Below are 57671 nucleotides of genomic sequence, written 5' to 3'. Positions count from 1 at the left end.
ACAAAATCCTCAAATTAAAAAAGTTGGGTTTCCTAGCTCAACCCAACCTACTTTTAACGACCAATCACTGCTAATCCTCAAATATCCTCATCGTCTGGAGCTTGCACACCCTGGAGAATCCGCGATAGCTCACTCTTCTCATTAATCGTAATCCGAGTCGGAGAACCGCTGATAATCCGTTCGTAACCACGGAACGAATCTTTAATTTGTGGGCCTCTTTCAGTAATTGTGTATTCCCGGATTCCTTTGTCGTGCCACGAACCGCGCATCTTAAACACATTAATTGCCCGCGACATTTCTCCTCGAATCTCTACATACTGCAGCATAATAATTGTGTCAGTAATCGTAGAAATATGGGAGTCGGTAATCGAATTAGAACCCATAAACTGGTCGCTTGTATTCGTAAAAAAGCCAGTGATTTCTTCCTGCTTCGCAAAACCTGTCACTCCGATCACAAATTGCCTGAAAGCATTATTGCTGACACCCCTAGCTAAAGCCGACAGCGAGTCTATAGCAATTCTAGAAGGTTTGAACTCCGCAATTTCTGATTTAATAGTCTGCAAGTGGTCTTCCAAACCAGCAGATTCCGGGTAAGTACACAGCAGCTTCAGCATTCCTTTCTGTTCCATTTCCTCAAAATCAATGCCCCAAGAATAAGCATTGCGGAACAACTGAGCTCGCGACTCTTCATAGGCAAACAGCAGCGCCCGATTGCCGTTCATACAAGCATTCTGCAAGAACTTGCTCACCAACAGCGTTTTGCCGGTTCCCGTTGCACCCGTAGCCAAAATAATCGAGTCTTTGAAGAAGCCGCCACCGCACATCTCGTCGAGAGTTTTATCGCCCGAAGAAACCCGCACGTTGGAAGACTTTTGAGTTAATCGCATCGCCCCTAATGGGAAAATATTAATTCCGTCATTAGTCATAGTAAAAGGATATTCGCCCTTCATATGAGTTGTACCGCGCAACTTCAAAATTTCGATGGTGCGGCGGCGGCGTTCTCCTTCCAATACGTTGCGAACAATCACCACATTATCCGACACAAACTCTTCCACTCCAAACCGAGCCACCGGGCCGTATTCTTCCACCCGTTCCGTCGTCATAACTGTAGTTGCTCCGACTTGTTTGAGGCGCGCAACTAAGCGAAAAATTTCTCGGCGCACCACCGATGCAGCATCGTACTGCTGAAATACGGCGGTAACAGAATCTATTGAAACCCGCTTGGCTTTGTACTTGCGAATGGCGTACTGAATTCGCTCGATTAAGGCTGATAAATCAAAATTTCCTACGATATCTTGACCTTCTGGATCGGGGGAAGCGTCCAAAATAAATAGCTTGCCTTCCTCGATTAACTGTGCTAGATCCCAACCGAAACTGCAAGCATTTTTAATAATATCTGTCGGAGATTCTTCAAAAGTTACGAACACTCCAGCTTCGTCAAAATGGGTAATTCCATTATAGAGAAATTGTACGGCAAATAAAGTTTTTCCCGTTCCTGATGTGCCACTGACTAGGGTGGTTCGGCCGATGGGCATTCCGCCGTGACTGATGTCATCGAAACCCTCAATCATCGTGCGAATTTTTTCAACTCCTGCCGTTACCAATCCTTCTCGTTTAACCGTTTGACTAATTTCATTCATGTCGATTTTTGTCAACTCTCAGTATTCTTTAGTTGTCACTCATTAACCGCGGATCGTGAGTCTTTGTACCCAGCTTTTAGTTTTGGCTCTTGCTCAATAACTAATGACTGCTGAATGCTGACTAATGACCCCGCCCAAAAACCGATACCGTGCCACGTACTCCTGTCGTGGAAAGATAGAAATTTTAGACTTTTGTTCAACCTCCCAGATTCATCTGTGGAGTAAATCTAAAATCTAAAATCGTTCGACGATCGCGCGACTCGACGCTTCGACGCTCGCGCTCGCCGAACGTTTGACGCCAAACCGAAGTCTCAAATCTAAAATCGACTGACTCTTACCTGATTATCTTATGAATTCAGGTCTTCTTCGCGAAGTTCTTCATAGAGCAAATCTAATCCTATCAGAACTTTCTCACGATCGGACAAATCGCCAATAATTTTTCGCACCGGCGGCGGCAGGATTTTGGCCAGCGTCGGGGTTGCCAATATTTTGTCCTCTTCTGCTAGCTGAGGGTTTTTGAGAACATCTATGACTTTCAGCGCGTAGACACCTTGAAATTCTTGTTCTAGGATGTCCTTTAGGGTTTTCAAAGCTCGCACTGAGTTGGGAGTATTCCCCGCAACGTATAGCTTCAGAACGTAGGTTTTCTTCAGAGGACTCATGAACTTTTTTAAATGTTGAGTATTAGTTGTCAGATGTTAGTTGTAGTTGTTATTTGTCTTAAATCCGCTGTTCTTTGTTATTTTATAATAATTTCAGCCTCACGCTCGATCGGCAGTTGGTCGGCTCCTTTATTTTTTGTTAGATTCTACCTTCTACCTTTTGTTTCTTCAATTATGCCAAATCCCTGCTACATTCTACCTTGAGATGTCTCTTTCGGAATCGATCGCCGATACATCTCGCACATATGAGCGATCGCGTCAATCAGGGTCAAACGGTAATCTAGCAATATTTCCTCGCTGCGCCCTTCTAATTTTAGCTGTTTAGCAAACTCGTCCATCAATTCCATGTGAATTTCTACAATTTGAGTCACGGGAACGTCAGCAAAAAAAGCCAAATTCACAAATTCATCTATTTGATTGTTGACGGCAGCATCTTGAGAAAAGTAATTCAAAACGATGTCGCGATAACTTGACTTGAGTTGCTCCAAAAACTTTTGCTTTTCGGGGGCCGACAGATTTTTCAAAAAAATCTGAGAATTTCTTTTATAATACACACCTAAGTATCCTAATCGCTCCCGTAATTTTTCCGCCAGTCGCCGCTGCTGTCGGCTGAGCAAACTTTGAGCAGTCAATTGGGCTGTCGCATCGACGGTTACGGATTGGTAATTGACAGGAACCGGAGTTGAAAGTTTCAGAAATTGTGCGATCGCCCGATCGATAGCGGCAGCTATGGATCTCGATCGAGCGATTGCCAGTTGCACCTCAGCAGGGTGATAAAAAAAAGCACAGCTTTCGTCTTGACTCTGGTTGGCGGTACTGGCTGCGGCCTCAAAACCATCTGAATATGGTGCTTCGGGCTTGCCATCTACCTGCGCGTGAGGCGAAAAAATCACAGCAGGCAAAAAGAGCGATCGTTCTTGCAGCTTCCCCAGAAGCGATCGCAGATCCCCATCCACCTCCAAAACCAAACAATCAAGGTGATAATTGTGTTTAAGGAACCCCAAAAGCTCCACTGCCGACTTAATGTGCGTTAAAGTATAGCGTTCGCCTCTCAAAAGCTCGATCGCAGAGGCTGCAATTTCCTCAGAGCGGACAAAAATACCGATAGACAGTTGAGGAAGCAAAGCTGTAGGTGCACCACCTAAGTTGCCTGAAAGTGCTGGATCGCTCAGAGTTGATATCTCCTTTACAAAAAACTTAACATTTTAACAATCATCTCAACATTTATTTTAACCAATCTTAACCGCAAAATAAGTGATGCGCTTCTACCAGAGGAAGAATCAAAGTGTACTCCGTGGTTTTTGTGTCAAGCACCCTGAGCGTGATTTCTGCAATTAAGCTTAAGCCTTAAAATAATTGCTAGTCGCCTCAAATCAGGCGTAGGCATCGAACTCCCCGGTCTCGGTGCGGATAACGAGCCTGATAGCGAACTGATATAAAACAAATAAGATACAGAAATTCGCAGCTACATTGAGCATCAAAAATATTACTGCTCTCGCGAGCAGACTTTCAGGTTTGTTATGCCACTCACCACCCCCAGTCTCAAAAATTTTATCGAGCCAGTGCCGCTGTGCCTCCAAACGAGTGCGCTAGAATCGCTGCAGTCAATTTTCAGCTCCTGCAACTGCGATCGAGTCGCAGTAGTCAACGAACAGTTACAGCCGCTGGGATTAGTGTACCTCCGCAGCCTTTGGGCTTGGGGAGCCGATCGCACAAACGACGGGCCGCAACCTTTGTCAGAAAGCTCGATCGCGATCGAACCAGTCAGAGCATTACCCGCCACTATGAGCGTCAGGGAATTCTGGGAGTACCTGCAAACAGAAGAACAGAACACCCCAGCCCAGCCAAACCGCCAAACCGCCGGCATTTCATCAAACAACCCGATCGCCGTCACAGATGCCAGCGGTCAATTTTTAGGAATGCTAGACAGCCTGAGCCTGCTGCAATTCGCCGCACTCAACAGCAGCTCGCTCTGCAGCCTCACAGAGCAGGAAACAGCCGTCAAAGAAATCGAATTAAAACCGGTTTCCGAAGCCATCGCCACGGCCCTAGGCGCTCAAGTACGCTTTTTAGAAGCAGGATTGAAACCTTCGGAAAACCTCAACTCCCTAGTTGAACTGTTGGAAAAACTGCCCCTGCCCCTGAGATTGCAAACCCCAACCGCACAAATAGTCAGTCAAAACGCAGCGTGGCGGATTTTGCTGGGAGCAGGCCCAGAACCAGTTCCCGAACCAGCAGCAAATTTGGGTAAACACTCGCCCCGCAAACCAAGCAATTTAACAAGCGAATACAAGAGCGTGCAGTTTGAGGCCATCACCAAAGACTGCAGGAGCCTAGTAGGAGCAAGTAGATCGGGCGATTCCCTGCGGGATAGCTTCGCCGCGCGTGATTCAACAGCAGCCACCAGTTGCCCACTACCCTTGTACGCCGCCGCCTCCCCCTCAACCTTAACCGCTCCAGCTTGGTGTCCCATGGCCGGCAAACCAGACACCTACATTTGCGAGTGTCCCGTACAAAAAGGTCAAGAACGGATCTGGCAATTTGTCAAACAGCCGCTCTCAGACAAGCTAATTTTAGTAATGGGACAAGATGTCACCGAAGAACATTTAGTCGCCAAAGAACTAGCAGCGAAAAACGCAGATTTAATCCACCTCAACCGACTAAAAGACGAATTTTTATCCTGCATCAGCCACGAACTAAAAACCCCCCTCACCGCCGTCCTCGGTTTGTCCAGCCTCCTCAAAGATAAATTGATCGGAGAACTAAACGACCGCCAAACACGCTACGCCAAACTAATCCATAAAAGCGGGCGGCATTTGATGACAATTGTTAACGATATATTAGACTTGACCCGGATGGAAACCGGGCAGCTAGAACTAATTCCCGAACCAGTAGAAATAGCATCAACCTGCCAAAGAGCCTTTGAACAAGCAAAACAACTGCAACAGCAAGAAGAAAAAAATCCTCCCGCCCCCAGCAAAACGGACGGTACAGAAAACGCAGAACCCTCGACCCAAATAGAATTTACACTCGAAATAGAACCGGGACTGAGCCAATTAATGGCCGACGAACTGCGACTGCGGCAAATGCTAGTTAACCTCCTTTCCAACGCCCTAAAATTCACAGAAATCGGTGGCAAAATCGGATTGAAAGTAAATGTTTGGGAAGGCTGGATCGCATTCACAGTTTGGGACACTGGCATCGGCATCCCCGCCGACAAACAGCACCTAATCTTTCAGAAATTTCAACAGCTAGAAAGCCCCCTCACCCGCCGCTTTCAAGGAACCGGACTGGGACTGGTACTGACTCAACGCCTAGCTCGGCTCCACGGCGGAGACGTTTCGTTTATTTCCTCAGAAAACCAAGGCTCTCAATTTACCCTGCTGCTGCCACCAACTCCTCCGGGAAACAGCAGCGAAGAAGTCCCGGCACCGGGAGCCGCTGAGGAAGAATTATTAAAACCCCAATATCAGATTCCGATCGCCAATTCTCGCTCTCGTTTAGTATTAATAGTCGAAGCAGTTCCCAAATATATCGAAGATTTAACCAACGTCATCTCAGGTTTGGGCTACCAAGTAATAGTGGCCCGTTCCGGCACCGAAGCGCTGGAAAAAGCCCGCAGGTTTAGTCCCGAAGCGATTTTCCTCAACCCGCTGCTGCCCCTGCTGTCGGGTTGGGACGTGCTGACGCTGCTCAAGAGTGACCCGGATACCCGATCGATTCCGGCGATCGTCACGGCCACCAGAGGCGAAAAAGAACGGGCCAGTGTCAACAGGGCCGAAGGCTTTTTGAGCTTGCCGGTGGAAGAACCCGCTTTGCGGCGGCTGCTGGCAGACTTGATCGGCCACAGTAATGCTAGTAGCGCCAAAGTAAGGAGTTCTTTAACCGTGTTGTGGCTCAGCCCGCAAAACAGTTCGTCTCAAGGTTCCGCTTTACTGCTCAACCCCAACTACTGCCGGGTTTTAGAAGCAGACGACCTCGGCCAAGCAGAACTCGTGGCCCGAATTTGGCGGCCCGATGCGATCGTCTTAGACGGTACAAGTCAACTGCAAAACCCCTTAGCTTTTATCGAACAGTTAAGTCGGTCTCGAAATTTGGGTTCTCTCCCCTTGGTGACTTTAGACTCCCGAACTACACAACTGGCAAATCAAGTCAAAGGATTGTCGGTATTTCCCTGTTTAGCCACTAGCAGTCCCGACGACGGTGAAACTTCACCAACCGGGTTAATGCCAAGTGCTTTGTGGCAAGTAATTCAAGTTGCTGCGGGCATGAGTTGGAAGCCCAGCATTTTATTTGCCGACATTTCGACTTTACCGGATTTGCACTCCTCTTCTGGGGGGAAGCCGACGGGAGAATTGGAACATGGCGATCGATCGACCGCGGCCGAGATTCCCCTCCCCAATTCCCAGTTTTCTACTCCCAACTTTCAAGCTTTGATTCAGTACGTCCAAACCGCAGGATTTCGAGGGTCGATCGCTCAGAGCTGGACAGAAGTTTTGCAGCAGTTGCAATATCAAAGCGTTGACTTAGTTTTGCTGTGCTTGCGAGATGCCCCCTCAGAATCCCCCGCTATGTTGCAGGCGCTATCGAACCTGCGGCAAATGGCAGTAAAACTGCCAATTTTAGTCTGGGATTATCGATCGGCTGTAAATTCGGAATCCGAGGCGATCGACTTTCTACTGGAAGAAGTATCTGCCAAAATTTTGCCTTCTTCCCTATCGGCAGCACAATTGTTAGACAAAATTCAACAAGCTTTATTAACTCACTAAAATTTTTGAAAATGAAGGATTTACCAGGTTTAGATTGAATAATTTACTCCTTTATAACCAGTAAAAACAAAAGAGTATTTAGGACAAAAAAAAGGATTTTTTAAGTTTTAAAATATAAACCGCGAAGCGTTATTTATTGACTCATTTAAGTTGCTAATAACTCATAATTGTGCCTATTTGTAGTGAGGTAATCAGTCGTGTCTAAAACAGTGAATAAAAACGACAATCCAGAATGTAAACATAATTTGAGAAGTATTTAAATGAAAACCAAAAAGTGTTGCGAGTCAAGAAGCAATATCAAAACTCAAAAATATGAGTTATTATAGGCGATCGAGAAACCCTTATATTTTTTTCTGGGGCTGTACAGTGCCTAATCGCATTCCTTTAATATCTCTGCTACTCGCACTCGGTTTGGGGGCAATGCCCGAGCCTGCTGTTGCACAGGCACTCCTGCCTTACACCCTGCAAATCGACTCGGCCCAACTCGAACAAACGGCATTGAGCCTTGCAGAAGAAGCCGTCCAGCTAGCCAGACTCCAGCAGTACCAACTAGCGGTACCCAGAGCCGAACTCGCCACACAGTTAGCCCCCAAAAATGCTCAAACTTGGACTTTGTTAGGTAGCTTGTACCTTCAAGTCGAGCAGTTTGACAAAGGCATTGAAGCTTTGGGACAAGCTCAATCTCTGTCGCCCGAAAATCCATCAATTAAATTTGTCTTGGGAGAAGCTCACTTTCGGAAAGCGAACTACGAGAAAGCAGCCGAATATTTGCAAGCAGGGTTAAAACTCAAACCAGACACTCCAGGTGCATTATTTGATTTAGGCAATGCTTTTTATAAGCTGAAGCGGTTCGATCAGGCGATCGCCCAATACGAAAAAGCCTTTGCTTTAGAAAAAAATCTTTGGCCTGCTGTCAACAATATCGGATTAGTCAAATACGAAATGGGGGATGTTGATAGCGCCATCAAACGCTGGCAAGAAGCGATCGCGATCGACGACAAAGCAGCCGAAGCAATGCTAGCTCTAGCAGTAGCATTCTACACCAAAGGTGACAAAGAAAAAGGCTTAGCGATGGGAGAAGCAGCTCTGAAACTAGACCAACGCTATGCTACCGTAGAATATCTCAAAGAAAACCTCTGGGGCGATCGTTTAATCGCAGATACCCAAAAGTTGCTAGCCACTCCTGAAATCAAAGCAGCACTGACTAAAATTCAAGACGCCCCACCCCCTCCCCAACTGTCGCCTTAATTGTAGTTAAGTTTGTAGTGAGGACTTGAGTCCTCAAAGCCTTTTTTAACTGATAACCAACTATCTTATTCAGCACTAAGACCAAAAAATAGTTGAATGCGCTATCGGTAGGGGTAAGGTGCGCGCACAGCGCACCCTACAGATAGAGTTGGTGCGTAAGTTCTATTATTGCCAGGAAGCAATTGCTGTCTTCAATTCTCCAATCTAAAATCTAAAATCTAAAATCTAAAATCGCATGACCCCCCTAAGCTGGACAGAATTAGAAGCCCTCACAGACTTTGAAGTCGATCGCACAAACGGCCCCACCAACGCTCAATCCCGCTTGCGCCTCTTCGGTAAAACCGAATCCGATGTGCGAGTCACCCTGTACCGCGATAACCATGCTTGGTGTCCCTACTGCCAAAAAATCTGGTTGTGGCTGGAAGAAAAAGAAATCCCCTACCGTATTGACAAAGTTACAATGTTCTGCTATGGGGAAAAGGAAAGCTGGTACAAGCGGAAAGTGCCATCGGGAATGCTACCGGCGATCGAACTAGACGGCCGCATCATCACCGAAAGCGATGATATCTTAATCGCGCTGGAACGAGTCTATGGCCCCTTGGGTTTGGGCATGGAAAACCCGGCAGTAATACCCATGCGGCGGTTAGAGCGGCTGCTATTTAGAGCCTGGTGCTCTTGGCTGTGCTACCCAGCAAGTTCAGCCAAAGTCGAACAACACAACCGCAACCAATTTATCAGCGTCGTCGCCCAGGTAGAAGCAGCCCTGGCTAGCACTCCGGGGCCTTATTTCCTCGATGAATTTGGCACTGCGGATGTCATCTTTACGCCCTACGTCGAACGGATGAATGCCAGTCTTTACTACTACAAAGGCTACTCGATGCGGGAAGAAAACCCGCGCTTTGCTGACTGGTTTGCGGCGATGGAAACCCGCCCTACCTATCGCGGCACTCAGAGCGATTTTCACACCCACGTCCACGATTTACCGCCTCAGATGGGCGGGTGTTATGAAAACGGCGAACCGCAAATGTTAATCAACAAAGCCCGCGTGGATAATGGGCCTTGGGCTGGACTCCCGGATGTGATGTATCCAGAACCGGAAACCTCCCGCGCTGAAGCACTTCATCGCGTCATTAAGCACCAGCGCAACATCGTTCGAGTCAATCCTGCTGATGACAAGTTATTCGATGAGGCTTTGCGTTGTGCTTTAACTTTGATGATGACTGGCGAAGTTTGTACGCCGCCGAGTGGTTCTGATGCGGCTTTGCGGTATTTGCGCGATCGGGTGAATGTGCCCCGCGATATGTCCATCTACGCGGCCAAGCGATTGAGGGAAGCGCTGGAGGAAACGGCGGCTTTGGTGGGTGATGGCCAAGGTTCTCCGATTCTGCTGAAGCATCGGCGAGACCAAGATCCGGCTAATTTTGTGTATAGCGATCCTAAATGAATTGTTTAATTGTTGTAGGGGCAAACCCCCCGTGGTTGCCCCGATCCGTGGGGGTAGGCACGGGGAGTAGGGGTAGCACTACCCCTACATATTTGTACTGATTTAGGATTGCTATAGGGGGCGTCTGGTGGATTTGCCCAAAGGTTTCTACAAACACGACATTACCAATTTGTAAGGTACGATCGGATTATTTCCTAAGCGGTTTCAGAGGCTATGGGTATGGTTTCAGTATCCAACAACCAACCAATCATTATTCGTACAGAGCGCGGACTGACAATTTCAGGTACGCGCATCACTCTCTATGATGTCATGGACTACTTGACGGCTCAATATCCCCCGAAGTTTATCCGTTCCTTGTTTGATTTAACAGACGCTCAGATGGACGTTGCTTTATCCTATATTGAGGCAAATCGTGCAGAAGTCGAAGCAGAATATCAAGTTGTTTTAAGGCAAGCTAAGGAAATTCAGCATTACTGGGAAGAACGCAATCGCGAACATTCAGCCCGCGTTGCAGCGATGCCACCCAAACCCGGCCGAGAAGCTCTTTGGGCAAAACTCCGAGAACAGAAAGCCAAACACGAACTAGAAGCATGAATTTTCTGATCGATCACAATCTCGGAGGTCATGCAGAGATTTTATTAGGAAATATTGCGAGTCAAGGCTGGTTAAATCTACTTCCAATTCGTTTTGTCACTTTCAAGCAGATGAATTTGTCGATCGACAGTAACGATCGAGTTGTTTGGCGACTTGCTCAGGCCAATCAGATGATTTTGCTTACTGCAAACCGCAGCATGAAGGGTGAAGACTCCCTGGAACAGGTGATCCGAGAAGAAAATACTGTGGATTCCCTACCTGTCATTACGATTGGAGATGCCGATCGATTTTTAGGCGATCGAGTCTATCGAAATCGTTGTGTCGATCGTATTCTGGAAATCTTGCTGGATATAGAAACCTGGATGGGCGTTGGTCGTCTTTTTGTTCCGTAAGGTGAGCCAATAAGTAAGGCAGTGCTGCTAGCCGAACAAGCCAAAAAAACTGCGTTTCCAACACTATCGAGTATTTTTTATGAAAGTATCTATCTCTTTGCCTGATGAGCTAGTGCGTTACATTGATGATCGTGTAGAAAATCGCAGTCGGCTAATTGAGCTTTTATTGCAAGCATGGCGCAAACAACAAGAACAGGAGGCAATGGTAGAAGCCTGTTTATTGCTGGATGAACTGAGTGATGAATTAGCCGATGAGGACGAAGCATGGCAGCAAGCAGCGATTACCGACTGGGAAGCATCTGGCTCGTGAATTTCGATCCTTGAGTCGGTACAGAAATCCGCAAGAGTCGATCGGCAGTAATTATTTCAGGAACTGCTTTTAATCAACGCAGCAAGGTAACTGTTCTACCCATTACTTCTGCTGTTCCCAACGATGGTTTACGAGCTGTTGTTTTGCCTGTACTGCCTTCGGCTCTCAATGGTCTGAGTACCGAGAGTTTTATCGTGTGCATCGATCCGATGACGTTTGATAAACGCAGACTCGTGCGCTGTCTTGGGCAATTAGAGTTGCAACAACTCCAAGAAATTCAACAGATTTTGGCTCGATATTTAGAACTTTAAGTTCCATTGCCTTTTCATAGTAAGCCATTTGGCCTTGTGCTTCAAACAATAAACAATTGTGCGGCTTTCTGTAAATCCTCAATAGCCCCTTGTTTATCTCCTAATTCATCACGGACTTTACCCCGGTTGCTGTAGGCTTGAGCATAGTCAGGCTGAAGTTCAATCGCTTTATTAAAATCGGCGATCGCCCCTTTTTTATCTCCTAATTCGCTGCTGAAGTTCCATTGCCTTTTCATAGTAAGCCATTTGGCCTTGTGCTTTAAACAATTGTGCGGCTTTCTGTAAATCCTCAAGAGCCCCTTTTTTATCTCCTAATTCGCTACGGACTTTACCCCGGTTGAAGTAGGCTAAAGCATAGTCAGGCTTAAGTTCAATCGCTTTATTATAATCGGAGATCGCCCCTTTTTTATCTCCTAAATCATAACGGACTAGACCCCGGTTGTTGTAGGCAAAAGCATAGTCAGGCTGAAGTTCAATCGCTTTATTATAATCGGCTATCGCCCCTTGTTTATCTCCTAATTCGCTACGGACTACACCCCGGTTGTAGTAGGCATCAGCATCGTCAGGCTGAAGTTCAATCGCTTTATTCAAATCGGAGAGCGCCCCTTTTTTATCTCCTAAATTATAACGGACTTTACCCCGGTTGCTGTAGGCTAAAGCTAAGTCAGGCTGAAGTTCAATCGCTTTATTATAATCGGCGATCGCCCCTTTTTTATCTCCTAATTCGCTACGGACTTTACCCCGGTTGTTGTAGGCTTGAGCATAGTCAGGCTTAAGTTCAATCGCTTTATTATAATCGGCGATCGCCCCTTTTTTATCTCCTAATTCGCTACGGACGTGACCCCGGTTGTAGTAGGCTAAAGCATAGTCAGGGTTAAGTTCAATCGCTTTATTATAATCGGCGATCTCCCCTTTTTTATCTCCTAATTCGCTACGGACTTTACCCCGGTTGTAGTAGGCAAAAGCATCGTCAGGCTTAAGTTCAATCACTTTATTATAATCGGCGATCGCCCCTTTTTTATCTCCTAAATCATTACGGACTATACCCCGGTTGCCGTAGGCTTGAGCATAGTCAGGCTTAAGTTCAATCGCTTTATTGAAATCGGCGATCGCCCCTTTTTTATCTCCTAAATTATAACTGACGTTACCCCGGTTGTAGTAGGCTAAAGCATAGTCAGGGTTAAGTTCAATCGCTTTATTGAAATCGGCGATCGCCCCTTGTTTATCTCCTAAATCATCACGGACGTTACCCCGGTTGTAGTAGGCTAAAGCATAGTCAGGGTTAAGTTCAATCGCTTTATTATAATCGGCGATCGCCCCTTTTTTATCTCCTAAATCATTACGGACTATACCCCGGTTGCTGTAGGCTAAAGCATAGTCAGGCTTAAGTTCAATCGCTTTATTATAATCGGCGATCGCCCCTTGTTTATCTCCTAAATCATCACGGACTACACCCCGGTTGTAGTAGGCCAAAGCATAGTCAGGCTTAAGTTCAATCGCTTTATTATAATCGGTGATCGCCCCTTTGTTATCTCCTAATTTGCTACGGACGTTACCCCGGTTGATGTAGGCTAAAGCATCGTCAGGCTTAAGTTCAATCGCTTTATTATAATCGGCGATCGCCCCTTGTTTATCTCCTAATTCGCTAAGGAGTAGCCCCCGGATGCTGTAGGCATCAGCTAAGTCAGGCTTAAGTCCAATCGCTTTATTATAATCGGCGATAGCCCCTTTTTTATCTCCTAAATCATCTTGAGAAGTGGGCTTCCTATAATTAGGAGTTTGCTTGCGGCGTTTTGCTTTTCCCATGTCAATATCCTCTTCCCATAGTTCTTTCTATATCTTGTACAACTTGTTCAACAGCACCAACAAAACTTAAATCTTTGCGCCAGTAATGACACGCAAGAGAAGCACCTAAAACTGTCTCAACAAAATCATCAGAAGTAGGCATCAAGTTTCTTGTCAGCACTGTGACAATTGTGGATCGGAACTCTTTAATCTGTGCCTGGGTATATTCAGCATACTCAGGATTACCGGAACGACCAACATCAACAACTTTAATCCTTACCATGTTGTGACTATCACCTTTTACCTGCGTTTTGATATCTGAAGATAGCGATTCTGGCTTGACTACTTTTATTTTCCCTACTGGAGAATTTGCTATAACTTTTCCGTTAGAATTTACAATTCTAACTGTATTAAGAGGACGACCTAGCGTCCTGAGATAAGGTTCATTTTCCTCGCCAGCTATAGCTAAAGAATATATTTGGTCATAATGGTATGACAAATCAGGATCGGAATGGTATTGACGGCCATTCCACATTTTTGGGTATAAGTAAGTGCAAATTTTTATGCACGCAAAAGCCATTCTGTATTCTCGAAATAGGCATAATAGCTTGGCCAGACCGTACCAAAGCATAAACCATGTTTGATTATGACTAAATACTTGATCGTAGTATTTGAAGGCTTGATTGAGAGCGCCCGATCTCTTTGACATAATCGACTTATCCACTAGGCCTAATAAATCGCTCTGAATTTCAGTGAGATCAGACAATGACTTCACTTTATTTAGAATGTAGGTAGCAGTTTGCTCTTCCCGATCAATGGCATTTTGAATAAACTGAAAAAGTTGACTTTCTGTAACGGATCTATATCTATGGTATCTAGGAAGACTTTCTTCAAAAGCCCCACCCTGATTTAGATAAAAATCTGAATCTCTGAAATACTCTGCACGTTCTCCATAACACTCATAGTTTTCTTCTATGCCTATTGGATCATTTTGAAAAGTGGGCTTCCCATAATTAGGATTAAGTTTCTTACGTCGTTTTGCCTCTCCCATAAATTTAACCCTGATCTAATTAAAGTTTGAACTTGTCTGACTACTTTAGCAGACCACATATTTTATTTCCTGTCAACTAATCAAAAAACACCACTGCCCCAAATCCACAGAAGGCACACCCCGCAACCTCACGGAACTCAAAATCTACTCGCAACTCCTAGACTGGGAGAAACACCCCATCCTCATTTTCTACGTATCGGTAAAAAGTTAAGCTTAAAAACTTAACTTTTTACTTGCTAATATCTAAGCAACCTCTACGAACACACCGCTGCGAGCAAACTCCTCTTCTTCAGGACTAAAGACAGGAGCTCGATCGACAAGATCAGGGTCAAAGTAATATGTCTCTTGTAGGAATTGTCCGGTGACGATCGCCTCCTCCAACTCCTTGATATAATCTTGGGCAACTAAGCAAGCCTCCTTGATACCTTCCTCATCCCTCTTATCCAACAGCTTTTGCAAAGTTGCTCTCACCCCTGTCAGTCGTGCCGCAGGCTTGAGCATACCGTAGAGGCGGTACATCCGATCGGTGGCAATGCTAATGTGTTTGAGAGCTTTGGCTCGTGCTAGCTCAGAGTCAATGCTAGGCCAATAACGAGTGGTGTAGAATGCTTTCTCATCCTTGTGATACCACTCCTCCGATCGCGCAATTGATGAGGAGACAGTATTGTGCAGCTTCCAGAAGAATAAGCGCAGGGAAGCGCCATCTACTACGGTGGACAACTTCGCCTCCATTGATACCTCAAAGTCATTCAGACGCGGGTCGCGCCCAAGCACAAGGTACTCTACAGGGTACATTTCCACCTCTTTATTCTGCACGACGTAGGCGTTGAGGTGGTGGCGGCAGTAGGGGCAGGGATACATAGTGGCAAACAGCTTGAAGAAGTCCTTGAAGATTGCCACCAGAGTTTTTTGCTGTTGGGGGGTTTTGGTAGAGACGATTTCAGCCGTAGTGTGGAAGAAACGCCACACCGCAGGGCCAATATAATACGGGAAGCTGACGCGCATTTGTGAATTCTTTATTTCACTGCGATCGATATAAACGTCAATAAACGATACATATTGCGAGAGTTCGCCAGACTCGCGCCCAAACTCCAAGCGTTCGCGCCGTTTCTGTACCCCGTTCAGGTAGTTGTGCGTCAAGCGCCATGCCTGTTTGAGCATTAGCTTCTGTTTTGGAGCGCATTTGGGAAAGCTTTCTACAACATCCGCCCCATAGCGCCCAAATTCCCCTGACGTTTTAGTCGCTTCGTACCACTGGTTTAAAGCCACTTCGTCAGGAACCGTATTGAAGGGGATGTCTGCTGCTGTGCTGACGCTGAAAGCAGCCAACAGCTTCGGCATAAAGTCTTCATACCAATAGGCGACTGGCATCATCGCACCATCAATTTCCTCTGAGGCATCCGAGAGGATGACTCGGTTCCACTTCTTCAGGTACTCTTTTGGATCTCCTTCAGATTTGGCTGGTGGCGGTGCCATTTCCTCACTCAGTTCCATTTTTCTCAATCGGTTGAGTTCGTTGATGGCAAGCACACCCTCGGCGATGTCACGCAAGTTGAGACTTTTCTTCTTGATGGTGATGGCAAACTCGACTCCCGCGGCAAACTTTTCCTTGGCTGTTGCAGACTTACCCCGCGCCTCCAACATGGCTTTTTGTTCTGCCAACATTTCTGGAGTTTTTTCTATAGTCTTCCAGTTTTTGATGCGATCTTGCAGTCGGGCATATTCATCTTCGAGCGATTTAACTACTGCATCCAGTACAGGGTTGCACGCCGACTCTACTACACCCAATCCTTTATAAAGCCCGATCGCACATCTGACAAATTGCACAAAATCAGCGATTCTGTATGGCAAGTTTCTCACGCGCAGGTGAGTCTCGTGGTTGGCGGAAAAACTCTCGCGGAAGCAGCGGTAGGCTGCTCCCTGGATCAGACGAAACAAACCAATCTGCATCTGCAAGCGGGAGGTACCGCGCTTGCTCTCAGCTTGTGGGTGTTGCGCGAGTAGTTCTTTTAGGCGCGCTATTTCTGGATTGCTATCGGTGGGTGCTTCTTCTAGATTAGGTTCAATAGTGGCAGAAGCTGCCTCATTGATAGCAGTTGCTGTACTTGCGATCGCAGCCGCTGTACTGTCTGAAATCTCCGTTGTCTGTGTACTGACAACCGGAACCGGCGAGTCTTGATATCCTGTTGTGATCTCTGACTCATCCGGTACCAGTTTGCAGAATTCCTTAAAGTCTATTGAGGCATCGCCGTCATGATCTACCTCTTTGATGATCTCATCGAGCTCTTGCTCTGTCAGCCCAAACTGGCTCATCACACCCTGCAGCTCGTTTTTAGTGATTTGACCGCTACCGTTTTCATCAAATACACTAAATGCCATTTTGAGACGACTCTGGCGATCGCCCTGCTGGGACACCATCAGCATTTTGAATTCATCAAAATCGATACTGCCAGACAAGTCTACGTCCACTTCTTTGATCATGTCGCGCAGCTCGGTTTCGTTAGGACTCTGGCCTAGCGATCGCATCACTTGACCCAGTTCTTCTGATGAAATAGCACCGCTCCCGTCCGCGTCAAATACTTTAAAAGCTTCCCATAACTTTGCCACATCTTCTTCAGTCATGGCTTTTTTTTCAAGCTGCACAGATGTCATAACTAAATTCTCCCTGATTTTTTTATTGGCTGTCTATTGATTATGACCAATATACTTTAATTCCTGATGACTTACGAAACGGTATTGTGAAATCCAAGGGGGTTGCCGATTTCTCCCACTTTGGCTTGTGACAGTTGATCTATCAGTTTGATATTACTCCCAGTAATTTTCCCAATCATCCTTAAAAGCTTCCCGTAATCTCTGCATATACGCATCAGTCTTAATCTTCACCATCCACAGATTATTAGCATTGCGGCCTCCCTTGCACACAACACCTTCATCCACACCGTATTTCCCCTGGCGAAGATCATCCATAAACTTGCCAGTTAATTTGCCGCGATAAATCACTCGCGCAATATTTAATATACCAAAGTCCTTAATAAACCGATCGGGAATAACCATACCGCCCTCGGTTTTCACATCAAAAAGCACCAATTGTTTGCGATCGTCCTTTTGGTGCATTCCCGCAAACGAGTTAGCACCCAAAAACTCTGTAAACACCGTAATTTCAGCACAGTGATACTGTTCGTTCTCTCGAAATATAGACTCTAACGGACTAGCAAAGTCTCTTTCAAATATTTCCGGTGCTGCTTCTAAACCTGGATGTGCAGCGTTAAATTCTGCAATTCCCATCTCATCCAAATCAAATCTACTGCGGCGCGTACCAAAAGCATACCAACCGAGTTCAACTTCCCAAACCCAATGCAAATTAGTACCATCGTACTTCTCGAAAGCTATACATTGTTCATGAGGGCAATTTTTACTATCTGGAATTTTGGGATAGGCAAGTTGAACTCGTGTCATATCAATCACCCATAATAAAACTTGTTTGTAGTGAGGATTTTAGTTGCTATTAAGCTGTGCATTTAAATTGCATGGTAAAAGAGTTTTTCACTCTTGTGAGGTGGGCAGGAGATCCCGCCCTCAACCTACAGTTTAAATGCACAACAGATTACCTAAAAACATTAAGATTTGACTAAAATCCTCACTACAAACTTTATGTGGTTTTTAACAGTTTTCCCCCTTCCCCTTCACTTCTAAAAATCTTGCAATTGAGCAGTTTGAACGGCTACTTCTTTAATCTGGGCACCGCGGCGCACTTTCAGTTTGAGAATTTGACCGATTTGGCTGTTTTCCACCAAATTTTGCAACTGTTCCGCCTCAGTCACTCCTTCACCGTCAATTTGAACTATCACATCCCCTTTGCGAATCCCTGCTTTCTCCGCAGGGGTGTTGGGCACAACTCGCATCACTAAAACTCCGTTAACTTCCGGGACAATCAAAGGAGCATTGGGGTCAGAATTATTCTCTCTGGCCATTTCAGGAGTCAAAGCAATCATCTGAATCCCCAAAAACGGATGGCTGACTTCTTCTCCGTTGGCTAGCTGCGCGTAGATGGCTTTGGCTTTGGCGATCGGAATTGCGAACCCAATACCCATTGCATCAGCTCGAATCGCCGTGTTGATGCCAATCACTTCCCCTCTGCTGTTTAACAGCGGGCCGCCGGAATTGCCGGGATTGATGGCCGCGTCGGTTTGAATGAAATCGAGCCGCTTGTCGGGAATGCCGACGGCTGCTGAAGAGCGTTTCAGGGTACTGATAATGCCCAAGGTGACGGTGTTGTCAAATCCCAGGGGGTTGCCCACGGCGATCGCCCAATCTCCTACTTTCACCGCGTCGGAATCTCCCAAGGTGGCCGTCGGCAGGTTTAATTGCTTGGTATTAATTTTGACAACTGCCAAATCTGTTATTTCGTCAGTACCTTGGACTTCTCCTGGAAATGTTCTGCCGTCGTTTAAGGTGACAGTGACTCGATCGGCTTTGTCAACTACGTGAGCGTTGGTTAAAACAATCCCGCTTTTGTCAATAATGAAGCCGGAACCTTGACCGCGTAAGCGTTCTTGTCTGGGGGTCAAGCTGCGTAAATCTTCTCCCAAAAATCTGCGGAAGAAGGGGTCTTCCATTAAGGGATCGATGTTGCGACTGACAGTGCGCTCGGTATCAATACGAACAACTGCTGGCCCGACTCGATCGACTGCAGCAGTCACAAAACTGCCGGTATCCCCTGGGAGTTCAGGACTCCGCAGCGCTAACAGTTGCGGATTCGCGGCGGTGGCTGGGAAACTCTGGAAGTGTAAGTTGGGCGGATTTGTGAACGTCGCGGCGGTAGCGGGTGCAGGATTGATTGCTAACGCACTCAGGGCGATCGTCATTGCTAAAATTAGGGCCAACCAACGATCGCCGGTTCGAGGTGCGGGCCGAAAAAACTTAAATAGTCGCATAGCGTCAATCTTTGTTAGTCTGGGTTAGTCTGGTAAGGGTGTGCGATCGTGCGGACTCAATAATCTGTCACTATGAAGATCCTAAATATATTTTGACAGTTACAATACATGAGTCACGAGCCCGCACCAACTCACCCTATTCTGAATTCTAACTTTAAAAAATTCCCTAGTAATACCAGTTTCAAAAAAAGAATGCAACTCTAGGCCCGTGGGCCCAACCATTACCAAATCACTCATTCCCAATCTAAAATCTAAAATCTAAAATCTAAAATGGTATAACCCCAATGATTCTATCTGATACTTCTACTGACAAATCCTTGCCCTCAAATTCCCACCACCACCATCACGACGATAAATCAGTCCACCCTCACCATCACGATGAAGAATCGAGGCGGCGGCTGGTAAATCGCTTGTCTCGGATTGAGGGACACGTCCGCGGCATTAAAACAATGGTGCAAGAAAACCGTCCCTGTCCCGAAGTTCTGGTGCAAGTTGCTGCGGTTCGAGGCGCGCTCGATCGCGTAGCGAGAATCATTCTTGACGAACACTTAACTGAGTGCATCGCCAGAGCCGCGAAAGAAGGCAATATCGATACGGAAATCGAAGAGTTGAAAGCCGCTTTGGATCGGTTTTTGCCTTAGCCGCTGCCAATTTTTACATCCATATAACAAAACCTGCAAGTTAGACAAAACTTGCAAGTTATTCTTTCTGGCTAATTTTTTAAGCATCTTTCACAAACGCGGGAAAAGCATCAAATTTTCTCCCCTTCACCCCCATTGCCACAACATATAATTTATATGCTTCGCAGTTTAGGAGAGCGAGTTTTGTTAAAAAAGAATTAGTCCGGTTTGTCGTGATGACGCAACTCCTCAAGATATTCAAAAGCTGACGGTTAACCATTAGATAATCGGTGCTTAATCCGACGTGGTATGAACTGTCTAGACTTTCGTCAGCTTGGCTTTTAGGTGATATCTGACTGTTGCATAAACTGCTTTATAGGAAGCCTCAATGCTGTATTCCTGCTGCAACCACTCTTGAATTTCTCCATAGCTTTTAAAGCCTTTCTGGGGGTCGCTGAGGCGCATTGCCAAACTAGCGCGGGCAAGAGGTGGAATGGCCGGCTTACGGCCACCGCTGTGCTTTGTTTCGAGGAGTCCTTCGAGTCCGTCAGATCGGTACTTTCTCAGCCACCGCTGCACTGTAATTCGATTTACCCCGATCGTCATTGCCAATTCTTTAACTGTCTTAACATGACAAATTTTGAACAGGTAAAGTGCTTGAATTTTTTGAAAGCCACTTGCTGTTTTTTGTTCAGTTAACAGGTTTTTTAGCTCTTCACTTGTCTCTGTGATGCTAAGTTTACATACTCCAGCCATATCAATTACCTCACGATTCGCGTTCTACAATACCTTTGTTTGACAAGGGAGCAAAAGCTGCTCCTATCCTAAATGCTGACCTTTTGTTTGCCCTGAAGCAATACAAAAGCGATCGTACTCATTCAACTTTTTCCTTCCTGGATGCACTCAGACGCTCAGAAACCTGATTATTTTAACCTGGAGCAAGGTTGCAACGATTTTTTTGGTAAAACACCCTGTTTCTGGGTCAGTTTTGTATTTGATGGACAAGCGTCATTGCTAATACTGATAGCCGTTAACCGATCGACTGTAACATTAGCGGCAATAGGTGACTCTTAAGGAATACCATTTATTCTTTTATTGTTAAACATCAATCATGGTTTTCCTGGTATTTATTGGTATTTTTTGCGAACGTATGGGCGATTTTCAGTCATTAGGTGCTAGCAAACAAGCGAATGTCTGTACACCAGCGATCGCATTTTTATACAGACATTCCCCTCGTCCCCGAAGTGCATTTTTGGCTTTCGCAGTGCGAAAAATCCTTAGATATCAGCACTCTCATCGGTCAGAGCGGGTAGGGCCGAGTGACGTTGCAACCTACTTTCACAGCAAGCGGGCTACTATCCGTGAAACTACTGGCTTTATCGCCAATTGAGTAAAACACGACGAGGGTGGCATTGTCAATTTCTCAGCATTACAGTATAAGTATCGGCTATTTTTGCCCGTCTGCTGTGATCGAAAGCGGAACCTCTATGTGATACTACTAACATTGTTTTGTGATTTAGGTCACACAAGCACTCAGTAAGCTCAACTAGCCACAAAAAGTTATGAGTTCGATCGGACTTTCCACCTAAAACCTTATAGATTCAGGGAAGTTTCACCCTAGGTGTGAATATTTCAGAATCTAAAATTGCAGAACATCCGGTGTAACCAGCTTGCTGACAGTATTCTTCATTTAAAAGGTGTAGAGAAGCCACAATGAACGTTGACGAACTGCTCAAGCTATATGCAATAGGAGAAAGAAATTTTAGTGGGGTCTACCTGCACGAGGTCTACCTCTACGAAGCAGAATTGATTGGAGCCAATCTGTATGAAGCCGACCTGATTGGAGCCAATCTCAGCAAAGCCAAACTCAACAGAGTCAACTTTGGCAAAGCCAATTTGTGCAAGATTAATTTGAGCAAAGCAGACTTAGGTGGAGCAGACCTCACAGAAGCACTTTTACTTGAAGCTAACCTGAATCGAGCTGAGTTGATGGGAGCAAATCTCAGTAAAGCAGACTTGAGCGGAGCTTCTCTGATCCAAGCAACTTTAATTGGAGCGAATATATCTCGGGCAACACTCAGCCGTGCAGACTTGCACGGAGTAAATTTTTACGGAGTAAACTTGCGTAGGGCGGTGCTCACAGAATGCGATTTAATTGGCGCAAACTTGAGTAAAGTAGACCTTAGCGGAGCCGACTTAATGGGGGCGAGTCTAATTAGGGCCGACTTGACTGAAGCGATTTTAAGTGCGTCCGACTTAAGCGGAGCAAACCTGTTGGGAGCAAACCTTACAAAAGTCAACCTGAGCGGAGTATATCTTAAGGGTACAACGATGCCCGACGGCACGATTCACGACTAATTTATTGGTTAATTTTTATGGTTGCCGAGAACAGCGGCTAAAGGGTAATGAGTAATTCATTACCCTAATTTATTGGCAGCGAAATCTTTATTTGACCGAAAGCATCCATGATACCCGCCACGTGATTCATCCGTCCAGAAATAAAAAACCTGTATCCGAGAAACTTGCCGAACGTATTTCTCTCGCGCAAGTCAATGCTTCAATTCTAAAATCTAAAATCTAAAATCTAAAATCTAAAATCGATTGACACTCAGGTAAGGCCGAGAACTTCAATCTAGGCTGCTGATGGCGCTCAGAACTCCTACATACGGCAAGTCAAAAGATTTGTTGGGTGAACTTGTGTTATGGTGATTTTCAATTGCTTCGATAAAAGCTATTTTAGATTTAATATTTTGGATTTGGGACGGTTAAAATGAAACTCAGAATCCTCGCTGCTGCAACGCTGCTGAGCGCGATCGCCCCGATCGCTCCTGCACCCGCCGAGAACATCCAACACACGCAACAATTACTAGCCACCCGACAGTGCCCCAACTGCGACCTCAGCAGTGCTGGCTTGGTTTTAGCCAATTTAACAGGAGCCAATCTCAAAGGTGCTGACTTGAGGTTGGCTAACCTCAGTCGAGCCAACCTCGCGGGGGCTGACCTCAGCGGTGCCAACCTCAGCGGCACTAGCCTGTTTGGCGTCAACCTGACAGGGGCAAACCTCAGCGGTGCGAACCTCAGCGGTGCTGACTTGAGAAGTGCCTATCTCAGCGACGCCAATTTGCTCAACGCCAATTTAACTAACGCGCAACTGCTCGGAGTTAGAGGAATGCCAACCAATATCGGCACCGCTGAAGACTTCTATCGGTTGGGAGTGCTGGAAGCTCAAGCAGGAAACTACAGAAACGCCATTGATTATTACAATCAAGCCCTGAATCTGAAATCGGATTTAGCAGCCGTTTATTTTGCGCGCAGTATGTCTCGCGCTGACTTGGGAGAGTTCGCCGGTGCGGCTCAAGACGCTGCAATAGCAAACAAACTCTTTGCAGATCAAGGAAATCCCCAAGGTGAGGAGTTGTCAAAGCAGTTAGGCGAAGCCATTGTGGCACGCCAAAAGCCAACGGAACCCCGCACTTCCAGCCGCGGCGACTTTATGAGTCTTCTGGGGTCGATCGGTTCTGTTCTGGTGAAGCTAATCTTGCCTTAAAGACTTGTGAACGGCCTGCTCCAACGACTTTTCATGCTGCGCCAACCCAAGCGATGTAGAGCGTTTCTTACACCCATCTGGCTTTACTAAACCCCTAATGTCTGTAAGGCAGGTATACTTAGCCTAGTCTCAATATATGTGTCTAGGCTAGTTTCACTATTTAAGGACAGAATATGAATAGATTTGAAAATATATCCGTAAGGGGTTTTCGGCGTCTTCAAAATATTGAGCTTGAGATGAGAAATCTCATCGTCATGATTGGTGCAAACGGAGCAGGAAAAACTTCTTTTTTAGATGTCCTTTCAATACTAGCCGCTTCAGCAATTGGAAATTTACAGAATTTATTACAACTTAAAGGCGGCTTGAATGAAATTTTGACAAGAGGTAAAGTACAAGAACTTGAAATTGAAATTTCACTGCAAGTGCCAAAGGAACAACCTTTGAAGTACAGCTTAACATTGTCACCTAAAGGTTTATCTTATGAAGTTAGAGACGAATCTTTAACACAGCAGAGAAATCCCAACAGAGCTGAACCATTCAAGTATATTGAATCACAAGGTTTGGATATTAAATATTCTCAAGAAGAAAGCAGAGGATTTGTTAGACCGAGTTGGGAGCATAATCCTCTTGAAACATCCCTTTCTCAAGTTCCTAAAATGTATCGCGAACCAGAGAACCTGAGAAAGAGCCTTGCTTCTTGCACATATTATGGATCACTCGATGTTTCCGAGAAAAGTCCAATCCGTCTACCTCAAGCAATGCGCCCTGCAAAGTTGCCTGGAGCAAGCGGTGAAAACCTCGTTTCCTGTCTTTATGACCTTCGGGAAACCGATCGTGACCGTTTTGAAATGGTTGAAAATATCATTTCTGCTGCCTTTCCAGATTTCGAGCGATTAAACTTTCCTCCGGTTGCCGCAGGAACTATGTCTATGACTTGGACAGATAGAAATTTTTCTGAGCCTTTCTATGTCCATGAGCTATCAGAAGGAACGCTGCGTTTCCTCTGGTTGGTTGCGCTGCTGCAAAGTCAAACTTTAACAACTATTACGTTGTTAGATGAACCCGAAGTTAGCCTACACCCGGAACTCTTAAGACACTTAGTTTATCTAATGAGAGAAGCTTCAAAACACACTCAACTGATAGTTGCCACACACTCAGATAGACTCATCAGATTTCTCGATCCAAGCGAGGTTTTGGTCTGCGATTTGGAAGAAGGGGAGGCAAAAATGAGGTGGGGTGACACTTTTAACCTGAATAAATGGTTAGAAGATTATACTCTTGACCAGCTTTGGGAAATGAATGTGATGGGTGGCCGTCCATGAGAATTGCTATTTTGGTTGAAGGTGCTACTGAAGTGGCATTTAAAGAGAAGCTTCGTAAGTTTCTCCAAAGTCGTTTAGAGCAAGCAAAAAATGCCCAGACTCGACTTTAAACCCCAACATGGTGGAATTCCCAAGGAAAAGAAACTCAAGGTTATTGTTGAAAATTTCCTCGATAATGATGGCTATGATGCTGTAATTGCACTTACAGACGTTTATACGGGAAAGCCGGACTTTAAAGATGCCAATGATGCTAAAGAGAAAATGATGACATGGGTAGATAAAAACCCAAACTTCTATCCTCACACAGCATTACATGATTTTGAAGCATGGCTTCTTCCCTACTGGACAACTATCCAGAAGCGAGCGAAACACAACCGTTCTGCTCCTAGCGGTTTGCCTGAAACCGTGAATCACCAAAAGCCACCTTCCTATTGGATTAAGGAAATTTTTAGCTTGGGACAATGCAAAAGAGACTATAACAAAGTGATTGATGGAAAGGCTATTTTGGAAAAAAACGATTTGATGATTGCGATTCAAGCTTGTCCAGAGCTAAAAGCTTTTGTGAATCGAATTATCTCTCTCTGCGATGAAGAGAAAATAATTTCTTGACGTAAAACGCGATCGCTGTTAATTACCCGAATTCTCAAAGAAGCCGGGTATCTGGGTGTTCAGTTTTTTTAGGTTGTTCTACTTAATTCAGCGGAATCTCGATCCAGAATTCTGTACCATGACCGGGTACAGAAACACATTTAAGTACGCCTTGGTGTTTCTCAACAACAATTTGGTAACTGATAGACAGTCCTAAACCCGTGCCGCGACCGACCGGTTTAGTAGTAAAAAAGGGATTAAATATGTGAGAGATTAACTCTTTGGGGATGCCGTGACCATTGTCGGCAATGCAAATTCCTACCATTTTTTCATTGATTAATTCAGTGCGAATCCGAATGCAAGGAGATGGAAAATTAGGAATCAAACACTCGGTGGTGGCCTTTATATCTCCTGACTCGATAGGCAGTATTTGGGAGCTTAAATGCGTCGCGGCTGCATTTGCTGCTTTAAAGGGAAGATTCATAACTCCCTCTTTTTTTCTCAGTTCTAGGGCGTCGAGGGAATTACCGATCAGATTCATAAATACCTGATTGAGCGAGCTGGCATAGCATTCAACTAAGGGCAACTTGCCATATTCTTTAATGATTTCTACGGTGTTGTGCTCAGAATTGGCTTTGATCCGGTGCTGCAAAATCAACAGGGTACTGTCGATGCCCTCGTGAATGTCAACGGCTTTTTTCTCGGCTTGATCGATCCTGGAAAAATTACGCAAAGATACCACTAACTGGCGAATGCGCTCAACTCCGACTGTCATGGAACCCAAAATTTTTGGCAAATCTTCGGCAAGAAATTCGATGTCTATTGCTTCGGAGCACTCGCTAATTTCTGGGTTGGGATTGGGGTAGTGCTGGCGGTAGAGTTCCACCAAGCAGAGTAAATCTTTGGTGTATTCGCTGGCGTGGGACAGATTACCGTAGATAAAGTTAACGGGGTTATTGATTTCGTGGGCGACTCCGGCCAGGAGTTGTCCGAGACTGGACATTTTTTCGGTTTGAATCAGTTGGGCTTGGGTATTGTGCAATTCTGTGAGGGTTTTAGCTAGCTGTTCGGCTTTTAATCGATCGGCAGTTGCTGCATTGAGACTTTCTTGATAAAGTTCTGCTTGGTGAATGGCGATCGCAGCTTGAGCCGCTAAATGTTGCACCAATTCCTGTTCTGCTGTTTGCCAAACTCTCGGCCCCGAACACTCATGGGCAATCAGCAACCCCCACAATTGGGAATCTTTGCCCATCATGGGTACAATTAAACTTGCTCTCACCTGCAACTCTTCCAAAAATTCGCGGTGACAGGGTGTTAAATCCTCAGTATAAATATCATTAATTGCTCGCACCCGTCCGGCTCGATAAAAGCAGTCTGAGCCTTCGGGAAAGCATCCTTGTGGAGATGTGATACCTAAAATTGACCGCCACTCGCCGCAAACAGCTTCGACAACTACCTCGCCCTGTTTGTCGGCCGCAAATTGGTAGATTACCGTGCGATCGGTATCCAACAAAACTCTGACTTCTCGCACAATAGTTTGCAGTATGATTTTTAAATCTAAGGTGCTGCGAATCTGGTCTCTAACTCGCGTCAATACTTTGGCAAAGTCCAAGGATTTTTGCAATTGGGCGGTGCGTTCTTGAACTTGGCGCTCCAAGTTGGCATTCAGAGTTTGCACTTCTTTATAAAGAACGTACTGCCCAATTGCCGAACAAAATTGGCTGCCTATAGCTAAAGCTTGCTCAATTTCTTCGTACTTCCACTCTGGCGACTGACCTTTTTTTATTTCTCGCCAAAGTTCAAATGATTGTCGGGGAAGGGTTTGTGCAGCGCTGGTGTCAAAGCGCCCCGCCCACATTTTTTCGGTATCTATTGCATTGCGAAAAATGGTCAAACAGCCAACTACTTGTTGTTTGTAGTGGAGGGGAATTACCAACAAACCCCGAATTTTAGTAGATTGGAAAGCGGGAACTAAAACTCTAAATAGAGGTTCTTTGTATAAGTCGGTAATTATCAAAACTGGGAATTGAGAATTAGTAAAAATTGGAAATTTGGGAAATTCTTCGGTATTTTTGAATCCTTTGGTTAGCCATTCCTGCCAGAGGGCATGAGCTTCGATCGCCTTAACTTTTTCCCAGTTGGGAAGTGTCGGTTGTTCTCCTGTGGTGAACAGTTCAAAGGTAGCATCACTGTGGGCCGGGGCAATTGGCAATCCTCCTTCTATCTTGGGAGGGGATAATTTTTCACCGTTGATTTTCGGCTGGTTGAGATAGAGTCTGCCACCGCTGCCACCCAAAGCGGTGACGGTGGCTTCTAAACCCTGTTGCAGTTGAATGTTGACGTGACCGTACAACAGGGCTGCTATGCGGCTCACGGTAGCTTCGCGGGCCGCTTGAGAGCGGGTTTGCTGGAGGAGGAGGGCGTGGGCGATAGCGCTAGACAATTGATCCGATACGAGCTGAACTACTTCTAAATCTGCTGGTGAAATATTGAGGGGCGCACAGTGGTGAGACACTAAAAGTCCCCACAGTTCGATGTGAATTTTTTGATTATTTCCTGGCTCGTATCGAGTCAGACACGTCGCGGCTTGGCAGATATCTGTTTTGCTGTTTTCCGAGACGATCCGGCGGTGCACTATCGGCACGACTAAGGATGATTGCACTCCCATTGCGATCAGGTAAGCGGTGTGGCAAGGATCGAGCGATCGGTAGTGCATCTCCTCTTTTATTAAGGGTTGACCGGTGTCTGCTGCATCGAGGGGACTCAGGACGATCGTCCCTGAGTTAACATCTATTATTGTCCGCTGGCGCAAAGTGAGATACATCTCCCTGGCGCTGGCGGGAATGTCGTCTGCTGGAAAGTGCAGTCCTTTCAAGGAAGGGAGATGGTTGTTATTAAGTGACTCAGCAACAACTTCTCCACTGCCGTCGGCACTAAACCTGTAAATCATAATGCGATCTGTTTTCAAAAAAGACCGCACTTCTGCTACCGTACTGGTTAAAATATCTTCTAATTCTAGAGATTGGCGAATGCGTTCTGTTATCCGCCGTATCAAAACTTCTCTGTCTAGTTTATAATGTAATTCTTGCGTATTTTCTCTGAGTTGCATAAATCTCCTTTTGTACTTATACAATGATAATAAGAAGTTTTGATGTGCTCTTGGAGCGTTGAAACTCAAATGCCTCACCCTGAGTTTTTGACTCAACCGATCTGTACAATTAATCCGTCGCGCACTTGTCAGAGACGACGGTGTATCGCCTCTGGTGGGCTGGGGCAAGTCAAATCTGCGATCGCGCCAGTTTAATCCTTGCCTTCAACAGGCAGAGCGACTTAAGCAAATAATAATTATTATTTTAATGCTCTTATAAATTTCTCGCAATCTTACACTCTCACTAGGAGAATTCTTCATTGTTAGGATAACTTGACATTTGTTGTAGAACTTCATATAATGATAATTAACGAAAGAATTTGAGTTTCTATCAGCGCCCTTGGTGCTGACTAATTTCTTGGCGCACGCTCATCAGAATTTTACCCAAATGATTTTGACCGGTTCGGTCGCAGCCACACCCCCAGTAGTAATCCGTTGGCGAATCCTCTACAATTACTCGATCCCCTGTGGCAAGAAGAATCGCTTGAATGTCTGTATGAGTGAGAAACTTAGTTAAAACTGCTTCGCGCATAATGGGAATTTTCACGGCTTCCCAATCAGCGCGAATCCGGTGGTTGGGATCGCGACCTAATTTAGCGGCTTCTTGAGGAGTTGCTACGGCTTGAATCGCCGCCACTAATCTTTGATCGGTGCTGACAAATTTTTGGGCTTGATAGTAATGTTCCACCGTCAACCAATATTGACCGTGCAGAGAAATGTCGTGTAGTGAAAAATTAGAAAAGCAGCCATAAGGCTCCTCTACTTTATAAAAATAAATTATCATTTGATTTTAGATTTTAGATTTTAGATTTTAGATTTTAAATTTTACAGGATTTACGCAAAATCCAATTATCTAGGGTGCTTAGGGGCGCACCTTACCGCTATTGGGAATGAGGAATTGAGAATAAGGAATTGGGATTTAAGAAGATTCTCTCTTTTTTCTTCCCTCAAAATCCATGCGTTAAATCCGTTGCTGAACTTCCTTCGTTCTAAAGCGGCATCAGCTTTTTAAGAGCGCAGTTAGCGATATCGGCATAACGCGGTTCGCCACACAAAATTTTGCTCATCAACTGAGTAGTCATCGGCAATTTGACGCCCGCTCTGTAAGCAGCTCCTGTAAACTGATAGAATGCTCTAGCCAAGCGACTGACCCAAATCAGATGAGTGTTCCATTCTTGGGCGATCGATTGAGTGTAAGGCTCCTTAGCGTCGTCGGCACATCCAAGAGCTCGATCGAGCGCCTCAGCAGCCTTAAATCCACTAAAAATGGCAGGACGAATTCCTTCACCGGACAACTGGTAATGGGTGATTGGTCAATGGGGCAGGAGGAATGGGTAAGTTAATGAGTGTGAAATCTTGAGTTTTTAACTCACAACTCACAAATGATTAAGCGTCTGCTCGTTGTTCGCGGCCGGCTCTGAACAATCTCAAAACTCTTCCTATTCCCCATGCCCAATTTCCCATTCCCTAAACAGTCGTGATATCTTTCTCTTTGGCTGCCAGAACTTCTTCTATTTTGGCAACGTACTTGTCCGTCAGCTTTTGAATTTTATCTTGCAAGTCGCGGGATTCATCTTTAGAGATATCGCTGCTTTTTTCCTGCTTGCGAATCGAGTCAACGGCATCGCGGCGGATATTGCGAATTGCAACTTTACCTTCTTCAGCAAACTTACTGGCCATTTTGACAAATTCTTGGCGTCTGTCGCTTGTCAGCGGCGGAATGTTCAAGCGAATAACTGAACCGTCGTTGTTGGGAACGAGTCCTACATCGGACAGGGAAATTGCTTTTTCGATCGAGGTCAGCGCTGTACGATCGAACGGTTGAATGGTGATCGTAGTCGCATCCGGGGTGCCGATATTGGCAAGGGATTTGATCGGAGTTGGAGAGCCGTAGTAGTCTACCATGACTCGATCGAGGAGGGAGGCGTTGGCCCGTCCCGTCCGAATAGTATTAAAAGACCGTTGAGTAGCCTCAACTGCCTTTTGCATATGATCTTCTGCTTCAGCTAACTTCACAAAAACCTCCGACAAGAGTTCCAATAGATTCTCCCATTACAGCTCGGTAGATGTTGCCCGACACCGAGAGGTCAAATACCATAATAGGAATATTATTTTCTTTGCAAAGGGCGATCGCCGTACTGTCCATCACCCGCAAATCTTGATTCAAGACGTGGGCATAGGTGAGGGTTTGATACCTGCGCGCGTTGGGGTTGACGTGGGGGTCAGAATCGTACACCCCATCTACCTTAGTAGCTTTAAAAATCACCTCTGCATCAATTTCAGCCGCCCGCAAAGCGGCTGTAGTATCAGTAGTAAAAAAAGGGTTGCCAGAACCGGCACCAAAAATCACTACTCGTTTTTTTTCTAGGTGGCGAATTGCCCGCCGCCGGATGTAGGGTTCAGCTACTTCTTGCATGGCGATCGCCGATTGCACCCGCGTTGGCACTCCTGCTTGTTCCAGGGCATCCTGCAAAGTGATAGCATTCATCACCGTAGCAATCATACCCACATAATCAGCCGTTGCCCGATCCATCCCTGCCGAAGCAGCTTTCACCCCGCGAAAAATGTTGCCGCCACCGACAACAATCGCGATTTGAATGCCTTGGGACACGACTTTGGCCACTTCCTGGGCGATCGACTGAACCACTATCGGATCGATCCCGTAGCCCAAGCTGCCCATCAGCGCTTCACCGCTGAGCTTCAGCAAAACTCGCTGATATACCATCCCCATGCCGCCACTATTTTTTTACTCTTTTTGCCTCCACCATAAGATAGCAGTATGGGTGCATTTTGAACATCAATTGCCCGGAACAGGCATCCTGCTTGTGCTGCCAGAGAATTTGTTTGTGGCTTCGGCTGCGCCGGTGAACAGGCAAGATGCCTGTTCCACAATCGGATTGATTTTTTCTCAGTGAATGCGCCGGTGAACAGGCAAGATGCCTGTTCCACAACCGGATTGATTTTTTCTCAGTGAATGCGCCGGTGAACAGGCAAGATGCCTGTTCCACAACCGGATTGATTTTTTGTGGGGAGTAGGGGTTGGGCTTCTAGCTAGCCCCTAAAAGAATCAATCCTTGGGAACGAAATTAAGAGCAGCAGAATTCATGCAGTAACGCTGACCGGTAGGTTTGGGCCCGTCGTTAAATACGTGACCGAGATGAGCGTCGCAAACAGCGCACAGTACCTCTGTTCGGCGCATGAACAAGGTGTTATCGGACTCACACTTGACATTTTCTTCGCTAACTGGAGCGTAGAAACTCGGCCAACCGGTACCGGAATCGTACTTGGTTTCTGATTTAAATAGCTCAGTGCCGCAACAAATACACTTATAAATTCCGGGTTTTTTGTTGTCGTGATATTCGCCGCTAAAAGCTCTTTCCGTTCCTTTTTTGCGGGTGACTTTAAACTGTTCTGGCGTTAGTTGTTGTTGCCATTCCGCGTCGGTTTTTTTAACTTGTTCAGTCATGATTTGATGTTGGGTTAAGATGTATTTAGCTGTTGAGTGTTGACGGTTAACGGTATATTGCTAGTTAACTCAGGCTTCCATTAATATTAACCTAATTGGCTCGATATGAACATACCAGGGAAAAGGATTGTCCTTAATAGCTCTCCACTTTTCCTTGAAAACTTCGGCTTGTAAGTGATAATCTTGGGAATCATTGGGAGGCGAGTGCAATTTGAGATATAATGTCACCCGGTGCGGAGTTTCCACAGTCGAGGCGATCCAACAAGCAAAAGTATTTTCACGATCGCACCCGCTGACAAAACTCAGTTGATGAGCCCGAATTCCCACAGAAACTAGAGATTTGGGAATTGGTTCGACTACACTCAGAGTACAGCCCCAGTCGATCGCCTCGACGAGAGTTACGGAGATCGGTTTAGCGGCAGAGAAGTTCTTGCAGCCCGTCAACTGGGCGACGGTGAAGTTGCGGGGGCGATCGAAAATGTTCTGTTTTGTATCAAAGGCGATCGGCTTTCCCTCGGCCAATACCAACAGATTTTTGCACACCCGGTAAATTTCCTCTAAATTGTGGCTGACAAACAAAGTAATGCCCCGATAATTAGCCAGAGTCTGCATTAACTCCCGTTCCAGTTGACTCCGCAAATGAGTGTCCAAAGCAGAAAACGGTTCGTCTAACAGCAGCAATTCTGGAGAAGGGGCGATCGCCCTAGCCAAAGCCACCCGCTGCTGTTGGCCCCCCGAAAGTTCGTGCGGGTAGCGATTTTCCATTCCCGACATTTGCACCGAAATTAGTTGTTCTTTTACCCGAAGTTCTTGCTCGCTTTCAGATAAATGCTGCAAACCAAACGCAATATTTTGAGCAACAGTCAGGTGAGGAAATAAAGCATAGTTTTGAAACAAAAAACCGATGCGGCGGTCTTTAGAAGCTACATTAATGCCCTGTGCGGAGTCAAATAAAACCCTGCCATTGACTGCAATTTTACCGCTCATTGGAGTTTCCAAACCAGCGATGCAGCGCAGAGTCATGCTTTTTCCCGAACCCGACGCGCCCAAAATTCCCAGCACTTCCGGGCCGATATCGAAGCCGACATCCAAGGCAAAGCTGGAGAGAGGTTTAAAAATGTTTAAAAAAAGTCCGTTTTTAGGTTGTTGTTGGGATTTTGTGGTAAAAACAGACGCGAATTTAGGAATATTTGATTGCAATCTATAACTCGAATTCGGTTTGGGCGATATCTTTTGTAAATCAGTCCAAAAGTTAACAGCAGTTAGCACGCTCAAAGAAATACTCAGAATAATCAAAACCCAAATAGCAGCTTGCCTCATATCCCCAGCTTCCACAGCAAAATAAATTGCCATCGGGATAGTTTGAGTTTGTCCGGGAATATTCCCCGCTAACATCAACGTCGCGCCGAATTCACCCAAAGCGCGGGCAAATGCGAGAATAGTTCCTGCTAAAATTCCCGGCCATGCTAGCGGCAACATAATCCGCCAAAAAACTTGCCACTCCGATGCTCCCAAAGTGCGGGCTGCATTGAGAAGATTGGCATCAATTTGCTCAAAAGCTCCCAAAGCAGTTTTGTACATGAGGGGAAATGATACAACTGTGGCAGTAATGGCGGCCGCTTGCCAAGTGAAAATTATAGTTAAGTCGAATTGTAGCAAAAATTGCCCGATCGCCCCATTTCTCCCAAACAGCAGCAGCAGCAAAAATCCCACTACTGTCGGCGGCAAAACTAAGGGAGAAATGAAAATCCCTTCAATTAAAGCTTTACCTCTGATGCGAGTTGAAAGCATCCACCGGGCGGCGGCTATTCCCAGGAAAAAGGTAATAAATGTCGCAATAGCGGAGGATTTTAGAGATATCCAGAAGGGAGAAATATCAAATTCCATAAATCCTAGGGACGGGTTTCACCAACAATAATTGCCTCAAACACATAATTTACTAAACCCGCTTCCACCCAAAGATAAATCAAAATGTATAATTTGGGGATTCGCTCCTAGGGGCGGGTTTTACCAACAATCTTCGGCTAATACAAATAATCCCGTAAACCCGCCCCCACTTGGGCGGCAAATCGAAATGTACCTCTTTGAATACACAAGGTTATCTGTTGTGTGAGGGCGGGTTTATATAGATTGTTGGCGGGAATTAGATATTGTTGGTGAACCCGCCCCTACAAAATTTGGTTGTATCTCACATCTTGCACCATTCTCAAGAACAGGCTTTCCGGCCTGTTCCACAAAGAGTGAATTTTCTTGTGGAACAGGCCGGAAAGCCTGTTGCTAAACAAGTAATTGAGAATAGTGCAACATCTCAGTTGTATGAGACTAATTGGCGAGCCATCCCAAATCCGTATTTCTGAAATACTATTTTAGCCCGATCGCCCCCCAAAAAGTCAACAAACCTTTTCGCAGCAGCCGGATTGCGGCTGTTTCTGATAACTGCCAGCGGATAAACAATGGGCGAATGCAAATTTTCGGCAGCCGTTAGCAGCACAGTTACTTTGTCGGAGGCTGTGGCGTCAGTCGCATAAACTATACCAGCATCAACGTTACCGCTTTCGACGAATGTCAGCACTTGGCGGACGTTATTTCCTAGCACTAATTTTGGCTGTATTTGCCCCCACAATCCAAGTTTATTTAACATTTCCTGAGCGTATTGTCCGACAGGTACGCTCTTGGCTTCGCCGATCGCAATTTTCTTGATTCTGGCATCTGTCAACTGTTTGAAATCGCTCAAAGCAACACCGTTTTTGGGAGTAATCAAAACCAGGCGATTTGTCAGCAAATTGCGGCGCGTGTCGTTAATTAGCAGGTTAGATTGCTGCAAAGCATCCATTGGGTTGGTGGCGGCGCTGAAAAATACATCTATCGGTGCTCCCTGCTGAATTTGCTGTTCTAGAGCACCGGAAGCACCAAAATTATAAGTAATAGTAAAATTCGGATTACTGCTTTGATAAACAGTTTTGATTTCCCCTAAAGCTTTCGAGAGACTGATAGCAGCGGATACGTTTAAGGAGGTGCGCTGCAACGTATCGACTGAGGAAAAGTTCTTAAATAAGTTCCAACTAATCAGCAGTGCTAGCAGGAAGGCGACTGCGAAAATTAAGTTGGGAATACGTCTACTTTTTAAGTTCACAGACAATTGTTTTGAATCTTTTTACTCCTTACCAGGCTCTGCCTAGTAAAGCAGATTCGGAGGCTGTATCTCCAATTTTCATCCAGTCTTTGACGAGGCAGAGCCTCTGGAGATAGGTTCCCAGGCACAGCCAGGGAACCAGTTAATAATTAGTGCGGGAACGTTAATTTTAAATCTGCCTACGATCGCCATTTGACGGAACAGCCTATTGCCTCTGTAGTTGAAGGCTCAACGGGTTGACTGTTGAGCAATTGGTCGATCGCACTCCGCAGATAAGAAACCTGCACCGCCGCCGGATCGTCAGCGTTGTCGTCAATTAAACCTTTATAGCGCAGTTTGCCGTCTTGGTCTAACAAAAAAACCTCCGGGGTTTTAGAAGCCCCAAAACTTTCAGCCACATCTTGAGCAACATCTCGGATATACGGGAAGTTGAGTTGATTGTTGGTGGCAAAAATTTTCATATTCTCAAAACTGTCGTCGGGATACTGGTTTGCATCATTAGCATTAATCCCGATTAAAGTAACATCTCGATCTTGAAAATCTGCTTGAAGTTCTTTCATGCGATTGAGATACAACTGCACGTAAGGGCAATGATTGCACATAAATATCACCGCGATCGCCCGAAATTTTTCTAAATATCGAGCTAAATGGTGAACTTCGTCGTCAACTCCCGGCAGTTCAAAATCGGGAGCGTAGCCGTTAATGGGAGTACCCGTTGTATCCATTAGTAAACTCATGTTTTCAGGAGGTGAAGAGGAGTATTTGCCAGCATGAAAGATGAAACTGTCAGCACGAATAAAATTGGCTGTTGTTTGGCTTTAGCTTAATTCTAGCCTTGCCAACAGCCTATTGTGATTCGTGCTTCGCGATTTATTCCTCGTCTGGCTTTAGCCAACCTTGAGCCAGAGCTTGGTATCCAATAAGTTTGTATGCTAATTTGGCGGCGGTAAATTCTGAGACGACAGAATCTACAATAGGTGCTAATTCCATAATGTCACACCCGATTACTTCGTAGGACTCGAAGACGCGGCGCAAAAATGCGGTGAGGGAATACCAATTTAACCCGCCCGGTTCGGGTGTTCCCACCCCTGGAATTAAAGTCGGATCGATGCCGTCTAAGTCGATCGTCAAAAATACTCGCTTAGTTGTTATGCTGGCAATTGCGCGATCGGCCCAATCCGGTTGAGTAGCAATTTCTCTGGCTCGAATCACGTTTAGCTGTTTGGCTTTAATCAAGTCGGCTTCTTCCTTGCAGATAGCGCGAATCCCGATTTGCAGTGTCGGTAAGCCCATATCGACAACACGTCGCATCACGCAGGCGTGGTTGTGAATCGAGCCTTCGTATTCGTGTCGCAAGTCGCCGTGGGCGTCAATTTGCACGACTGTGAAAGGTTCATCCGGGTATGCTTGGCGATAACCTTCGACAACGCCGGCAGTGATGCTGTGTTCGCCTCCGAGGGAGATGACAAATTTATTTTCGGTAACTAGCTGGTAGACTGCTGCTTGGGTTACTTGCAGCATTTCTGAGGATGAAACTGGTTGTCTGTTGCGGGTATCGGCGATCGGCTCTTTTGTATAAATTCCGACATCGTAGCAAACTTCGGCATCCAATTCTTCGTCGTAGCACTCGAGTTGATGAGAAGCTTCTAGAAGTTTGGCGGGCCCGTTTTCGCACCCCCGGCGGTAAGTGGTGGTAGCTTCGTAGGGAATTGGTAAGATTACTACTTTGGCGGTGTCGTAGTCGGGTACAATTTCAGACCCCAGAAATGGTACGACTGCTGTGGAAACGATCGTTGGCATAAGGGAAATTTTAATACAGCAAAGAAGTCAGCAGGTTTAATCGTGACATACTATCGGCTCTAACTGCAAAGTAGTCATTAGTCATTAGTCATTAGTCATTAGTCATTAGTCAGCAGTCAGCAGCTAACAATGCCCCATGCCCTATGCCCCATGCCCAATCTAAAATCTAAAATCTAAAATCTAAAATCGCATGACATCTTCTACTCCCGCTTCGTCAACACTTATTTCGCCTCAAACTTGGCTGTGGAAAGGCTTTCCGATTTGCTACCAGGCTGCGGGTTCCCAGGGGCCTGCGGTGGTGTTTGTCCACGGTTTTGGTGCGTCTTGGGGCCACTGGCGCAAGAATTTGCCGGCGCTGGCTGCTGATTGCCGCTGTTATGCGATCGACCTCATCGGTTTTGGCGGTTCTGCTAAACCCGCGCCCAAGCTTGAGATTGACTATACTTTTGAAACTTGGGGTCAGCTAATTGCTGATTTTTGTCGGGAAGTTGCGGGCGGGCCGGCTTTTTTGGTGGGAAATTCGATCGGCTGTGTGGCAATTATGCAAGCGGCTGTTGATTTTCCCGATATTGCTTCTGGCGTAATTTTACTCAATTGTTCCCTACGCTTGCTGCACGATCGCAAACGCGCCGAAATGCCTTGGTATCGCAGTTTTGGAGCGCCAATTGCACAAAAAGTTTTAAATGTCAAGTGGATAAGTCAATTATTTTTTAAACAATTAGCAACGCCAAAAACAGTAAAAAAAGTGCTTTTGCAAGCTTATCACCGTCCTGAAGCTGTCAGCGACGAACTGGTAAATATGCTGCTGGAACCTGCTAAAGACAGCGGCGCAGTTGAAGTATTTGTGGCCTTTATCAGTTATTCTCAAGGCCCGCTACCGGAGGATTTGTTGCCGCGTTTGAGCTGTCCGGCTTTGATTTTGTGGGGTACGGATGACCCTTGGGAGCCGATCGCCTTGGGGCGAGAATTGGCAAAGTTTCCGGCTGTTGAAAAGTTTATTCCTTTGGAGGGAGTGGGCCATTGTCCCCAGGATGAAGCGCCGGAATTGGTCAATCCTATTTTACTCGATTGGATTAAAGAGCGATCGAGATTTGCCGACAATCCTCCCCTTTAATCAACAAAGGAAGAGGCACTTTAGCTAAGCGATCGGGTTAACTTAGAATTGAGAGTTTTTAGGAGTTGAAGTGGGAGCTATATTTGCGCGATCGCGCCATAGCACCAACGGAATGCTTAACGTTCCTAAAATCATTACAACTCCAGTTAGAATCCAAACTAGCACACGATTTGGGCGATAATCACCTCGCTCAATTTGCCAGAATACTCGATTATAACGCCATGCTGCTAAGGCAATGACCGCAATCCCAAAAACGACCAGACTCAGCCCTAAAGTTTCGGAGTTGAAGAAGGGAGGGGAGGAAACTTCTTGCTGAGTCACTGTAGCTTGAAATTGACGGAGAAATAAACTGAACCGACTGATTGCAAACCCAAAACCAACTAAAGCCAGTGAAGTTCGTAACCATGCCAGAAAGGTGCGTTCATTTGCCTGATGTTCTCGCTGTCGGTCTATTTTATCACCCTTGTTCATCAACCCTACCTTGATAAAATATCTTAAGCTTTCCCTCGTTGATTATTGTTTCACTTGTGACTGCGGAGGGAAGTATCGGTATTGCGATCGTGATTCATCATCACCCAAAAATATACTATCAGTAAATAGACAAAAAAGCGATCGCCTCCATCTCTACCAACAGAAAATAAGAGGACACAGCAATGCTGTGTCCCTACAAATACCCCAGTTAAAATCCAGTTTAAAAAGACTTAGGCACACTGCCGGACTGAGCCTTTTTCTCCAACCAATCCTGACCCAATCTGATTGTGACATCCGAATTCAAAGAACCGGTACTCTCAACCAACACATCTCCAAAACCCAAAAACTGGCGAATCGCTTGAGCACCTTTAATATCGCCCTGTTGAGCTACTAGAGTAGTTACCTCCAGCGGTTCGGGCCAAGCTTTATAAACCTGAACATTCCGATAACCGGCTTGAGTCAAATTATTGACAAAATCTTCAACAGCCGATGGATCTCCGGTACTATCTTGAATCGCCACCTTCAGAAAAGTCGAATCAGCATTCTCAATTGTCCAAGTATTTTGGCCGAAGTCAAAATGTTCCGCCACCATAGTTTCGATGGCATATTGGTCGGGCAACCAAAAACTTGCTTTGTAGTCCTTAGAATCGCTAAATTTGCCGGGAACCATCAACATCTGCACGCCAGCGCGATCGGTTTGAGTAGCAAAACCAGCCAAAGCTACCAATTCTTCTATACTCAAATTCGTGTCAAGGTGAGACTGAATCACCGATAAAATCTTCGGTAGTCGAGACAGCAAACCTACATTTACTTCCTGTTCCACAAAAGCCCGCATCAACAATTGTTGGCGCTGCACCCGCCCGATGTCGCCCAAATCGTCGTGCCGATAAAGCAAATATTGCACGATTTGTTCGCCGTTGAGTTTCTGCTTGCCAGCCTTTAAATCTATATATAAATGCTGACTGTGATCGGTATATTTCATGTCTTTAGGGACATTAATAGTAATGCCACCCAGGGCATCGACCAAACTTTTTATGCCATGAATATTAACTGTGACGTAGCGGTCAATTCCCACACCGCCCAGGAGTCCGCTGACTGCCTTCGCTGACGAAGCCGGGCCACCGTGGTAATTAGCTTCGTTGATTTTCACCTCGCCCCTGCCTTCAACATAGGTGCGGGTGTCTCGCGGAATGGAAAGCACGCTTAACTTTTTATTTTGAGGGTCAAACCTCACCAACAGCATGGTATCGGTTAAGCCCTTAAATGAGTTTTCCCAAACCTCGTGTCCGACATCTTTGTTGACACTTCCTTCGATGTCAGAGGTCAGAACTTTAAGCCCTAAAACTAAAATATTAACTGGCCGAGTCAGCTCCGGCATCTTCATGTTGAGCTTTGCCATGTCGCCTTGAGAAAATACGGCTGCTTCTTCAGGGCTCAACTTTTGTTGCTGAAGCGGCGTTGTAGAAAGGGAGACGGCTAGCAATGCTCCGGCTGTGGCTGAGAGCATGGCTACTCCAGCCAAACCAAAACCAAAACCCAGCCAGCGGCCTCGATGGGGCTGGGAAGCTTTTTTGGTTGCAGGTTGAGCAGTTGATTGTTGGATAGGGTCTTGATTAGGAATTTTTTGAGCTGGCACTGGCTTCCTCACACACAACAAAAATAAAAAAGATAATGGCAATATGTAGTATCAAGCTGAAGACGCACTCAATCAATAGGGTAGGGGCTTAAAAAAACCCTAAATTATGATAAATGTTTGCCTACTACTTGCTCGGCTAAGCGACTAATTCCAGGCAACCATAGCGGTTGACGCTTCCAGAGGCGAACCATCAGTCCCAGAGCAACGATGAAATAGCTGGTTGTTAGCAGGCTACTCATTAATAACATGGGAAGTGTCGGAGATTCCGCAGAAATCGCTCCAGCTTCTAAAAGAATATGTCCTAAGAGCCAACTAAAAGCAAGGGCAATTGCCAAGCGGCTGACGGCTTTGCGTTCGGGACTACCCTGACGGCGGTAAAGAGTCCACAGGGCGGGGAAAAAGCCGATGACTGGGATCATTAATACAAACAGACTGGCACGATCGAGTTCAGGATTTTCTAAGGGATCTGTATTTTTCATAAAAAAACTCGGTAAGTGGGAAACTCAGCGACTTCAGTCCTGAGAGGAAAACGACTCGGCGATTTCAATCGCCTTGAATCTTTCCCCTGTCGGGTTGGAGGGGTATGGTTGCCCCTCCGATGAGGTATGGTTGCCTCAGTCTCCCTTGCGGGGTAATGTTCGTGCAGACCTGGTTATAAAGGCTTGTTAGACCTGCGACACTGTTTCAGTGACTTTAAAACTGTTTAATCGCAGGTGACAGAGCGGAAAACTGGCGTCGCATTCGCCGGTGTCGTGACCTAAATAACGTCTCCTCTTGCGAGGGGTCTGGTCAGCATAGCTTGCTCGATTTCTCCTACAAGCTCAGTGGCTTTAGCCCTGAGTTACTGACAATTCGGTACTCAAAATTTGCAGAAGGTGAGATTTTGCACACAAGTTATTTGTTAGAGGGAAAATTTATATCCTAAACCAAAATTCCGAGAGCAGGGCTGGGGATATCGCCAAAATTGTCTGTCACAGGCCAAATTTTTCTGCCCTCCCAATCTCGCGACCGATCGTTGGCAACTTTTCGACCCGGAGACCCGTATTTTGATAAACTGGATACAGCACAGCAGTCAGGAGAACAGACTTAGCCATGACCCAATCCCAAAAACCCATCGTTATTGCTCCATCCATATTATCAGCCGATTTTAGCCGTCTTGGAGAAGAGATTCAGGCTGTCGATCGAGCTGGGGCTGACTGGATTCACGTAGATGTGATGGACGGTCGCTTTGTTCCTAATATTACTATCGGGCCGCTGATTGTTGAGGCAATTCGCCCTGTTACTACCAAGGTAATCGATGTCCACTTGATGATTGTGGAGCCGGAGAAGTACGTCGAGGACTTCGCTAAGGCTGGTGCTGACATTATTTCGGTTCACGCGGAACACAATGCTTCGCCTCACTTGCACCGCACCCTCGGCCAAATTCGGGAATTGGGGAAAATGGCTGGTGTGGTTCTGAATCCTTCGACGCCTTTGGAGTTGATCGAGTACGTGCTGGAACTTTGCGATTTGGTGCTGATTATGAGCGTCAATCCGGGCTTCGGCGGTCAAAGTTTTATCCCGGCTGTTTTGCCGAAAATTCGCCAGTTGCGTAAAATGTGCGACGACAAGGGCCTCGATCCTTGGATTGAGGTAGATGGCGGTTTGAAGGGGAACAATACTTGGCAGGTTCTGGAAGCGGGCGCAAATGCGATCGTTGCTGGTTCTGCTGTGTTTAAGGCGAATGATTACGCAGCGGCGATCGAGGGTATCCGCCACAGCAAGCGCCCGACTCCTGAGTTGGCTGCGGTTTAATCAAAGATTTTTCGAGTTTTTCGGGTTTTTCTCGTTCCCAGCCTGCTTTGGCTGGGAACGCATTTTTATACTCGGTTTCCAAGAGTCAGGAATTACTTATTTCGAGACAGAGGCGAGAATGCTTTCCATCTCAGAAAGCTCGACCGCCCCGGAGAAAGTTTCGCCGTTCATAATAAAAAACGGAGTGCCTTCAATGCCTAGTTGTTGAGCAAGTTGCACGTCTTTGGCAATGGCGGCTTCTGCAGCGGGGCTGTTGCGATCGGTGTTGAATTTATCTAATTTTAGATTGAGCTTTTGGGCGATCGATGGGTACAATGGATCGCCTAAATCTTTCTGCCCTTCAAACAAAGCGCTGTAATATTCCCAGAATTTGCCCTGCTGCCCCGCCGCCCAAGCTGCTTTAGCTGCCGGTAGCGCTTGAGGGTGAATAGAAGTTAAGGGAAAATGCTTGTAAGCTAAAGTAACTTTGTCCTGGTGTTTTGCCATAAACTGCTTGACAGTATCGTGAGCGCGCGCGCAAAACGGACATTGAAAGTCAGAGAATTCTAAAAGTACAATTTGCTGGGAAGGTGAGCCCGTAGTGGGAGAATCCCCGATCGCCGATTTGGGATTAGTTTTCATCTCCTGCAAAAATGATTCCTGCGCTGCTTTGAGAGACTGCTGCTGCTGTTGCTGGTACGCTTGTACAGACTCTAAAATTACTTGCGGGTTTTCGCGGATCACCTGCAAGACTTGCTCTTTGAACTTGGGATCGACTGAATTGCCAGCCGTTGACTGTGCGGGGGAACAACCGATAAATACCAGGCAACCTGCGAGGATTGCAGCCAAGCAGAAGGCTTGCTGGCTGCGGAGTTTTCGCCAAATAGTGGATATGTTCATCTTTTTTTTCTGATTCACGACAACACTTAATCCTACATTTAATTTTGCGGAGTGTCAGGTATACCGCTGTTGACTGCGGTGCAGTTATTTTTAGCTTTAAGCAATAATTAGTAATTCGTAATCAGTAATTGGCAAGTTTTTTTACTTACCGGAACCGCTAGGAACCCCATAATTAAGATTTAAACAATCGGGATTTAGTATTATAATCTTATGTTTCCTCGAACGACCGCCATCAAAGATGTTTGTACTGAGGACTAAATTTTGAGTGAGTTTTATGATGACTAAAATCCTCCATAAAAACGCGATCGCGGTTATTTTACTACCGGACTAGATATAACATCTAGTCCGATCGATTGACCCTAATATCCCGGCCGGGCGGGTTTTTGAGATTGTCAATTATTGGCAGATATGGTTCGTGAACCCGCCCCTACCTGATTTCGGGTAAAGCGAAGCGGAGGGAATTGACCGGACGAGATATAAAATATAAAAGGACGATCGCCCAGGCGATCGTCCTTTTATTTGCGGCAGGTATTATCAGTTTTTAGGCTTGTCTGAATCCAAGATTATTTGCGGTTGTTGAGCCATTTAGCAGCAACTATTCCCAAAATACCTGCAACAACTGGATTTCCCAAAAACTTCATCAAACTTGGCTGTTCGGCCAGCACTTCTTGGAAAATATCCGGGTGATTGTGATAGGTAAACGAGGCCAACTTGGTAACATCGTCAGCATTCATGCGGCTGGCGTGGTGGGTAGAAAGTCCTAGCTGCTTTTCCAATTTGCGATCGTCCAATCCTCTCTTGCCCAAATGCTTGAAGAATTCCCGCGCTACATCGTCGCGTTCGTTTGGCTTAATTTGGGCGATCGCCTTTTGCAATTCCGGTTCCAACTGAGCCGGCGGGAGGGAGTCGTGATTCAGGGAACGCCCGAATAATTGTTTGCGCTGAGCGGGCGAAGTTCTCTGAGCAAAATCGTCAAAGTTTTCGTAATCTTCACCAGTTGTCTGCGGCATCATTTCTCGATCGCCCTGGGCTAAATCGTTCATGATTTGACGCTTGTAATTATCGCTGCTACTCATGGTAACTCTCTTCCAATCTACACAACATTTCAGTCTTAAATTGAGATGGCTTCGCAATCAAAAAACTGCTGAATATTAAACCGCCTCGCGGCTATCATTTAAGCTTGCTAACTCGGTCAAGACTTGTATTCAATTTGATTTGATTGCTGGTCGTACTTAGCAGTCAAAATCAGTTTTTTGTCAGGAGCGTAAACCAAAACACTTACATCTTGATTTGGAAAATTGCGGTGAAAACCTTGTGCTAAAGATTTGGCCAAATCTTTCACTTCAGTCGGGCGGACTTGCGGAGTAATTACAACTCCCAACTTGTTATTGTCGCGCACGTAAGCATCCTGAACAAGACCCTGAGCCGTCTTTGTTACCCATTGACCAAAATCTTGACCTGCGGCGGTATTGCCACGTTCTAGTTGCGCGTAATAACCCTGACTGCCACCAATTGCTACAGGTACATCACTCGGTTTTTGGGCTGAAACGCTGGGCGCGCACGCAGTCGTAATAGCCAGCATTAATACCAAGAGTACGCCCGCAATTATTTTGCGACTCTGCTGCAATAAACTCACCTTTTTTCCTCCCTTCTGAAAACAACTTGAATACTTGAAAGGGTCAGGTTGCTCGACCCTCTCAATTAGTATTAGGCTTAGTCTAGTTTCTTTTTGAGCTCATCTTTTACATCTTCGATGGCGTGACCAGCTTCAGCTTTTGCCTGCTTGGCTTTGCCTTCTGCTTTATCCTTCGGGTCGCCAGTAATATTACCTAGGGCTTCTTGAGCTTTGCCTGCGATGTTGTTGCCAGTTGCCTCTGCTCTATCTTTAGTGGTCATGGGTTTCTCCCTATCTGTATTTAATTTGACATTTTTTACTTAAACTCATCATAGGTAACTATGAGCTGCGTTGCACTCTACCTCTAGGAAGAAAGAATGAATAACAAATGGAATAGGGAATAGGGAATAGGGAATGTGGAAAAATTATTTTAAAATTTTAGACGGACTGCCACTTTCATACTTGCCGCATTTTTTTTACCGCTTCTACTGGCTGCAATTAAGTATTTATTTTTGTAAAAAAATGCTGGATGGTCGCCCGTGCGTCCAAGAGTATTTTTTTAAACCCAAAAGAATTTATAATTTTAAAATTATCTTTAATTCTGCCTTAAAAAGGCGGGTGTCGGCAAGACTGTATCTTACCCACACCCGAAAAAATTCCGTATTAGTAGTTTTAATCTACCTTGTGATGACATTCTTCATCAATTTTGTGCTGAAGTTCTTCTTTAAACTGTTCGACAGCGTGCATAGTTTGAGCATCTTCTTTTTTTTGCTGGCCGAGGGCTTTTTCTGTTTCCTCGCCGAGCAAGGTTTCCTTTGATTTTGGTAGCGTGACTTGATTTTCGCTGCCAGTGTGGGTCGCGTTTTCTTGACTATTCATTAGTTTTTCCCCTATTGTTTGCAAAATTTATTTTTAACAAGGGTACTTAGAAGTTAACCTTATATTTATCATAAGGGAAATCACGAGGGCTTCCCTCTGTCTGAAGGGAGATAGGGGCTGGTGAAGAGTTTTGAGTTTTATAGTTAAGATAAATTACGGAAAATTGCATTAGCCCGAAAGGAGATAGGGGAAGGGGAATAGTGCGTGAGATTGCTTGGTGAGTAGCAAGGCGCGGGCTGTGAATGAGTTGGGGAACGGCGAGGAGGGGGGAGAATTGTTCTGCAGCGCGCGCGATGGCATTAAGTGTCGAATGTTGTTGTATGAGGCTCTTTGGACATCGGTAAAAGATGAAGAGAGAAATGGGAGGCTGTTTAGTCCAGACTTAGGTCTATGCTGAGAGTTTGACAGTTAAAATCAACAGGGTGCAGCAATTTCCACGTTTGGTGGCGATCGGGTTAAATAATCTGCTAAACAAGATTTAGCCTCAAGGCTAACTTCGTGCAGGATCGAACTAAAATTTCTGTTATTAGTAAAAATTATCTAAAACCCTATGGGAGCAAGGAGCAGTAACCCCCTCGCAGCAGCAGGCTCGACTCGTGAGCCGATCAAAATAGGCGTTTTGCATTCGCTGACGGGCACGATGTCCATCAGCGAAATTTCTGTTAAAGATGCGACGCTGTTGGCTGTTGAGGAAATTAATGCGGCGGGAGGGGTGCTCGGACGCCCCTTGGAAGCGGTTATAGAGGATGGAGCCAGCGATTTGCAAACTTTTGCTCAAAAAGCTAAGCAATTGCTCCTAGAAGCGCAGGTGGCGGTGGTATTTGGCTGTTGGACTTCGGCGAGCCGCAAAGCTGTACAGCCGGTTTTTGAACACGGCAGCGGTTTGCTGTTCTATCCGGTGCAGTATGAAGGGCTAGAAAAGTGTCCGAATATTTTCTACACTGGTGCTGCCCCAAACCAACAGATTGTGCCTGGGGTGAATTACTTGCTGGCACAGGGGAAGCGGAAAATTTTCCTGTTGGGTTCGGATTATATCTTTCCCCGCACGGCAAATCGGATTGTGAAAGTTCAACTGGCGGCACTGGGGGGAGAGTTGGCGGGGGAAGTGTATCTGCCGCTGGGTTCGAGGGAAGTGGGCGAGGCGATCGCACATATCTTAGCAGTGAAACCGGATGCGATTCTCAACACTCTCAACGGGGACAGCAATGTGGCTTTTTTCCAAAAGTTGCGGGAAGCTGGCGTGAAACCCGATGATTTGCCGGTGATGTCGGTTAGCGTAGCAGAAGAGGAAGTGCGGGCGATCGGGCCGTCCAATATTGCTGGACATTTGGTGGTTTGGAACTATTTTCAAACGGTGGATACACCGGAAAATCGTAAATTTGTCAAGGCTTATAAAGCCCGATACGGGGAAAATCGAGTCACGGATGACCCGATCGAAGCAGCTTATTTGGGCGTTTACCTGTGGAAGCAAGCAGTAGAAAAAGCTGGTTCGACAAATGTGGTTAAAGTCAGGGCGGCTGCTAAAAATATTGAGTTTGCAGCGCCTTCGGGGAAGGTAAAAATAGATGCCCAAACTCAGCATATTTGGAAAACAGTGCGGATTGGCAAGGTGAGGCTGGACGGTCAAATTGAGGAGATTTGGAATTCCGGCGCACCGGTTCGGCCCGATCCTTTTCTCAAGGGCTATCCTTGGGCGGCGGCACTTGCTACGAGGGGGATTTCTCTGGGAACTCGGGCGTCTTTGAGCGGGCTGTTTGTCATCTTGGTACTGATAACTTGGATGGCGGTGGGAGTCGGGTGGATGGGTTCTGTGGAGATGAAGAACTATTTGCTGGCAATAGAGGCGGCCTCAGCTCCTGCGGGGGTTTCTGAGGCCGCAATGGCGGTGTTGGTGCAGCAAACTCTGTTTGTGGCGAGCCGCACTCAGCACTGGCTGATGGGGGCTTTGGCTTTGAGTTTGATCGCGGGAATAGGGGGTTTTGTGTCGGTGTCGGCAATTATTCGGAATCTCGGCTTGCTGCGGGAAACTGCCGAACAGATGGCTAGCGGTGATTTGACGGCTCGATCGCCGGTGGTTTCTAATGACGCGATCGGGGTGCTATCTTCTACTCTCAATACAATGGCTCAGCAAATTAGCAGTTTGCTCAACGGTTTGGAGGTGCGGCAGCAGCAGCTAGAGGAACGATCGGAGGAATTGGAAGTCGCTAAGAATGCTGCGGAAGCTGCCAACCGGGCAAAAAGCACTTTTTTGGCAAATATGACTCACGAGTTGCGGACGCCCTTGAATGCGATTATCGGCTACAGCGAGCTGCTGCAAGAAGAGGCTCTGGAACTCGGCGAAGAAGAGTTTGTGATGGATTTGGCAAGCATTAATATGGCTGGCAAGCAGTTACTCTACATTATTAGTGACATCCTGGATATTTCTAAAATTGAAGCAGGAAAGATGACTCTTTTCTTGGAGACTTTTGAGGTGTGGGATTTGATCGAGCAAGTTGTCACTACTGTTCAACCGACGCTAGGGAAAAATGGCAATACTTTGATCGTCAATTGCGATCGCAATATTGGCACGATCTACTCGGATTCGTCGAAGCTGCGACAAGCGCTGTTGAATTTGGTGAGCAATGCTGCTAAGTTTACCGATCGAGGCAAAATTACGATTAATGTTTGGAAGGAAGAAGGGGAGGTTTTGTCGGTCGGCAATTCCGAAGAACTCTCGGCAGATCCTTCTCGGTGTCAACAGCCGTCGATCGTGTTTCAAGTCACCGATAGTGGCATCGGCATGACTGAGGATCAGGTGTCGAGGCTGTTCGGAGCTTTCGCTCAAGCGGACGATTCTACTACCCGCAAATACGGTGGCACCGGTTTGGGGCTGACAATTAGCCGGAAGTTTTGCCAGATGATGGGCGGAGACATTACCGTTGAGAGTGAGTTTGGCTGCGGTTCTAGTTTTACGATCCGGTTGCCGATTGCGGTTAAAAACCCAAAAGAAGCGCAGGAAGATCGAGAAATTGAAGAAATGCAGCCGAAGTATGGCGAGGAGTTGGAAACGAGTGTAGCGGCGACTGAAGCGAAGCAAAAAGAAGTGCGATCGCAACCGCTGGATCTGCCCGATGCTGCTACGGTGCTGGTGATTGATGACGATCCAGATGCGCGGGATTTGATGACTCGCTGCTTGTCGAAACAGGGCTTTCGGGTGCGATCGTCGGCTAGCGGTGAAGGGGGGCTGCTGTTGGCGAAGGAGTTGCTGCCCGACGCGATTATTCTGGACGTGATGATGCCAAGTATGGACGGCTGGGCGGTGCTGTCTGCGCTGAAAGCCGATCGAGATTTGGTTGATATTCCAGTGATTATGATAACTTTTTTGGACGACCAAAATCAGGGTTTGGAATTTGGAGCGGCGGAGTATGTGAGGAAGCCTGTGGATTACAAGCGCTTTGCTGCTTTATTGAGTAAATATCAGGGTATCGGGAAGTAGTTAGTTGACTGTTGACTGTTGACTGTAATTATTACTGTTCTGGACGCCACAAATTGTTAGATCCGCTATTGATAAGGGTAAGGTGCGTCGCCCGGAAAAATCTGCAAGTTTCATTTCTCATCTGAGGGCGACGCACCCTACAGATTAGCATTTCACTTCAAGAGAAAACCGCTATACATCCCTCTCGATTACCAATTACCAGACGTACTTCATTAAACCCAGAAGTGCTATGGTTATTGCTTATTAGTAGCAGGTAACCAATAAGAAATAACAACAGTCAACTGACAACTGACAACGGTCAACTAACAATTGACTAATTAATCTAAGAAGCCCATTAATGTCGAGCTATCGTCAATTTCGTTTGAGGCAATAGGGCGGTTTCCTCCCATTGTGGAGTAAACTTCATCAATGTGAAGAGTGCTGATTGCAATAGGGCGAGCACCGGACATACTGAACATTTCACTGACTTGCATGGCGCTGGAACCGATCGGGCGATTGCCGAGTGTAGCAACCACTTCAAAGTCGCTGGATTCGATCGGGCGATTGCCTACAATGCCGTAGGTTTCGCTGATATGCAGGGTGCTAGTGCCGATCGGGCGGTTCCCCGATATCGAGACGGTCTCGCTGATGGTAAAATCGTCGGGGCCGACGGGGCGGTTGTCATGCATGAGTTGCGGCCGATAAAGTTGAATTCCTGTTGCTTTGGCATCCGTGGGTTCTGTCGGTTGGCTTTTGGAACTGCCTTTGCCGCGGCGGGCGAGTGCTTTGCCTTTGCCTGTACCTGTGCTCCTCGTATCCATAATTCTTTTCCTCGCTTATTACTGTTGATTGCTGGGTTCGGACAACTGCTTTTGTGGGCTTTCTGCTTTCTATTTGGGCCGATGATTAAAATAATATTACCAAAAACTTGGGTTTAAAGCCCCGTCCTTATAGGACGGCTTTGTGTTAGACTTTTAACGTAGCGAGTTCTCACGTAAAATGTTCGTTTTAGAATTCAAGGCTAAAGGCAAACCAAATCAGTACGCAGCAATAGACGAGGCAATCAGAACTGCTCAATTCGTTCGGAACAAGTGCATCCGATTTTGGATAGACAACCGAGGAGTAGGGCAAAAAGACTTGTATCGGCACATCACTGCGCTCAGAGAAGAGTTTGCCTTTGTCAAAGATTTGAATTCTAGTGCTTGCCAAGCTTCTGTGGAAAGGGCTTATTCTGCGATTGCTCGGTTCTACGACAACTGCAAGAAAGCCGTTCCCGGAAAGAAATGCTATCCGACTTTCAAGAAAAACAGTCGGTCTGTTGAGTACAAAGTCAGCGGTTGGAAACTTTCAGAAACTCGGAAGCAAATCACATTCACTGACAAAAAGGGAATTGGCAAGCTCAAACTAAAAGGGACGTGGGATCTTAACTTCTACCAAATCGATCAGATCAAGCGAGTTCGCTTAATATGTCGCGCTGACGGCTACTACGTTCAGTTGGCAATCAGTGCTGATCACAATGTAGATACAACGCCAGCAGGTAAAACAGTTGGATTGGACGTGGGCTTGAAAGAGTTTTATACAGACTCCGACGGTCACACTGAACCAAATCCCAAGTTTTACCGAACAAGCGAGAAACGGTTGAAGTTTCGACAGCGACGTGTCTCTCGCACAAAGAAAGGCTCTGCCAACCGAAAGAAAGCAATTAATCGATTAGGGCGAGCACACCTCAAAATAAGTAGGCAACGTGAAGAACACGCTAAGAGACTGGCGCGTTACGTAATCCAATCTAACGATTTGGTCGCCTACGAAGATTTGAGGATTAAGAATCTTGCAAAGAATCACTGTCTGGCTAAATCGATTAACGATGCTGGTTGGTATCAATTCAGGAAGTGGTTGGAATATTTTGGCGTAAAGTTTGGCAGGGTAACGGTTGCTGTCAATCCTGCTTATACTTCGCAAAAATGTTCTAACTGCGGTGCAATCGTCAAAAAATCCCTATCCGTAAGAACCCACGTTTGTGAATGTGGATTTGTTATGGATAGGGATTGGAACGCCGCGATTAACATTCTGAAATTAGCCTTGAGTACGGTAGGGCATACCGGAACTTGGGTCAAAGACCCGAACGCTTTGGGAGATTCGACCTCTACTTTGGCTGGAGAAATCCAGTCGCAAGCAAGTTGAGTCTGTGAACAAAGAATCCCCTCGCCTTGATAGCTGGGGAGTGTCAAAAAGTCTAACTATTTTCTTAGAGAAATTGCAGAATCTCTGCATTTTTGTTAAGATTTATGGGTAATAGCTACATTTTCCTATGGTAACTGCGGCAGCATCTTTTCAATTGCAAGCGCCCTTCCAGCCCACAGGCGACCAACCGCTAGCGATCGAGCAACTTGTCAAAGGCATCGAAGCGGGCGATCGATTTCAAACCTTACTCGGTGCCACAGGTACGGGCAAAACCTTCTCCATTGCCTCGGTGATTGAAAAAGTCGGCAGACCCACCTTAGTCCTAGCACACAACAAAACCCTGGCAGCTCAACTGTGCAACGAACTGCGAAATTTTTTCCCGAACAATGCAGTCGAATACTTTGTCAGTTATTACGACTACTACCAACCTGAAGCATACATCGCCGTCACCGATACTTTCATTGAGAAAACAGCCGCAATTAATGACGAGATCGATATGTTGCGGCACTCCGCCACGCGATCGCTCTTTGAACGCCGCGACGTGATTGTAGTTGCTTCAATTAGCTGCATCTACGGTTTGGGAATGCCCGCAGAATACCTGAAAGCTGCTATTCCTTTGCGAGTAGGAATGGAAGTCAACCAGCGGCAAGTTTTGCGTGATTTAGTCAACGTCCAATACAGCCGCAACGATATAGATTTAGGCAGAGGCAAATTTCGCGTCAAAGGCGATGTTTTGGAAATTGGCCCCGCTTACGAAGATAGAATTATTCGCGTTGAATTCTTCGGGGATGAAATCGATGCCATTCGCTACGTTGACCCGGTAACAGGTAAAATTCTGCAAAGTTCAACGGCTTTAAATATCTATCCAGCGCGCCACTTTGTCACAGCAGAAGATAAATTAGAGGCAGCTTGCCAAGGAATAGAACTCGAATTAGAAGACCGACTGGCAGAATTTGAAAAACAGGGTAAACTATTAGAAGCTCAGCGGTTGGAACAGCGCACGCGATACGATTTGGAAATGCTGCGCGAGGTAGGTTACTGCAACGGAGTCGAGAATTATTCGCGACATTTGGCAGGAAGAAATGCGGGGGAACCGCCAGAATGTTTGATTGATTATTTCCCGAAAGATTGGATGTTGGTGATAGATGAATCTCACGTCACAGTGCCGCAGATTCGGGGGATGTACAACGGCGACCAAGCGCGCAAAAAAGTATTGATCGAACACGGTTTCCGCTTGCCCAGCGCGGCCGATAACCGCCCTTTAAAAGCAGAGGAATTCTGGGCAAAAGAAAATCAGTGCATCTTTGTTTCTGCTACCCCTGGGGATTGGGAAATGGAAATATCGGAAGGCCGAGTTGCAGAGCAAGTAATTCGCCCTACCGGAGTAATAGATCCGACTATTTTTGTGCGCCCGACGGAAGGACAAATTGACGATTTGTTGGGGGAAATTAAGGAGAGAGTAAGTCGGGACGAGCGAGTGTTGGTGACGACTTTAACGAAGCGGATGGCGGAAGATTTAACCGAATATTTGCAGGAGAGAGCTATTAAAGTCCGGTATTTGCACTCGGAAATTCAGTCGATTCAACGCATCGAAATTATCCAAGATTTGCAGGATGGTAAGTTTGATGTATTGATTGGGGTTAACTTGCTGCGGGAAGGTTTGGATTTGCCGGAAGTTTCGCTGGTGGTAATTTTGGATGCGGATAAAGAGGGGTTTTTGCGATCGGGACGTTCGTTGATTCAAACGATTGGAAGGGCGGCGCGGCACGTTCAGGGACAGGCTATTTTATACGCGGATAATTTGACTGACAGTATGGTTAAGGCGATCGACGAAACGGATCGACGCCGGGGGATTCAGCTAGCGTACAATAAGATGCACGGGATTACGCCGCAACCGATCGCGAAAAAGCGATCGAGTAATGCGATTTTGGCATTTTTGGATGTGTCGCGCAAGCTGAATTCTCAGCAGTTGGAGGAGGTTTACGAACAGGTAAACGAGTTATCTCTAGATGAGATTCCTCAGTTAATCGGGCGGTTGGAAGCGCAGATGAAGGCGGCGGCGAAGAAGTTGGAGTTTGAGGAGGCGGGTAAATTGCGCGATCGGATTAAGCATTTGCGGGATAAGCTATTGGGACATTAAGGAAGAGTGGGAGGATATGATGTTCGATCGCATTACCTTCGATCCAAAAATTATGGGAGGAAGAGCTTGCATTCGAGGAATGCGAATTACTGTTTCTTTGGTAGTGAGTTTAGTAGCAAATGGGATGAGTGTAGAGGAAATCTTGGCAGCTTATCCCTATTTGGAAGCGGAGGATATTAAAGCTAGTCTCCAGTATCAACTCTCAACCTCAATGCTATGAATGCACCCACTCGTTTAGAGTTTCCCATTGCTAAGGCGCAATATCTCTTCAGCAGTGCCACGGAAGCAGGAGTAGGCGGAGATAAGCAGAAATTCTGGCGGGAGGTGATGGGGTTTGAGTCACCGGAGGCGATTCGAGACGCAATTATAGCCCAAATCTCGCTAGAATTGTTACAGCCAGTCGGACAGAATGACTATGGAGAACGCTACCAAGCTATTATTTTAGTTACAGGGCGATCGGGAGTATCTTGGCAAATCCGTACAGGTTGGATTGTTTTATTTGGTGAAGATATTGCTAGATTTGTTACCGCATTTCCTCAACGCTTTGGGAGACAGCAATGAGCAAATTTCAGTTATTGGATGCAGTGACTTTAACCGAAGCAGTCGCCCTCGCTGATGGCGAGATTGCACCGCCACAAACAGCCGGGGCAATTGTTGAGGTTTTCAAGAATGGTGAAGCTTATTTAGTAGAATTATTTGGGGGATGGGTGAAAGCAGAAGTTGGCGGGGATTTTGTGCCTGCAACTCAGGATGAACCGGGCGCATTTATGGAAACGATTGGTGTTGAAACAGTTTATCCGCATCAGTTGCAATTAATAAAATCTGCCGACGAAATGATGGGGATTCGAGAGCATTTACTGTCGGTTTTAAATAATTTACCTGACGAGTTAGTGGCTGAAGTCTGCGACTTTGCGGAGTTTTTGCAGGAAAAACAGCAAAAAGTGCGATCGTATTAAGCATTTAGGTGAAGTGCGATCGCCTTTTACCATTGTCCTATTTTTTGGATGGGAAGGGCGATCGTACTTTTGATGAATTTACCTACATCCCTGTTTAATATTCCTCGTCAAAAGAGTCTTCAATCGAAAGACAATCTGGCGAATAGGGATCTACTCGTTGTCGCAGTTCAAGGTTCTCATCCTCCAATGAATCTATCTTGTGTTGTAGTTCAAGCTTTTCATCTTCTGCGTCATCTAACTTTTGTTGCAGTTCAAGCTTTTCATTGCATTTTTGTTGATTCTCCATTTGAAGCAATTCGATAGTTTTGTCCTTTGCTTCAATTTTTTCAAGCAGAATGCGGTTCAAGTTTGCTTGAGTAGAGAGTGCTTTTTCAAGTAGCTCACTGAGTTGTCTGTTTTCAGCAATTTGGATGTTAGCCATTAGCTTCTTTGACTAAGTGTTGGGTGGATTGATACTCGCAATTGCAACAAGTAGATTAGATACAGCTAAGCCAGCCAGTAAGCTGACTGGCTGCTCTCTAGGCTATTTTGTTCTCAGTTAATTTCCTGGTTGGGAGAGTGCTGAGCAATCCACCCGCGAATCTTGTCATTAGCCATACCTTTGAAGAACGGTGGGTCTTTTATACCTTGACGCTTGGCTAGGTTCAAGGCGATCGCAACAAGTTGAGGCTCTGGCTGTGTCTGTTTCTCAGGAGTCGAACGCTTTTCCTCAAGATTTTGGATCTGAGTCTGAAGCCTTTTGATCGTTTTGTCTTTCGCTGTGTTTTCCTCAAGCAGACAGCCGACCAACTCCGCCAAAGCCCGGTTAAACTTCGCGAAAGTAGAGATGGCACTCTTAGTCGGCTTGTCTTTCGCTGTGTTTTCCTCAAGTAGACAGCCGACCAACTCCGCCAAAGCCCGGTTAAACTTCGCGAAAGTAGAGATGGCACTCTTAGTCGGCCGAAGGTTAGTGTACAAGGAGGCGGATTGTGGACTATAATTGTTGGACATAATTTAAAATTTGTTTGTTTGCTTTTGGTGGTCTGAAGTTTAGAGGTCAAACCACCCTGAGTTAGCGAAACCAAGGCCTCTGTCTGAATTGGTAGTTCAGACGGGGGCTTTTCCGTATCACACCCGACCCATCTAGATGTTATGGCGGGCGTTTTTTTTGAGTGTAGCTAAATTTTGCGATTTATGCAAGGGGGAGTGGCATGATTTTTTTGAGATTTTTTGAAACTTTGCTGAGCTGTGGCTAGCAATAACATGGCTTGTATTGACGAGTTGAGAGTTTGGGTGAGAGCGCTCCTCACTTTTTTTAGATAATTTTAGGGAACCATCAGCAGTACGTGCATAGGTTTAAAGCACCACTATTACTAAAATCAGATTGTAACTATGCTCAAGTGGTTGATTTACAAGGCTTTAAAAGATTAAATGATTTCAAATGGTATTAACTTAAGGTATATACTTAAATTAAAGTAATACCTGGTATTACCTTATGTATGCACCTAAAGCACAACTTATGCCGACTGAGGAGAATCACCCCAACAGAGACTACCCTGTCCTTAACCCTGTGGAAAACCCCCAAAACACCTTACCCTTGCCACTTGTCCGTTCAGACCTTGACGAGTACGGCCTAGACCCTTACGAGTTTCGCATTTACGCCCATGTGGTTCGCAGAACAGGCGGAAAAGTTACAGGTGAGTGTTTCGCTAAACTGAAGAAAACAGCAGAAATCTGTCATATGAGCGTCAGAAAAGCCCAATATGCCCTAAAAACTCTATGTGATGCCGGCTTATTGCTGAAGGAACAGCGGAGGGGACGTACTGATGTGTACAAACTAACTCCCAAAAGCAACTGGAAGCCAAAAGAAGAACTCAAGCAGATTCGACAGAAAGCCAAAGAGTCTAAAGTTGAGGACTCAGAAGAAGAGTAAAATGCAAACAAGCTAAACCGTAGTACGGGCGTCCCGCCCGTACATCATCTGCGGTTAAAATATTCGTAGGATAAATTAAGAGTTAGGCGCGATCGTCCTTAACAACCTTAGTTTAGGGGTAATAATTAGGGGTAAATGTGAGGGGATAAATTAAGAGTTAGGTGCGATCGCCCAAACCACCACCCAAACCAACTACTTGCCTAATACCGCAGCATCCGTACTGCTAGCAAAAGCCGGACGAATAAATTCCTCCTTCTCTTCCAGCGTGATGTAACCCTTATCTACAGCTAGCTGCATCACTTCCTGAAGAAAACCTCTCAGCGCATCTAATACTTGAGTGCGATCGAACTCAAAATGCTTTTCCCAGCACGAAGTCCCAAACTTGATCCAAGTGCAGTTAATCTTATTGTCGATCGGTACCAACATAATAGTGAACCAACTCTCACCAAAGTCTATTTCTATTGGTTTACCTTGCGATAGCTTCGCAATTTCCTTGGGAAAGTAATTGTCAATCATCATACAGATATCTGGATCTAAAAATACCTCTTTTTGAGCCTCACCTATTTCTATGAAAACTTTATGGTTGTATTCAAAACAGAAACATCGCCATCCCATTTCAAAATGAGAAAGCTCTCCCAATGGATCTTCAGGAGGATCTGCGTAGTTTTCTAAGAAACGCTCGGATAATTTAAAATTAAATTTTTGACTGCTATTCATCGCTGTTCATCCTAAACAATATAAAAACTTAATAAGTTGGGTTTCGTTTCGTGACCTCAACCCAACCTACTAATACCAAATTTGCGGTAAATTTTGCCTCTATTTCTTAGTCCGCGAAGGCGGACTTTGTTTGTGTAGTAGCGGTTTCAACCGCCGATAGAGGGAGTAATAAACTTACGGTGTCGGATTAGGATACTTAGCGTGCACCGCATCGATTTCCGCTATGATATCCTTATCCAGCGTCACCTCCAAACTACCGATATTTTCCTCCAACTGTTCGAGACTGGTTGCACCGATAATAGTGCTCGTGACAAACCAGCGCGATCTCACATACGCCAAAGCCATCTGCGCCGGACTTATCCCATGTTTCCCCGCAATCTCAACATACGCTTTCACCGCATCATTCAGATTAGTTTTATCGTAACGCTGACCAAATCCTGCGAATAAAGCCAACCTAGAATTTTCGGGAACTCCATTCAAGTATTTACCCGTTAACAGCCCAAATCCCAAAGGACTGTAAGCCATCAATCCCACATTCTTAAAACGGCAAGTTTCTGCTAAATTAAGGTGAAACGTCCGATTGCTCAAACTGAAAGCATTCTGAATCGAAACAACTTTCGGCAAGCCGTGTTTTTCAGCCAACGTGCAAAACTCGCAAACTCCCCACGGCGTCTCGTTGCTCAAACCTAAATAGCGAATTTTCCCAGCTTTAATTAAGTCAGCAAATACCTCTAATTGTTCCAAAATCGGTACAGTTTCGTGTTCTTGCGCGATGTCGTAATCCGGCGCACCAAATAAGGGCACGTAGCGATCGGGCCAGTGGATCTGATACAGGTCGATGTAGTCGGTTTGCAAGCGCTTCAGGCTGTCATTTAGGGCTTTTTCGACATTTGGGCGATCGATCTGATTTTTGCCTTCCCGAATCCACTTCAATCGAGTGCTTCTGCCCGCCACTTTAGTCGCTATAATGACTTTATCCCGCTGCTGTTTCGCCAACCATTCCCCGATATATTCCTCTGTTTTTCCCTGAGTTTCCGGTTTTCCAGGGACGGGATACATTTCTGCCGTATCGATAAAGTTGATGCCTTTGGCGATCGCAAGATCGAGCTGTTCGGCAGCTTCTGCAACGGTGTTCTGCTGGCCATAAGTCATCGTACCC

The 57671-nt window shown here is 45.9% G+C and carries 57 protein-coding genes (1 of these 57 only partly in view); 23 read left to right on the top strand and 34 right to left on the bottom strand.

The features are described from left to right. Positions 1-77 precede the first annotated feature (77 nt). From kaiC to QUA88_RS01800, 3 genes are all read right to left on the bottom strand, one after another. A complete protein-coding gene (gene kaiC, locus QUA88_RS01810; protein ID WP_333269923.1) occupies positions 78-1640 on the bottom strand; it encodes a circadian clock protein KaiC in 1563 nt (520 codons plus the stop codon). A 347-nt stretch (positions 1641-1987) separates the two neighbouring features. Then, positions 1988-2302 (bottom strand): circadian clock protein KaiB, encoded by a 315-nt coding sequence (kaiB, locus tag QUA88_RS01805; protein WP_006632119.1) that lies wholly within the window; start codon positions 2300-2302, stop codon positions 1988-1990. A gap of 188 nt (positions 2303-2490) precedes the next feature. Next, positions 2491-3426: a circadian clock protein KaiA gene (locus QUA88_RS01800; protein WP_333056796.1), complete on the bottom strand. Its 936-nt coding sequence runs from the start codon at positions 3424-3426 to the stop codon at positions 2491-2493. A gap of 396 nt (positions 3427-3822) precedes the next feature. Here QUA88_RS01800 and QUA88_RS01795 point away from each other — a divergent pair, with 396 nt between their 5' ends. The 7 genes from QUA88_RS01795 (at position 3823) to QUA88_RS01765 (ending at position 11370) form a co-directional block, all read left to right on the top strand. Further along, the gene (locus QUA88_RS01795) at positions 3823-7071 is read left to right on the top strand and encodes an ATP-binding protein (protein WP_333269920.1); all 3249 of its coding nucleotides are present in this window, start codon (positions 3823-3825) and stop codon (positions 7069-7071) included. Positions 7072-7437: 366 nt separating this feature from the next. Next, a complete protein-coding gene (locus QUA88_RS01790; protein ID WP_445300589.1) occupies positions 7438-8319 on the top strand; it encodes a tetratricopeptide repeat protein in 882 nt (293 codons plus the stop codon). A gap of 235 nt (positions 8320-8554) precedes the next feature. Beyond that, a complete protein-coding gene (locus tag QUA88_RS01785) occupies positions 8555-9763 on the top strand; it encodes a glutathione S-transferase family protein (RefSeq protein ID WP_333056800.1) in 1209 nt (402 codons plus the stop codon). Positions 9764-9982: 219 nt separating this feature from the next. Beyond that, on the top strand, positions 9983-10357 hold the full coding sequence (locus tag QUA88_RS01780; RefSeq protein ID WP_015179601.1) for a DUF433 domain-containing protein: 375 nt from the start codon (positions 9983-9985) through the stop codon (positions 10355-10357). Beyond that, entirely contained in the window at positions 10354-10749 is a 396-nt protein-coding gene (locus QUA88_RS01775; RefSeq protein WP_015179600.1) for a hypothetical protein, read from the top strand. Before QUA88_RS01780 ends, QUA88_RS01775 begins: the two co-directional genes overlap by 4 nt. A gap of 79 nt (positions 10750-10828) precedes the next feature. Next, positions 10829-11059 (top strand): hypothetical protein, encoded by a 231-nt coding sequence (locus tag QUA88_RS01770; protein ID WP_333056803.1) that lies wholly within the window; start codon positions 10829-10831, stop codon positions 11057-11059. A gap of 26 nt (positions 11060-11085) precedes the next feature. After that, positions 11086-11370, top strand: a complete 285-nt coding sequence (locus QUA88_RS01765) for a type II toxin-antitoxin system PemK/MazF family toxin (protein ID WP_333056821.1) — start codon at positions 11086-11088, stop codon at positions 11368-11370. Positions 11371-11411: 41 nt separating this feature from the next. Here the strand turns inward: QUA88_RS01765 and QUA88_RS01760 are convergent, their stop codons facing one another. From QUA88_RS01760 to QUA88_RS01750, 3 genes are read right to left on the bottom strand one after another with little or no spacing between them, the layout of a single operon-like run. Continuing rightward, positions 11412-11606, bottom strand: coding sequence for a tetratricopeptide repeat protein (locus QUA88_RS01760; protein ID WP_333056804.1), 195 nt, complete (start codon positions 11604-11606; stop codon positions 11412-11414). Next, the gene (locus tag QUA88_RS01755) at positions 11566-13176 is read right to left on the bottom strand and encodes a tetratricopeptide repeat protein (protein WP_333269915.1); all 1611 of its coding nucleotides are present in this window, start codon (positions 13174-13176) and stop codon (positions 11566-11568) included. The genes QUA88_RS01760 and QUA88_RS01755 overlap by 41 nt, the downstream gene beginning before the upstream one ends. Position 13177: 1 nt before the next feature. Then, the gene (locus QUA88_RS01750; protein WP_333056808.1) at positions 13178-14206 is read right to left on the bottom strand and encodes a hypothetical protein; all 1029 of its coding nucleotides are present in this window, start codon (positions 14204-14206) and stop codon (positions 13178-13180) included. Between the two features lie 64 nt (positions 14207-14270). Between QUA88_RS01750 and QUA88_RS29420 the strand changes: the two genes are divergently transcribed. Beyond that, positions 14271-14417 (top strand): NACHT C-terminal alpha/beta 1 domain-containing protein, encoded by a 147-nt coding sequence (locus tag QUA88_RS29420; RefSeq protein WP_445300588.1) that lies wholly within the window; start codon positions 14271-14273, stop codon positions 14415-14417. A 32-nt stretch (positions 14418-14449) separates the two neighbouring features. Here the strand turns inward: QUA88_RS29420 and QUA88_RS01745 are convergent, their stop codons facing one another. The 3 genes from QUA88_RS01745 to QUA88_RS01735 all read right to left on the bottom strand — a co-directional run bounded on the left by QUA88_RS01745 (position 14450) and on the right by QUA88_RS01735 (position 19140). Further along, positions 14450-16858: an EF-hand domain-containing protein gene (locus QUA88_RS01745; RefSeq protein WP_333269912.1), complete on the bottom strand. Its 2409-nt coding sequence runs from the start codon at positions 16856-16858 to the stop codon at positions 14450-14452. Between the two features lie 153 nt (positions 16859-17011). Next, positions 17012-17662 carry an RNA ligase family protein gene (locus tag QUA88_RS01740; protein WP_333233199.1) on the bottom strand — a complete coding sequence of 217 codons (651 nt, stop codon included), beginning with the start codon at positions 17660-17662 and terminating at the stop codon, positions 17012-17014. A gap of 233 nt (positions 17663-17895) precedes the next feature. Next, positions 17896-19140 (bottom strand): HhoA/HhoB/HtrA family serine endopeptidase, encoded by a 1245-nt coding sequence (locus QUA88_RS01735; protein WP_333233201.1) that lies wholly within the window; start codon positions 19138-19140, stop codon positions 17896-17898. 284 nt (positions 19141-19424) lie between these two features. Between QUA88_RS01735 and QUA88_RS01730 the strand changes: the two genes are divergently transcribed. Next, complete coding sequence (locus tag QUA88_RS01730) at positions 19425-19781, top strand: metal-sensitive transcriptional regulator (RefSeq protein WP_333056814.1); 357 nt, start codon at positions 19425-19427, stop codon at positions 19779-19781. A 297-nt stretch (positions 19782-20078) separates the two neighbouring features. Here the strand turns inward: QUA88_RS01730 and QUA88_RS01725 are convergent, their stop codons facing one another. Beyond that, positions 20079-20516, bottom strand: a complete 438-nt coding sequence (locus tag QUA88_RS01725; protein WP_333056815.1) for a helix-turn-helix domain-containing protein — start codon at positions 20514-20516, stop codon at positions 20079-20081. Positions 20517-20950: 434 nt separating this feature from the next. Here QUA88_RS01725 and QUA88_RS01720 point away from each other — a divergent pair, with 434 nt between their 5' ends. The 5 genes from QUA88_RS01720 to QUA88_RS01700 all read left to right on the top strand — a co-directional run bounded on the left by QUA88_RS01720 (position 20951) and on the right by QUA88_RS01700 (position 25238). Further along, positions 20951-21073, top strand: a complete 123-nt coding sequence (locus QUA88_RS01720; RefSeq protein ID WP_333056816.1) for a hypothetical protein — start codon at positions 20951-20953, stop codon at positions 21071-21073. Between the two features lie 400 nt (positions 21074-21473). Beyond that, positions 21474-22118, top strand: coding sequence for a pentapeptide repeat-containing protein (locus QUA88_RS01715; protein ID WP_333056817.1), 645 nt, complete (start codon positions 21474-21476; stop codon positions 22116-22118). 412 nt (positions 22119-22530) lie between these two features. Then, a complete protein-coding gene (locus QUA88_RS01710) occupies positions 22531-23307 on the top strand; it encodes a pentapeptide repeat-containing protein (RefSeq protein WP_333209155.1) in 777 nt (258 codons plus the stop codon). Between the two features lie 173 nt (positions 23308-23480). After that, positions 23481-24629 carry an AAA family ATPase gene (locus QUA88_RS01705; protein WP_333269907.1) on the top strand — a complete coding sequence of 383 codons (1149 nt, stop codon included), beginning with the start codon at positions 23481-23483 and terminating at the stop codon, positions 24627-24629. Positions 24630-24719: 90 nt separating this feature from the next. Continuing rightward, entirely contained in the window at positions 24720-25238 is a 519-nt protein-coding gene (locus QUA88_RS01700) for a DUF4276 family protein (protein ID WP_333233560.1), read from the top strand. Positions 25239-25320: 82 nt separating this feature from the next. Here QUA88_RS01700 and QUA88_RS01695 read toward each other — a convergent pair whose 3' ends face one another. From QUA88_RS01695 to speB, 11 genes are all read right to left on the bottom strand, one after another. Continuing rightward, entirely contained in the window at positions 25321-28326 is a 3006-nt protein-coding gene (locus tag QUA88_RS01695) for a GAF domain-containing protein (protein WP_333056543.1), read from the bottom strand. 370 nt (positions 28327-28696) lie between these two features. Further along, positions 28697-29149 carry an NADAR family protein gene (locus QUA88_RS01690; RefSeq protein ID WP_333056541.1) on the bottom strand — a complete coding sequence of 151 codons (453 nt, stop codon included), beginning with the start codon at positions 29147-29149 and terminating at the stop codon, positions 28697-28699. Between the two features lie 205 nt (positions 29150-29354). Next, positions 29355-29660 (bottom strand): hypothetical protein, encoded by a 306-nt coding sequence (locus tag QUA88_RS01685; protein ID WP_333209158.1) that lies wholly within the window; start codon positions 29658-29660, stop codon positions 29355-29357. A gap of 172 nt (positions 29661-29832) precedes the next feature. Continuing rightward, complete coding sequence (gene frr / locus QUA88_RS01680) at positions 29833-30381, bottom strand: ribosome recycling factor (protein WP_333056539.1); 549 nt, start codon at positions 30379-30381, stop codon at positions 29833-29835. Further along, positions 30368-31096, bottom strand: coding sequence for a UMP kinase (gene pyrH, locus QUA88_RS01675; protein ID WP_333056538.1), 729 nt, complete (start codon positions 31094-31096; stop codon positions 30368-30370). Before pyrH ends, frr begins: the two co-directional genes overlap by 14 nt. A 7-nt stretch (positions 31097-31103) precedes the next feature. Beyond that, positions 31104-31373, bottom strand: coding sequence for a hypothetical protein (locus QUA88_RS01670; RefSeq protein ID WP_333209160.1), 270 nt, complete (start codon positions 31371-31373; stop codon positions 31104-31106). Between the two features lie 59 nt (positions 31374-31432). Then, positions 31433-31831 (bottom strand): peptide-methionine (R)-S-oxide reductase MsrB, encoded by a 399-nt coding sequence (gene msrB, locus QUA88_RS01665; protein WP_333056536.1) that lies wholly within the window; start codon positions 31829-31831, stop codon positions 31433-31435. 69 nt (positions 31832-31900) lie between these two features. Next, the gene (gene modB / locus QUA88_RS01660; protein WP_333269902.1) at positions 31901-33718 is read right to left on the bottom strand and encodes a molybdate ABC transporter permease subunit; all 1818 of its coding nucleotides are present in this window, start codon (positions 33716-33718) and stop codon (positions 31901-31903) included. A 421-nt stretch (positions 33719-34139) separates the two neighbouring features. Beyond that, positions 34140-34964: a molybdate ABC transporter substrate-binding protein gene (gene modA / locus QUA88_RS01655; RefSeq protein WP_333056534.1), complete on the bottom strand. Its 825-nt coding sequence runs from the start codon at positions 34962-34964 to the stop codon at positions 34140-34142. Positions 34965-35143: 179 nt separating this feature from the next. Beyond that, on the bottom strand, positions 35144-35701 hold the full coding sequence (locus QUA88_RS01650) for a thioredoxin family protein (RefSeq protein WP_333056533.1): 558 nt from the start codon (positions 35699-35701) through the stop codon (positions 35144-35146). Between the two features lie 133 nt (positions 35702-35834). Next, positions 35835-36764, bottom strand: a complete 930-nt coding sequence (speB, locus tag QUA88_RS01645; protein ID WP_333056532.1) for an agmatinase — start codon at positions 36762-36764, stop codon at positions 35835-35837. Between the two features lie 190 nt (positions 36765-36954). On the opposite strand from speB, the gene QUA88_RS01640 reads away from it, so the two are divergent. Beyond that, positions 36955-37878 carry an alpha/beta fold hydrolase gene (locus QUA88_RS01640; RefSeq protein ID WP_333056531.1) on the top strand — a complete coding sequence of 308 codons (924 nt, stop codon included), beginning with the start codon at positions 36955-36957 and terminating at the stop codon, positions 37876-37878. A 42-nt stretch (positions 37879-37920) separates the two neighbouring features. On the opposite strand, the gene QUA88_RS01635 is transcribed toward QUA88_RS01640, so the two are convergent. The 3 genes from QUA88_RS01635 to QUA88_RS01625 all read right to left on the bottom strand — a co-directional run bounded on the left by QUA88_RS01635 (position 37921) and on the right by QUA88_RS01625 (position 40464). Further along, the gene (locus QUA88_RS01635) at positions 37921-38349 is read right to left on the bottom strand and encodes a DUF202 domain-containing protein (RefSeq protein WP_333209163.1); all 429 of its coding nucleotides are present in this window, start codon (positions 38347-38349) and stop codon (positions 37921-37923) included. A 220-nt stretch (positions 38350-38569) separates the two neighbouring features. Continuing rightward, positions 38570-39985 carry an LCP family protein gene (locus tag QUA88_RS01630; RefSeq protein WP_333056529.1) on the bottom strand — a complete coding sequence of 472 codons (1416 nt, stop codon included), beginning with the start codon at positions 39983-39985 and terminating at the stop codon, positions 38570-38572. A 104-nt stretch (positions 39986-40089) separates the two neighbouring features. Continuing rightward, entirely contained in the window at positions 40090-40464 is a 375-nt protein-coding gene (locus QUA88_RS01625) for a hypothetical protein (RefSeq protein WP_333269899.1), read from the bottom strand. A 613-nt stretch (positions 40465-41077) separates the two neighbouring features. On the opposite strand from QUA88_RS01625, the gene rpe reads away from it, so the two are divergent. Next, on the top strand, positions 41078-41779 hold the full coding sequence (rpe, locus tag QUA88_RS01620; protein ID WP_006632078.1) for a ribulose-phosphate 3-epimerase: 702 nt from the start codon (positions 41078-41080) through the stop codon (positions 41777-41779). 96 nt (positions 41780-41875) lie between these two features. Here rpe and QUA88_RS01615 read toward each other — a convergent pair whose 3' ends face one another. The 5 genes from QUA88_RS01615 to QUA88_RS01595 all read right to left on the bottom strand — a co-directional run bounded on the left by QUA88_RS01615 (position 41876) and on the right by QUA88_RS01595 (position 45152). Then, entirely contained in the window at positions 41876-42658 is a 783-nt protein-coding gene (locus QUA88_RS01615; RefSeq protein WP_333209168.1) for a DsbA family protein, read from the bottom strand. Between the two features lie 563 nt (positions 42659-43221). Then, positions 43222-43734 (bottom strand): hypothetical protein, encoded by a 513-nt coding sequence (locus QUA88_RS01610; RefSeq protein ID WP_333056526.1) that lies wholly within the window; start codon positions 43732-43734, stop codon positions 43222-43224. A 116-nt stretch (positions 43735-43850) separates the two neighbouring features. Then, positions 43851-44294 carry a hypothetical protein gene (locus QUA88_RS01605; RefSeq protein WP_333269895.1) on the bottom strand — a complete coding sequence of 148 codons (444 nt, stop codon included), beginning with the start codon at positions 44292-44294 and terminating at the stop codon, positions 43851-43853. A gap of 77 nt (positions 44295-44371) precedes the next feature. After that, complete coding sequence (locus QUA88_RS01600; protein WP_333056523.1) at positions 44372-44554, bottom strand: CsbD family protein; 183 nt, start codon at positions 44552-44554, stop codon at positions 44372-44374. 391 nt (positions 44555-44945) lie between these two features. Then, on the bottom strand, positions 44946-45152 hold the full coding sequence (locus QUA88_RS01595; RefSeq protein WP_333056522.1) for a hypothetical protein: 207 nt from the start codon (positions 45150-45152) through the stop codon (positions 44946-44948). Positions 45153-45702: 550 nt separating this feature from the next. Here QUA88_RS01595 and urtA point away from each other — a divergent pair. Continuing rightward, positions 45703-48627: an urea ABC transporter substrate-binding protein gene (urtA, locus tag QUA88_RS01590; RefSeq protein WP_333056521.1), complete on the top strand. Its 2925-nt coding sequence runs from the start codon at positions 45703-45705 to the stop codon at positions 48625-48627. 317 nt (positions 48628-48944) lie between these two features. Here the strand turns inward: urtA and QUA88_RS01585 are convergent, their stop codons facing one another. Next, positions 48945-49427 carry a hypothetical protein gene (locus QUA88_RS01585; protein WP_333056520.1) on the bottom strand — a complete coding sequence of 161 codons (483 nt, stop codon included), beginning with the start codon at positions 49425-49427 and terminating at the stop codon, positions 48945-48947. A gap of 178 nt (positions 49428-49605) precedes the next feature. Here QUA88_RS01585 and QUA88_RS01580 point away from each other — a divergent pair, with 178 nt between their 5' ends. The 5 genes from QUA88_RS01580 (at position 49606) to QUA88_RS01560 (ending at position 53883) form a co-directional block, all read left to right on the top strand. Then, positions 49606-50787, top strand: a complete 1182-nt coding sequence (locus QUA88_RS01580; protein ID WP_445243049.1) for an RNA-guided endonuclease InsQ/TnpB family protein — start codon at positions 49606-49608, stop codon at positions 50785-50787. Positions 50788-50914: 127 nt separating this feature from the next. Then, on the top strand, positions 50915-52927 hold the full coding sequence (gene uvrB, locus QUA88_RS01575; RefSeq protein WP_006632070.1) for an excinuclease ABC subunit UvrB: 2013 nt from the start codon (positions 50915-50917) through the stop codon (positions 52925-52927). A 16-nt stretch (positions 52928-52943) separates the two neighbouring features. Beyond that, complete coding sequence (locus QUA88_RS01570; RefSeq protein ID WP_333102431.1) at positions 52944-53147, top strand: DUF433 domain-containing protein; 204 nt, start codon at positions 52944-52946, stop codon at positions 53145-53147. Continuing rightward, positions 53144-53488: a DUF6883 domain-containing protein gene (locus QUA88_RS01565; protein ID WP_333037912.1), complete on the top strand. Its 345-nt coding sequence runs from the start codon at positions 53144-53146 to the stop codon at positions 53486-53488. Before QUA88_RS01570 ends, QUA88_RS01565 begins: the two co-directional genes overlap by 4 nt. Beyond that, the gene (locus QUA88_RS01560; protein WP_333269889.1) at positions 53485-53883 is read left to right on the top strand and encodes a DUF2281 domain-containing protein; all 399 of its coding nucleotides are present in this window, start codon (positions 53485-53487) and stop codon (positions 53881-53883) included. The genes QUA88_RS01565 and QUA88_RS01560 overlap by 4 nt, the downstream gene beginning before the upstream one ends. Positions 53884-53977: 94 nt before the next feature. Here QUA88_RS01560 and QUA88_RS01555 read toward each other — a convergent pair whose 3' ends face one another. Beyond that, positions 53978-54304 carry a hypothetical protein gene (locus tag QUA88_RS01555; protein ID WP_333269886.1) on the bottom strand — a complete coding sequence of 109 codons (327 nt, stop codon included), beginning with the start codon at positions 54302-54304 and terminating at the stop codon, positions 53978-53980. Positions 54305-54417: 113 nt separating this feature from the next. Beyond that, positions 54418-54873, bottom strand: coding sequence for a hypothetical protein (locus QUA88_RS01550; protein ID WP_333269883.1), 456 nt, complete (start codon positions 54871-54873; stop codon positions 54418-54420). A gap of 484 nt (positions 54874-55357) precedes the next feature. Here QUA88_RS01550 and QUA88_RS01545 point away from each other — a divergent pair, with 484 nt between their 5' ends. Next, the gene (locus tag QUA88_RS01545) at positions 55358-55795 is read left to right on the top strand and encodes a helix-turn-helix domain-containing protein (RefSeq protein ID WP_333269880.1); all 438 of its coding nucleotides are present in this window, start codon (positions 55358-55360) and stop codon (positions 55793-55795) included. Positions 55796-55987: 192 nt separating this feature from the next. Here the strand turns inward: QUA88_RS01545 and QUA88_RS01540 are convergent, their stop codons facing one another. Both QUA88_RS01540 and QUA88_RS01535 read right to left on the bottom strand, forming a co-directional pair. Next, positions 55988-56512, bottom strand: a complete 525-nt coding sequence (locus tag QUA88_RS01540; protein WP_333269877.1) for a hypothetical protein — start codon at positions 56510-56512, stop codon at positions 55988-55990. Between the two features lie 174 nt (positions 56513-56686). Then, positions 56687-57671 carry the 3' portion of an NADP(H)-dependent aldo-keto reductase gene (locus tag QUA88_RS01535; RefSeq protein ID WP_333269874.1) on the bottom strand. The gene runs 53 nt beyond the window's last position, so only the last 985 of its 1038 coding nucleotides appear in the window; the start codon falls outside the window, past its right edge; it ends in the stop codon at positions 56687-56689.

The organism is Microcoleus sp. D3_18_C2, assembly GCF_036702395.1.
GTDB lineage: Bacteria > Cyanobacteriota > Cyanobacteriia > Cyanobacteriales > Microcoleaceae > Microcoleus.
This window is presented reverse-complemented; position numbering and strand designations above follow the sequence as displayed.

What these genes read in the sequence shown, in the direction of transcription:
- QUA88_RS01540 (WP_333269877.1), bottom strand. Translation starts at nt 56,512, where the DNA reads ATGAATAGCAGTCAAAAATTTAATTTTAAATTATCCGAGCGTTTCTTA.
- QUA88_RS01600 (WP_333056523.1), bottom strand. Translation starts at nt 44,554, where the DNA reads ATGACCACTAAAGATAGAGCAGAGGCAACTGGCAACAACATCGCAGGC.
- QUA88_RS01615 (WP_333209168.1), bottom strand. Translation starts at nt 42,658, where the DNA reads ATGAACATATCCACTATTTGGCGAAAACTCCGCAGCCAGCAAGCCTTC.
- QUA88_RS01725 (WP_333056815.1), bottom strand. Translation starts at nt 20,516, where the DNA reads ATGGCTGGAGTATGTAAACTTAGCATCACAGAGACAAGTGAAGAGCTA.
- QUA88_RS01795 (WP_333269920.1), top strand. Translation starts at nt 3,823, where the DNA reads ATGCCACTCACCACCCCCAGTCTCAAAAATTTTATCGAGCCAGTGCCG.
- kaiC (WP_333269923.1), bottom strand. Translation starts at nt 1,640, where the DNA reads ATGAATGAAATTAGTCAAACGGTTAAACGAGAAGGATTGGTAACGGCA.
- QUA88_RS01780 (WP_015179601.1), top strand. Translation starts at nt 9,983, where the DNA reads ATGGTTTCAGTATCCAACAACCAACCAATCATTATTCGTACAGAGCGC.
- QUA88_RS01560 (WP_333269889.1), top strand. Translation starts at nt 53,485, where the DNA reads ATGAGCAAATTTCAGTTATTGGATGCAGTGACTTTAACCGAAGCAGTC.
- uvrB (WP_006632070.1), top strand. Translation starts at nt 50,915, where the DNA reads ATGGTAACTGCGGCAGCATCTTTTCAATTGCAAGCGCCCTTCCAGCCC.
- QUA88_RS01785 (WP_333056800.1), top strand. Translation starts at nt 8,555, where the DNA reads ATGACCCCCCTAAGCTGGACAGAATTAGAAGCCCTCACAGACTTTGAA.
- QUA88_RS01745 (WP_333269912.1), bottom strand. Translation starts at nt 16,858, where the DNA reads ATGACATCTGTGCAGCTTGAAAAAAAAGCCATGACTGAAGAAGATGTG.
- QUA88_RS01710 (WP_333209155.1), top strand. Translation starts at nt 22,531, where the DNA reads ATGAAACTCAGAATCCTCGCTGCTGCAACGCTGCTGAGCGCGATCGCC.
- QUA88_RS01625 (WP_333269899.1), bottom strand. Translation starts at nt 40,464, where the DNA reads ATGAAAAATACAGATCCCTTAGAAAATCCTGAACTCGATCGTGCCAGT.
- QUA88_RS01770 (WP_333056803.1), top strand. Translation starts at nt 10,829, where the DNA reads ATGAAAGTATCTATCTCTTTGCCTGATGAGCTAGTGCGTTACATTGAT.
- QUA88_RS01635 (WP_333209163.1), bottom strand. Translation starts at nt 38,349, where the DNA reads ATGAACAAGGGTGATAAAATAGACCGACAGCGAGAACATCAGGCAAAT.
- kaiB (WP_006632119.1), bottom strand. Translation starts at nt 2,302, where the DNA reads ATGAGTCCTCTGAAGAAAACCTACGTTCTGAAGCTATACGTTGCGGGG.
- QUA88_RS01720 (WP_333056816.1), top strand. Translation starts at nt 20,951, where the DNA reads ATGTCTGTACACCAGCGATCGCATTTTTATACAGACATTCCCCTCGTC.
- modB (WP_333269902.1), bottom strand. Translation starts at nt 33,718, where the DNA reads ATGGAATTTGATATTTCTCCCTTCTGGATATCTCTAAAATCCTCCGCT.
- QUA88_RS01585 (WP_333056520.1), bottom strand. Translation starts at nt 49,427, where the DNA reads ATGGATACGAGGAGCACAGGTACAGGCAAAGGCAAAGCACTCGCCCGC.
- QUA88_RS01595 (WP_333056522.1), bottom strand. Translation starts at nt 45,152, where the DNA reads ATGAATAGTCAAGAAAACGCGACCCACACTGGCAGCGAAAATCAAGTC.
- QUA88_RS01690 (WP_333056541.1), bottom strand. Translation starts at nt 29,149, where the DNA reads ATGATAATTTATTTTTATAAAGTAGAGGAGCCTTATGGCTGCTTTTCT.
- msrB (WP_333056536.1), bottom strand. Translation starts at nt 31,831, where the DNA reads ATGACTGAACAAGTTAAAAAAACCGACGCGGAATGGCAACAACAACTA.
- QUA88_RS01545 (WP_333269880.1), top strand. Translation starts at nt 55,358, where the DNA reads ATGTATGCACCTAAAGCACAACTTATGCCGACTGAGGAGAATCACCCC.
- QUA88_RS01755 (WP_333269915.1), bottom strand. Translation starts at nt 13,176, where the DNA reads ATGGGAAAAGCAAAACGCCGCAAGCAAACTCCTAATTATAGGAAGCCC.
- QUA88_RS01550 (WP_333269883.1), bottom strand. Translation starts at nt 54,873, where the DNA reads ATGTCCAACAATTATAGTCCACAATCCGCCTCCTTGTACACTAACCTT.
- urtA (WP_333056521.1), top strand. Translation starts at nt 45,703, where the DNA reads ATGGGAGCAAGGAGCAGTAACCCCCTCGCAGCAGCAGGCTCGACTCGT.
- QUA88_RS01760 (WP_333056804.1), bottom strand. Translation starts at nt 11,606, where the DNA reads ATGAAAAGGCAATGGAACTTCAGCAGCGAATTAGGAGATAAAAAAGGG.
- QUA88_RS01565 (WP_333037912.1), top strand. Translation starts at nt 53,144, where the DNA reads ATGAATGCACCCACTCGTTTAGAGTTTCCCATTGCTAAGGCGCAATAT.
- QUA88_RS01570 (WP_333102431.1), top strand. Translation starts at nt 52,944, where the DNA reads ATGATGTTCGATCGCATTACCTTCGATCCAAAAATTATGGGAGGAAGA.
- QUA88_RS01580 (WP_445243049.1), top strand. Translation starts at nt 49,606, where the DNA reads ATGTTCGTTTTAGAATTCAAGGCTAAAGGCAAACCAAATCAGTACGCA.
- speB (WP_333056532.1), bottom strand. Translation starts at nt 36,764, where the DNA reads ATGCCAACGATCGTTTCCACAGCAGTCGTACCATTTCTGGGGTCTGAA.
- QUA88_RS01695 (WP_333056543.1), bottom strand. Translation starts at nt 28,326, where the DNA reads ATGCAACTCAGAGAAAATACGCAAGAATTACATTATAAACTAGACAGA.
- QUA88_RS01730 (WP_333056814.1), top strand. Translation starts at nt 19,425, where the DNA reads ATGATTCTATCTGATACTTCTACTGACAAATCCTTGCCCTCAAATTCC.
- QUA88_RS01735 (WP_333233201.1), bottom strand. Translation starts at nt 19,140, where the DNA reads ATGCGACTATTTAAGTTTTTTCGGCCCGCACCTCGAACCGGCGATCGT.
- QUA88_RS01715 (WP_333056817.1), top strand. Translation starts at nt 21,474, where the DNA reads ATGAACGTTGACGAACTGCTCAAGCTATATGCAATAGGAGAAAGAAAT.
- QUA88_RS01650 (WP_333056533.1), bottom strand. Translation starts at nt 35,701, where the DNA reads ATGAGTTTACTAATGGATACAACGGGTACTCCCATTAACGGCTACGCT.
- QUA88_RS01705 (WP_333269907.1), top strand. Translation starts at nt 23,481, where the DNA reads ATGAATAGATTTGAAAATATATCCGTAAGGGGTTTTCGGCGTCTTCAA.
- QUA88_RS01610 (WP_333056526.1), bottom strand. Translation starts at nt 43,734, where the DNA reads ATGAGTAGCAGCGATAATTACAAGCGTCAAATCATGAACGATTTAGCC.
- QUA88_RS01640 (WP_333056531.1), top strand. Translation starts at nt 36,955, where the DNA reads ATGACATCTTCTACTCCCGCTTCGTCAACACTTATTTCGCCTCAAACT.
- QUA88_RS01740 (WP_333233199.1), bottom strand. Translation starts at nt 17,662, where the DNA reads ATGACACGAGTTCAACTTGCCTATCCCAAAATTCCAGATAGTAAAAAT.
- QUA88_RS01700 (WP_333233560.1), top strand. Translation starts at nt 24,720, where the DNA reads ATGCCCAGACTCGACTTTAAACCCCAACATGGTGGAATTCCCAAGGAA.
- pyrH (WP_333056538.1), bottom strand. Translation starts at nt 31,096, where the DNA reads ATGGGGATGGTATATCAGCGAGTTTTGCTGAAGCTCAGCGGTGAAGCG.
- rpe (WP_006632078.1), top strand. Translation starts at nt 41,078, where the DNA reads ATGACCCAATCCCAAAAACCCATCGTTATTGCTCCATCCATATTATCA.
- QUA88_RS01750 (WP_333056808.1), bottom strand. Translation starts at nt 14,206, where the DNA reads ATGGGAGAGGCAAAACGACGTAAGAAACTTAATCCTAATTATGGGAAG.
- QUA88_RS01555 (WP_333269886.1), bottom strand. Translation starts at nt 54,304, where the DNA reads ATGGCTAACATCCAAATTGCTGAAAACAGACAACTCAGTGAGCTACTT.
- QUA88_RS01775 (WP_015179600.1), top strand. Translation starts at nt 10,354, where the DNA reads ATGAATTTTCTGATCGATCACAATCTCGGAGGTCATGCAGAGATTTTA.